The sequence below is a fragment of the Pseudarthrobacter albicanus genome (assembly GCF_018224015.1).
In the GTDB taxonomy this organism is placed as follows: Bacteria; Actinomycetota; Actinomycetes; order Actinomycetales; family Micrococcaceae; genus Arthrobacter; species Arthrobacter albicanus.
In genome coordinates, this window is record NZ_JAGPOT010000011.1 from 55,576 (window position 1) to 111,302 (window position 55,727).

The window sequence follows — 55,727 nt, forward strand, 5'->3', positions numbered from 1 at the left end:
TCCGGTTCGAGTAGCTGACGTACCAGCCGGTGATGGCGAACGTGGACACGAACTGCAGCAGGCCCAGGATCAGGCCGATGTTGATGTTGCCCCAGACCTTGGTGGACATGAAGCCGACGGCGTAGTCGGCCAGCAGCACGTAGGCGAAGTACCAGAGCAGGAATGCTATGGCCATGGGAAAGACAAAGCTGCGGTGACGTTTGCGTAGTTCCTGGAACCGCTCCGTCGACTGGACTTCCTTGAAGTCCACGGCCGCCGCTGCGTCCGTTTCGTGGGCGTCGTGACCCATCGTTCCTCCTCATTGAGACGGGTGAGTCCACACCGGCTGCACAGTCCGCCAATGTGACTACAATCACTGTGCACAGTGACTGGCGCTACAATCCATAGCCTCCGTGCCCTGCGTCGCCCAACGGCCGGGATGCTGCGCCCAGCGGCACCGGCGGTACGCTGGCACCATGCTGGACTCTCCCCTGCTTACCGCCGCCGCGGTGGCCGTGATCGCCATGGCGATCGCCGTCGTCGCCGCCGTCGGGCTGAAGGTCCTCCGTTCCTTCCGGGAGCTGGGCACCGATGCGGAACGGGCCACCTACAGGACGCTGCACGCGGCGTCCCGGGCGGGGCAGCACCTGCGGACCGGCCTGAATCCGACCGGGGCGGCCAAGGCCAGCCGGCAGCTGCGCGGCCTGCTCGGCTGCGACGCGCTGGCGATCACCGACACGACGGGCGTGCTGGCGTGGGACGGCGCCGGCGAGGAGCTCAGGCCGCTGCTGATGGGCCTGGCGGCCGGGGTGCTCGACGGCGGCCCTACCGCCGTGATCCCGGCCGGGGCGGACCTGCAGCGCGCCGCGGTGATCGCCCCGATCAGGGCCGGCACCCGGGTGGTGGGCGTCGTGGCCGCGTTCGCCCCGGCGGCCGGCGCGGGCCTGGTCCGGGCCACGAGCGAGGTGGCCGACTGGGTGGCGGCGCAGGTGGAGCTGGCAGAGCTCGATGCCTCGCGCACCCTCCTGATGGAAGCCGAGGTCCGTGCGCTCCGGGCCCAGATCAGCCCGCACTTCATCTACAACTCGCTGAACGCGATCGCGTCCTTCATCAACACGGACCCGGTGCGGGCGCGGGAACTCGTCGTCGAGTTTGCCGACTTCACCCGCTATTCCTTCCGCCGGCACGGCGACTTCACGACGCTTGCCGAGGAGCTGCGCTGCATCGACCGCTACCTGCTGCTGGAGCGGGCCCGGTTCGGTGACCGCGTGCAGGTGAGCCTGCGGATCGCGCCCGAGGTGCTCAGCACCGTGATCCCCTTCCTGAGCCTGCAGCCCCTCGTGGAAAACGCGGTGCGGCACGGCCTGGAGGCCAAGGAGGGCCCCGGCCATATCTCCATCACGGCGAATGACTCCGGCGCCTTCGCCGAGCTGAAAATCGAGGATGACGGCGTGGGCATGGATCCGGAACAGCTGCGCTCCCTGCTCGCCGGCCACAGCGAAGGCGACCACGTGGGGCTGCGCAACGTCGATGCCCGACTGCGGCAGGTCTACGGCGAGGACAACGGGCTGGTCATCGAGACCGCCCCCGGCGAGGGCACCCTGGTCACCATGCGTGTCCCCAAGTCGCAGCCCCGTCACGACGCCTGATCGAACCAGCAAACCGGCGCAGGTCAAAACGCCTCGGCAGTAGGCTGGGACCATGATTAACGTCCTCGTCGCCGACGACGAGCTGCCCGCCGTCGAGGAACTGGCCTTCCTGCTCGGCCGTGATGACCGGATCGGCACCATCCACCGGGCCTCCTCCGGCGCCGAGGCCCTGCGCGCCCTGGAAGCCGGGGACGTCGACGCCGTGTTCCTCGACATCCACATGCCGGCAGTATCCGGGCTCGACATCGCCAGGGTCATCGCCCGCAGCGCCCACCCGCCCGCCGTCGTCTTCGTCACCGCGGACGAGGACTGCGCGCTGGAGGCGTTCGAGCTCGCGGCCGTGGATTACCTGCTCAAACCCGTGCGCGCCGAACGGCTGGCGAAGTCGGTCGGGCGCATCAGCGAACTGCTGAAGGACGGCGCCCCGGCGCCGGAGATGATCACGGTGGACCTGGGCGGCACCACCCGGATGATCCGGCGCGAAGACGTCACCTACGTGCAGGCGCAGGGCGACTACGCCAGGCTCCACACCGCGGACGCGAGCTACCTCATCCGGGTGCCGCTCGCGGATCTCGAACAGCAATGGGCCGACGCCGGGTTCATCCGCACCCACCGCTCCTACCTGATCGCGCTGAACCACGTCAGCCATCTGAAACTGGCCGCGGCGAGCCCCAGCGTGACCGTGGCCGGGGCCGAACTGCCCATCAGCCGCCGGCACCTGCCGGCCGTGCGGGAGAAGCTCCAGTCGACCCGGGTCCGGCCGCAGTCATGACCCGGGTCCGCGTCACCGCCCCGCGCGCCGGTGCACGGGGCGGCGCGGCGCTTCCCGTTGCGCGGTCGGCCGCCGATTCGCGCGAAGCCGCGGAGGAATCCGACGCCGGGCAGGTGTTTGTCCGGTCGCTGATCCGGTCGCAACTGCGGCTGGGCCTCGTGGTGGCCGGGGGCTTCCTGCTGATCCTGCTCGGCTTCCGGCTTATGCTCGGGCTGGTCCCGGGACTGGCGGCATCGAAGATTGCCGGCCTTCCCTTCGACTGGGTCCTGCTCGGCGCCGGAATCTATCCCGTGATCGGACTCGGCGCCTGGCTGTACGTGCGGACGGCGGCACGGAACGAGGCCCGGTACCGGGAGCTGGCGGGGGACAAATGATGCGGCCGTGAACCCGGCCCTCGGCCTTGCGGCGTTCGCCGCCGTCTCGCTGGCCACCGTCGTCATCGGCTTCTACGGGTTGCGGATCTCCCGGACCACCGGGGACTTCTATGTGGCCTCACGGACCGTCCGGCCCTGGTGGAACGCCTCGGCGATCGGCGGGGAATACCTCTCCGCCGCCAGCTTCCTGGGCGTGGCCGGGCTGGTCCTGCTCTCCGGCACCGATGCCCTGTGGTTCCCGGTGGGTTTCACCGCCGGCTACCTGATGCTGCTCCTGTTCGTGGCCGCTCCGCTGCGGCGTTCCGGCGCCTACACGATTCCGGACTTCACCGAGGCGCGGCTCGAGTCGCGGGCGGTCCGCCGGGTCACGAGCGTCGTGGTGGTGCTCGTCGGGTGGCTCTACATTGTCCCGCAGCTTCACGGGGCTGGCCTGGCCATCCGGACCACCACGGGACTGCCGGCCTGGGTCGGGCAGGTGGCTGTGGTCGCCGTCGTCTGCGTCACCGTGGTGGCGGGCGGGATGCGTTCCATCACCTTCGTCCAGGCATTCCAGTACTGGCTGAAACTCACGGCGCTGGCCGTCCCGCTCCTGTTCATCTTCTTTGTGCTCGCCGGCACCGGCGCCCCTGCCGTGGCGGACGCCGCCGTGAATCCCACGGGCGCGGCCCCGGCCGGGCCCTACCAGAGCATCTCCCTGTTCGTGGCCCTGCTGTTCGGCACGCTCGGGCTGCCGCATGTCCTGGTGCGGTTCTATACGAATCCGGACGGCCAGTCGGCGCGCCGGACCACCCTGATTGTGCTGGGCCTGCTCTCGGTCTTCTACCTGTTTCCGACGGCGTACGGCCTGACCGGGCGCATGTTCGCGCCCGGGCTGGCCCGGAGCGGCCACGCGGATGCCCTCGTGCTGCTGCTGCCGGGCCGGATGATCGGCGGGACGGCCGGCGACCTGTTGTCCGCCCTCGTCGTGGCCGGGGCGTTCGCCGCGTTCCTCTCCACGACCTCGGGCCTCGTGGTCTCGCTCGCGGGCGTGATCAGCCAGGATGTGCTCGGCGGCAGCGTGCGGGGCTTCCGGCTGGCGGCGCTGGTCTCCGCGATCGTGCCGCTGGGGTTCGCCTTCATGACAGAGTCCATGGCGCTGGCCGGAACCGTGGGGCTCGTGTTCGCGTTCACCGCGTCCGCCATCTGCCCCGTGCTCCTGCTGGGCATCTGGTGGCGGGGGCTGACGGACGCGGGCGCGATTGCCGGCATGGTGACCGGCGGTGTGCTCTGCGGCGGGGCCATGGTGGCCGGGTCGCTGCTGGGTGCCGCCGGGACGCCGTCGTGGCTCGCGCAGCCCGCCGCGTGGACGGTCCCGGCCGCGTTCGCCGTCGTCATTCTGGTGTCCCGGGCCACGAAGAGCCGGGTGCCGCGGACGATCACGCGGCTGATGACCCGGCTCCACAGCCCGGAACGGCCGCTGGCGACCGAGCGCTGAAACCGGCGGCGGACGTCAGTCGATCGAGGCCATCAGTTCCACGACGCGCTCCAGGAAGGCGTCGACCTGGCTTTCCTCGTAGCCGTCCCGGCCGGTGGCAGGGCGGAAGACCGCTCGGCGGATGTTGTCCACGCTCAGCGGCTGGTCTGCTTCGAGGTAGCCGATCAGCTCGTGGCACAGGTCGTCGACGTCGGTGGTGTTGTAGCTGCGGGCCTTGGCCTTGGTGGGGCGCCGGAAGCGCCGGCCGTCCGGTCGGTGCAGGCGGCCGCGGAGCACACCGGCAAGCCTGCCGATTTCGCGCAGCCACGCTTCCTCGCCGCCTTCGGCGACCAGTTCGTCGCGTTCGCGCCGAGCCAGGGCGTCTTCGAGGCGGTCCAGGGCGGCGTCGACGCCGGCGGCGGCATAACCGCCCTTGACCGGGTCGAAGGAGACGGCCCGGACGTCGGCGCTCTTGACCTGGCGGTCCGCCGAGTTGGGCGTCTCAAACGACTCCCGTGCACGCAGCAGGAACTGATCGACCTGCTTGGCGTTGTAGCCATACTGGTTCCGCTGCACGCGGTCAAAGGACGCAGGAATCTGCCGTTGAATGTCCACTGTAACTATGTTTCCTTCGGTGCCGTTCGGCTGGTTTGCCCGGCACCATTCTAGGGGCCGGAAGTGTTCGTCCGGGCGGGCCTACGCGCCGGCGGCGGCGAAGAGGATGAAGGCCACCGGCGACGCGAACACGATCGAGTCCAGCCGGTCCATCACTCCCCCGTGGCCGGGCAGGATGCTGCTCATGTCCTTGATGCCCAGTTCGCGTTTCACCATGGACTCGGCAAGGTCCCCGGCGGTGGCCGCCGCCACCATGCCCACGGCGAGCACCGCTCCGAGCCACCAGGGCCTGCCCAGCAGGAGGATACTGCCCAGCACGCCGATGACCATGGCCCCGCCGATGGAGCCCGCGAAGCCTTCCCAGGTCTTCTTCGGGCTGATTTTGGGCGCCATCGGATGCTTGCCCAGGAAGGCGCCCACGAGGTAGCCGAAGGTGTCGTTGGAGACCACCAGCAGCAGAAGCAAGGCGACCTGCCAGGCGCCGGGCGGCACCACGCCGCCGGGCCAGAGGCCCACCGGCGCCAGGCCGGCCGTGGTGTGCAGCGGCAGCACGGCGAAGCTGATCAGGAAGGGCACCCACGCCATGGTGAAGACGCCGGCGAAGATGCCGCGCGCCGAACCGGCGGCGCCTTCCAGGGAGCGCCACAGCAGCACGGCCACGCTGCTGGCCAGCATGGCGAAGAGCAGGCTTTCCAGGCCGCCGAAATAGGCGGCCACGGGCATCGCGACCGTCCCGGTCAGGACCGGGACGATGGGTAGCCGGGTGCCTGCCGCTTCCAGGGCCCGGAAGATCTCCCAGACGCCGAAGACGGCGAAGGCGGTGACGATCAGGACGAAGCCCAACGGGAGCAACAGCAGGCCGGCCAGGACGGCCAAAAGCATGCCAAGGCCCACCACGATGGCCGCGGGAAGGTTCCGGCCTGCCTTGGGCGTCGGGTTGCCGCGTTTCCCCCGCCCCCGGACGCCCGGCCCGGGGGCCTGTTGTGCCTGCCCCATCAGACCTCGAGCAGCTCAGCTTCCTTGCGCTTGAGCAGCTCGTCGATCCCGTCGACGTGTGCCTTGGTCATGGCATCGAGTTCCTTTTCGCCCCGGCTGCCCTCGTCCTCGCCGGCGTCGCCGTCCTTGACCAGCTTGTCCAGGGTTTCCTTGGCCTTGCGGCGGATGTTGCGGATGGAGATCTTGGCGTCCTCGCCCTTGGACTTGACGATCTTGACGTATTCCTTGCGGCGTTCCTGGGTCAGCTCCGGGATGGTGATCCGGATGACGTTGCCGTCGTTGGAGGGGTTGGCGCCGACCTCGGAGTCGCTCAGGGCGCGTTCGATGTCGCGCAGGGCCGTCTTGTCGAACGGGGTGATGAGGATGGTGCGCGCGTCCGGAACGGCGAAGGAGGCCAGCTGCTGCAGCGGCGTCGGCGAACCGTAGTATTCCACCAGCACCCGGTTGTACAGGCCCGGCGTGGCCCGGCCCGTACGGATCGAGGCGAAGTCTTCCTTGGCTACCTCTACCGCCTTGTCCATCTTGTCCCCGGCTTCGAGCAAGGTTTCTTCGATCACGATCTCTCCTCAAAAATTGGTGCGTCCCGGCGGGCCGGGACGCTGCACGGTCTTCGTCCTCAAGACATCCTAGCCGCTGCTAAGGGGTGACGACGGTGCCCAGCTCCTCGCCGAGGATGGCCCGAGTGACGTTGCCTTCGCCTTCCATCCCGAACACGACCATGGTCAGGTTGTTGTCCTTGCACATGGTCATGGCGGTCTGGTCCATCACGCGGATGTCGCGGCGCAGGGCCTCGTCGTAGCTGAGGTGGTGGAGTTTCTCGGCCGAGGGGTCCTTCTTGGGGTCGGCGGTGTAGACGCCGTCGACGCCGCTCTTGGCCATCAGGACGACGTCGGCGTGGACCTCCAAGGCCCGCTGGGCCGCCACGGTGTCGGTGGAGAAGTACGGCAGGCCGGCCCCGGCGCCGAAGATGACGACGCGGCCCTTTTCCATGTGGCGGATGGCGCGGCGCGGGATGTAGGCCTCGGCGACCTGGCCCATGGTGATGGCGCTCTGCACGCGGGTTTCCACGCCTGCCTGTTCCAGGAAGTCCTGGAGCGCCAGGCAGTTCATGACGGTGCCGAGCATGCCCATGTAGTCGGCGCGTGAGCGGTCCATGCCGCTCTGGGACAGTTCGGCGCCGCGGAAGAAGTTTCCGCCGCCGACGACGATGGCGACCTCGACGTCGGGGACTGCGGCTGCGATCTGCTTGGCCACGCCGCGGACGGTGTCCGGGTCAACGCCGAGCTTGCCGCCGCCGAAGACCTCGCCGGACAGCTTCAAGAGAATGCGGCGCCGGGTCTTTCCTGGCTGGGCTGAAGTGACGGTTTCCATGGTGCCTTCCCGTTGGTGGACTCTGGGCTAGATTATCGTGCTGGGGGGCCGGGGCGTGATTCCGCCCGGGCGGACGCATGCCGCCCGGGCGGTGCTTGTCTTGCGGTGCTTGTCTTGCGGTGCTTGTCTTGCGGTGCTTGTCTTGCGGTGCTTGTCTGGGCAGTGCTGGTCCAACTGTGCTATCCAGCCGTGGCTGGAGCGGGAGCATGCAAAAGGGGTGGCCACCACGGTGACCACCCCCTTAGCGTCTGTCTAATGCCTGACTGGTGTCCGGCTGTTCCTGGTCAGGAACCGACGCGGAAACGCGCGAAGGCGGTTCCCTTGACGCCGGCCTCTTCGAGGACCTGTGCGACGGACTTCTTGGCGTCCTTGGCGAACGACTGGTCGAGGAGGACCTCGCCCTTGTAGAAGCCCGTGACACGGCCTTCCACGATCTTGGTCATTGCCGCCTCGGGCTTGCCTTCAGCCTTGGCGGTTTCGCCTGCGATGCGGCGCTCGGACTCGACGAGCTCGGCCGGAACATCCTCGCGGGAGAGGTAGTTCGGTGACATCGCGGCGATGTGGACGGCGACGTCGTGGGCTGCCGTAGCGGCCCCTTCGCCTTCGCCGTCAACGGCGAACAGCACGCCGACCTGTGCCGGGAGGTCCTTGGAGGTCTTGTGCAGGTAAGCGTCGACCGTGGCGCCCTCGATGCGGGAGATCCGGCGGACAACAACCTTCTCGCCCAGGACGGCGCCCTCTTCGACGACAACCTCGGACAGCGGCTTGCCGTCGACCTCGGTGGCCAGCAGGGTCTCGAGGTCGGCAGCGCCGGACTCGACAGCAACGGCCAGGACCTTGTCGGCGAGCTGGATGAACTTGTCAGCCTTCGCGACGAAGTCGGTCTCGCAGTTGACTTCGATCATCACGCCGACGCCGCCGTCGACCTTGGCCGCAACCAGGCCTTCCGCGGTGGAGCGGCCTTCGCGCTTGGTAGCGCCCTTCAGGCCTTTGATGCGGATGATTTCGATGGCCTTCTCGGCGTCGCCGTTGGCTTCGTCAAGAGCCTTCTTGACATCCATCATGCCGGCGCCGGTGCGCTCGCGCAGAGCCTTGATATCAGCGGCAGTGTAGTTCGCCATGTGAACCCCTCTGTCTAGAAATTTTATGTGGTGTACGGACCGACAGGACGGCTGCCCACCGAGTGAGCGGCCATCCTGTCAGTACCCCCTGCACCGCGGACGGCATGTGGGGGAGATCCGGATTTACTTGTGCTTAGTTACTTGGCTTCGCCACTGGCGTCGTCAGCAACTTCGGTTGCCTCGGCAGCTGCCGGGGCTTCCTCTGCAGCAGCAGCGGGTGCTTCCTCGGCGGGAGCTTCGGGAGCAGCAGTGGCGTCAGCCGCAGCGGGTGCCTCTTCAGCGGCGGCGGGAGCAACAGCCGCTTCGGTCTTGCCGCCTTCGAGGAGCTCGCGCTCCCACTCGGCCATCGGCTCTTCCGGAACTTCCGTGGTCCCGGTGGCGCGGTTGTGGCGGGCGATGAGGCCCTCGGCAACGGCGTCGGCAACAACGCGGGTCAGCAGGTTGACGGAGCGGATGGCGTCGTCGTTTCCCGGGATCGGGAAGTCGACTTCGTCCGGATCGCAGTTGGTGTCGAGGATGGCAACAACCGGGATGTTCAGCTTCTTGGCTTCGTCGACAGCAAGGTGTTCCTTCTTGGTGTCAACGATCCACAGGGCGGAGGGCGCCTTCGTGAGGTTGCGGATACCACCGAGGTTGGTGGCCAGCTTGGTGAGTTCGCGGCGAAGGAGCAGCAGTTCCTTCTTGGTGTAAGCGGAGCCGGCGACGTCGTCGAAGTCGATCTCTTCGAGTTCCTTCATGCGCTGGATCCGCTTGGAGACCGTCTGGAAGTTGGTCAGCATGCCGCCGAGCCAACGCTGGTTGACGTACGGCTGGCCAACACGGGTGGCCTGCTCGGCGATTGATTCCTGGGCCTGCTTCTTGGTGCCGACGAAGAGCACGGTGCCGCCGTGTGCAACGGTGGCCTTCACGAACTCGTAGGCGCGGTCGATGTAGGACAGCGACTGCTGCAGGTCAATGATGTAGATACCGTTGCGCTCCGTGAAGATGAATCGCTTCATCTTCGGGTTCCAACGGCGGGTCTGGTGTCCAAAGTGGACGCCGCTGTCAAGCAGCTGGCGCATAGTTACGACGGGCATGCCGGCGCTCCTTCCGGCAGGTCATTCATGAGAGAGCCCTCAGGCTGTCTTACCCTGCCAATAGTTGACGGTTGTTCAGCAACACCCAGGCGGGCGCTGCTCCTGGCATCCACTGCACTCCCCATCCGGACCCAGGAGGTCCGGACCGCAGGAAGCGCAGTCCTCCGCACAGTGAAGAGTTGAAGCTTCGAATGAGGAGGGCTGGATACGCGTAGTCAGCCGCTGCTCCCCCGCACCTCTGAATGAGACGTACCGGCTTGGACAATCTGAATTGAACCTGGATTGAACCTGGATTGAACCTGGATTGAACAAGCATGAGGGCACAGCAAACTGCTCCATCTAGTGTACTACAGGGGGCCCGCCCGCCGGACCGCTTTCGGCAGGCTCCGGGGTGCCCTTTTCCACATGGCGCGTGCCGCTGCTTCCGCCGGCAGGCGGCGGGCGGCAGGCTGGCCGGATGAAGATCCCGGCGCTCCTCGCGGTCCTGTTCCTGGCCCTATCCCCCGTCGCGGCAGGCGCGGCCGGACCGGCGGGGGCAGCTGTGCCGGCACGGGCGGCAGTTCCCGCCGCGGCGGCATGGAGCTGGCCGCTGGATCCGCGCCCCGCCGTGCTGCGCACTTTCGATCCACCGCCCAAACCGTGGCTGAGCGGCCACCGGGGCGTGGACCTTCGGGCAGCGCACGACGGCGCCCCCGTCACCTCGCCGGCGGCCGGCACCGTGAGCTTCGTGGGCGTCGTCGTTGACCGGCCGGTCATCACCATCGATCACGGCAACGGGCTGAGGAGCAGTTTCGAACCCGTCCAGAGCGGACTCCTTCCCGGCGCGGCCGTCGCGAAGGGCGACATCCTGGGGTCGTCGCGCCCCGGACACTGCGGCCCGATTCCCTGCATCCACTGGGGTGTGCGCCGCGGCGGGGAGTACCTCAACCCGCTGGCGTTCGTGATGGACCTGCGGCCTTCCGTGCTGCTCCCCCTCGAGCCCGGACCGGGCTGACAGCGCACCCCCGCAGGCTGGCGCCTGGGCCTGCGGGCCCCGCCCCCGGAGCGCGGACAGCGGCCCGTCAGACGATGGCGGAGATGCCCGTGATGGCCCGTCCGGTGACGAGGGTGTTGATCTCGTGCGTGCCCTCATAGGAGTAGATGGCTTCCGCGTCGGCGAAGACCTTGGCCATCTCGTAGTCCGTCACGATCCCGTTGCCGCCGAGGATGCCGCGGCCCAGGGCCACGCTCTCCCGCATCCGGGCGGTGGTGAAGGCCTTGGCCAGGGCGGACTGCTCGTCCCTGGCCTGGCCGGCGTCCTCCAGCTGGGACAGGCGCACCATCATGCCCATGGAGCTGACGGCGTTGCCGAGGATCTGCACCAGCTGGTGCTGGACCAGCTGGAAGGAGGCGATGGGGCGTCCGAACTGGCTGCGCTCCACGGCGTAGCGGCGGGCGACGTCGAACGCGGCGAGCTGCTGGCCCACGGCCTGCCAGGCGACCGCGAGCCGGGTGACCTTGAGGACCTTGTTGGTGTCCCGGAAGCTGTTGGCATGGGCGAGCTTGAAGAAGTCCGGCACCACGACGTTTTCCAGCCTGATGTCCGCGTTCTGCACGGTGCGCAGCGAGATCTTGTTCCCGATCTTCGTGGCGCTGTACCCCTCGGTCCTGGTGTCCACGAGAAAGCCCTTGACCTGGTTGTCGGCCAGGTCCCGGGCGTAGATGACCACCCAGTCGGAGAAGGTGGCGTTGCCGATCCAGCGCTTGGCGCCGTTGAGGATCCAGTCGCCGCCCTCACGGCGCGCGGTGGTCCGGGTTCCGCCCGCGACATCGGAGCCGCCGAGGGGTTCGGTCAGGCCGAAGGCGCCGATCTTCTTCAGCGAGTAGATGTCCGGCAGCCAGGCATCCTGCTGCTCCTGGGAGGCGAGGGCCTCGATCGAGCCCGTGAAGAGTCCGTCGTGGACACCCATGAAGGTGGCGATCGAGGTGTCCGCGCGGGTTGCTTCGGCGTGCAGGATTCCGGCGAAGAGGTTGGAGTAGCCCTGCCTCCTGACCGGGCTGACCAGATCGATCTCGGCCAGCTTCGGGATGAGCTCCATCGGGAATTCCCCGCGGTTCCAGCAGTCGACGGCGATCGGCTTGACCTCGCGGGCCAGGAACTCCCGGACTTCCGCCAGACGGTCCTGCTCCTTGCCGCTGAGCAGCTGCTCGAAGGCGAAGAAGTCGCCATCGGCGTACGGGAGGTTGTTGATGTCGGTTTCAGCTTTGGACATGGGATTCCTTCACTCGTGATCAGCGGCGACCAAAAGGACGCCGGCTTCGCGCCGGCGTGATGTTACTGATCAGTAACTTACCGCAGGGTGCTGCGCCCCGCAAGTAATGCCTGGCCGGTGAAGAGACGGGAAGGCACGCAGCAGCAGCTGATCGGGGCGGGAGGGGACGGGCAGACAGAAGGAGCCGGGCCGACGTCGGACATCGGCCACGGCTCCCGTGGCTGCGGGTCCCGGATCGGGACGTGCCGCAGAAAAAGGTAGGGCTACTCGGACTTGAACCGAGGACCTTAGGATTATGAGTCCCGCGCTCTAACCAGCTGAGCTATAGCCCCCCGCGCCCGGAAACCGTTGCGGCCCGTGCGGGGCCGGACTGCTTCCGGGCAAAAACACTCTAACAATAGTAGTCGTCCATGACGTGCAAGCGGCCGTGCCCCGCGGCTTTACCACGCAGCCTTTACCGCGCGGCTTGCTACGCAGCCTTGCTGGGCAGGGGTCAGACGACGAGGTCGTCGTAGCTGGCGCCGCGGTAGATATCCTCGAAGGTCTGCAGGGTGCGTTCGAGGCTGTGGCTCTCCACGATGCCCCGGCTTCCCTTGCCCATGGCCTCGAGTTCGCCGGCCGGAAGGGTGAGCACCCGGACCATTTTGGCGGCCAGGTCGTCGCTGTCGTTGGGGGTGAACAGATAGCCGTTCTCGCCGTCGCGCACCAGATGCGGCAGTGCCATGGCGTCCGCCAGCAGCACCGGCGTGGAGGCGGACATCGCCTCCAGGGTGACCAGTGACTGGAGTTCGGCCGTGCCGGGCATGCAGAACAGGTCGGCCGCGAGGTAGGCCCTGCGGAGCTCGGCGTCGCTGGCCAGGCCCAGGAACTTGATCCGGTCCTGCAGGCCGAGCCGGGCAACCCGCGCCTCGAGGGCAGGCCGGACTTCGCCGCCGCCGATGATCTCGAGGTGGATGTCCAGGTCCGCGGGGGTCTTGGAGACGGCGTCGATCAGCACGTCGACGTGTTTTTCCTCGGCGAGCCGGCCGACGAACAGCACGGTGGGGCTGGCGTGCCGCTCAACCGTCTCGCCGGGCCTGGGCTCGTAGGCCGCGGCGTCGATGCCGTTGGAGAGGGGAAGGACCTTTCGCAGGAAGGCGTGCTGGTGCATGGCCTTGGCGGCCAGCGGCGTGGGGGTGGTCACGACGTCGGCCTGGCCCATGACCTTGCCCATGTCCTTCCAGGAAATGCGGCCCACGATGTCCTTGAACCACTGCGGGAAGGGCAGGAAGGGGTTCAGGTTCTCCGGCATGAAGTGGTTGGTGGCGACCACCCTGATGCCGCGTTTCACGGCCTCGTACAGGACGTGCTCGCCGATCATGTAGTGGCTCTGGATGTGCACCACGTCCGGCCGCACCCGGTCGAAGAGCAAGCTGATTTCCTTCTTGATCTCCCACGGAAAAGTGACCCGGAAGTATTCGTGCGTCGGCACTGAGTGGGAGCGGATCCGGTGCACCGTGGCTTCGTCGCGGAACTCGCTGAAGCTCGGGCCCTTGCTCGGACGGCAGGCCAGGACGTGCACGTCGTGTCCGCGGGCGGTCATTCCCCCGGCGAGCCGGTAGCCGAACATGGCGGCGCCGTTGAGGTGGGGCGGGTACGTGTCCGCGGCAATCAGGATCGTCAGCGGTTTCTGGTTGTCAGGCATGGTCACGTGGGAAGCTCCTGGTAGTCACGATGCGGGCAGCTGGGTCTCTGGTCGCCTGCCGGCCGTCGGCGCAAGGCGCCGGGCCTGCTGCTGTACTGCTGAAGTCTGAACAGATGCCCTAGGTCACCCGGCCCGCGGCCTTCCGGGCGTCCTTCTTTCGCTTGATGACCTCGGGGTGGTGTCTGGAAAGGGCTATCACTCCCACGATAGCAAGGGTTGCGGCCGTCCCCATCGCAACCGCCGTCACGGCGTGGACGTCGGGACGCAGTTCGCCGAGGATCGTGATGCCGATCGCGATGCCCACGATCGGGTCAATCACGGTCAGCCCGGCAATCACCAGGTCCGGAGGGCCGCCGGAGTAGGCGCTCTGGACGAACCACGATCCGAGTCCGCCCGCGGCCGCGATGGCGACCACCGAATACCACTGAACGTTCAGCAGGCCCAGCCCGTTCGGATCCAGCAGGTGCTTGCCGATAATGCGGGTCAGGACGGCCACGAAGCCGAACAGCACACCCGCGCCGAGGATGTAGATGAAGGCACTCACGCGGTGCTTGAAGAGCACGGCGAGCGTGCCGAAGAGGCCGACGGCAAGGGCCAGCAGGAGCACAACGGTCAGCTCGTCCGAGTAGCTGACGTGACGGTTTTCCTGCGTCGCGGTGATGGCCAGCACCACGAACAGCGCGGATCCGGTGACGCAGGCGGAGATGGCCACGACCGTGGCCCGGTTGATGCTCAGCCCCTGGTCCTTGGCGTTGACGATTGTGGTGATGACGAGCGCGATCGCCCCGATCGGCTGGACCACGGTGAGCGGCGCCGTGACCAGCGCGACGGCGTTCATCGCCATCCCGGCCGCCAGCAGCAGCAGCCCCAGGACCCAGCGGGGGTTGCGGACCAGCCGCAGCAGGCCGTGGCTGCTGAGCGCCAGCCCGCCGGTGTCGGCCTTGACGGCGCTGCCCTGGCGCTGGGCTCCGATGGCCAGGAAAAAGGCGCCAAGGACCGCCAGCAGTACCGCAAGCCAGACCATCAGCCGAGGCCGCCGTCGTCGTCGTCGTCTTCAAGCTTTTCAAGCTGATTGAGCTGATTGAGCGTTTTGCCTTTGCGGATGATGGCCCGGAAATAGTTGTAGCCCGCGATCCAGTGCCCCACGAGGCCCAGGCCCAGGAAGGTCCAGGCGACCACGACGTAGGCCTCCGTCCCCGGAACGGGCAGCTTGGACAGCACCAGCAGCGGCGTTCCGACCAGCAGCAGCGCCGTCCGGATCTTGCCGACGCGGCTCACCGGCAGGTCGGGGTGGCCGCGGAAGTAGTACAGCGACAATGCGAGCAGGATGGCGTCCGGTACCAGCAGCGCGGCCAGGTACCACCACGCGACGACGCCCGCGATCACGAGCGTCACGGCGACGGCGATCAGCGAGAGCCGGTCCGCGATCGGATCCATGACCCGGCCGAGGTTGGACATCTGGTTGAAGCGGCGGGCGATGTAGCCGTCCACCCAGTCGGTGCCCGCCATGATGACCAGGACCAGGGCGCCGTAGCCGTATTCCTTCGGCCCCAGGACGAGCCAGATGAAGAGCGGGACACCGAGGAAGCGGACCACGGTCAGGATGTTGGGGAGCGTGAAGACCGTGTCGCGGTGCACCAGTGGCTGGCCCGGTCTGGCACCAGCGCCGATGAACTTCATCCGTTCCCCCCTTTCCATGGCCGGCAACGATTGAGCGCGGGAGTTCACAACGATTGTGCGCGGGAGCTCGGCGGGTGCCTAGCCCTTGACCAGCCTGCGCAGCAGGTACACCAGCGCCGCCGTCGAGGCGGTGAGCGCGGCGAGCGGCTTCCAGCGCCGGCTGAGCTTTTCGGCGATTCCTGCGGGGTTGGCGGTGCTTGCCGTCCCGGCGGAGCTCCGGGCTTTGCTGGCGGCGGTGCTGCGGAAGCCGGCGACCTTGCCGCTGAGCTGCTCCTTGCCGTCCTCCAGGCGGACCTGGGCTGCGGCCAGCAGGGCCTGGGCCTGGGGCTTGACGTCGAGCTCCGCATCGAGCTCATCCCGCACCCCGGTGAGGTGGGTGCGGCGCTGATCCAGGCGGCGCCGGAGTTCGGCTTCGCTCGGCGGCGGCCCGAACTCCGGCCGGGCAGCGGCTTTGGCTGCCTTTTCGGCCTTCGCCTTGGCGGCGGCCTCGGCTTTGGCGGCCTTGTCGGCCTTGTACTGCGCGGAATCGGGGTCCAGGACCGCGGCGTCGAAGGCGGAACCTTCCTTGACGATGCCAAGGTCGTACTTGAGGCCGCGGAGCGTCTCCTCGGGGACCAGCGGCATGACCTTCTTGAACTTCCGGTATCCCACGAGGGCGACGATCAGGGCAATGACGAGGAACACGCCGCAGACCAGGAGGGCCGCGAGCCACGCCGGCATGATCGTGGCCAGACCCATGATGGCGGCAACGATGAGACCGGTCACGAGGAAGGCGATGAACACCAGGGCGACGGCGAAGAAGGCGGCGGCAACACCGAGCTGGATGCCCTTGCGCTTGATTTCGATCTTGGCGAGGGCAATCTCGTCATTGAGCTGCCGTGGCACCAGCTTGAAGATCAGTTTCAGGGTCCTGGGCAGCGCGGAAATGCGCGGCCTGCCGTTTGTCCCGCCGCTGTGACGCCCGCTCATCGGTCCCGCCTAACTGGTTCCATCTGTCATTCCGTGTCCACGGATTGGCCGGGTCTGTGCTGTTTCGCACGCACCTCGGTGTCAAAAGTACCATTCAGGGTCCGGGCCGGGCTTTGGCGGCGGGGTGTGGCGCCGGCCGGCCCCGGCCCAGCCCCGGCCCGGTGGAGGGGCGGCCTGGCCCTAGGATTGACCTCTGTGACCACACCCGCGAATCCCGGCGATTCCCTGAGCCGCCGCCGCAAGCTCCTGTACATTCTGATGCTCGGCGCCCTGACCGCTCTCGGGCCCTTCACCGTGGACCTCTACCTGCCGGCGTTTCCGGCCCTGGAAGCAAGCCTCGGCGTCTCTCCGGCGGCCGTGCAGCTCACGCTCACCGGAACCACGCTCGGCTTCGCACTCGGACAGCTCGTGGTGGGCCCGCTGAGCGACAAGTTCGGCCGGCGGACGCCGCTGATCCTGGCGACGGCGGTGCACATCGCCGCGTCCCTGGGTGCCGCCCTGTCCACGGATATCGCCACGCTGGGCCTGTTCCGGGTCCTGATGGGCATCGGCGCCGCGGGCGGCGGCGTCGTGGCCATGGCCATGGTCCGGGACCTGTTCAGCGGCTACGCCATGGTGCGGATGTTTTCCAGGATGGCCCTGGTGAATGGCCTGGCCCCGATCGTGGCGCCGGTGATCGGCTCCCAGTTGCTCCTGTGGATGGCCTGGCCCGGCATCTTCGTCTTCCTGGCCGGCTACGGATCGTGCGTCATCATCGCGGCAGTCTTTGTCGTGCGGGAGACCCTGCCGCGGGAACTGCGCGGGAAGACCGGGATGACGGCGCGCCAGCGGTATCAGGTGCTGTTTGCCGACAGGATCTTCGTTGGCCTGTTGCTGCTGGGCGGAATGAACTTCGCCGGACTCTTCACCTATCTGTCGGCCTCGCCCTTCCTGTTCCAGGGCGTCTACGGCTTCACCCCGCAGCAGTACGGCCTGCTCTTCGGCGTCAACTCGCTCGGCATCGTCGCCGGCGTCCAGACCAGTTCCAGGCTCATCCGGCGCGTCCCGCCCCAGTGGATCCTGGCCTGCTCCACGGCCTGGATGTTCGTGATGGCCGTACTGATTGTCATCTTCGACCGGCTGGGCTTCGGGCTGTGGGGGGTGTTGGTGCCGCTCTGGTTCTACATCATGGGCGCCGGCTTCACGTTCCCGACCGTCCAGGTGCTGGCCCTGGCCAAGCACGGCGCCCAGGCCGGAACCGCGGCCTCCCTGCTCGGCGCCGCGACGTTCCTGATGGCGGGGCTCATCTCGCCCGTGGTCGGCTGGCTCGGCATCGGATCCGCCACGCCCATGGGCGCCGTCCAGGCCGCCTGCATCCTGGTCGCCGCCGCAGCCCTGTGGCTCATCGTCCGGCCCCGCACCGTCCCCTCGATCCAGTAGCTGCGCCTCGCGCCAACCCCGGCGTGGGACATGGCCGGATCCAGGGGCATGTCCGGTGGCTGGGCCGGCGTCTGGCTACTCCCACGGGAGGGCATGTCCCGTCCTCAGGCGCAGGAACGGGCATGACGGGAATATGTCCACGCGCCAACCCCGGCGATGGGCATGTCCGGCCCGGCGTGGGACATGTCCAGATCCGGGGGATGTCCTGTGGTCCGGCTGCCCTGTTCCCGATCCACGGCTGGCGATAAAGTTGCTGTATGTCCGCCTGGCGGGACCCTCCACCCCTACCGGCCGCGTGGCAGCGTTACGACTCCGCGATCCTGCCTCTGTGGTGGGAGCGGTTGTGCAGCCAGACCAGCCCGCAGTCGGCGGCCTTATATGCGGGAGGCCTGTTCACGGAGGACCGGCGCCGTCCGATCGCCCAGTGGCACAACCGGGCGCACGACTCGGCTCTGCTGGTCGCGCCCGAGACCTCTCCGGAATGGCCGGTCCAGCGGTTCGGCATTTTCTATGCCCCGCCCGGCGGCGGCTTCACCCGGGTGCATTCGGCTCCGCACGAGTGGCATCCGCGTGAGCCCCGGCAGTCCCCCACCGAGAATGAGGCGTTCCTGGCCGCCGTGGCCGAGGCCGAGCGCTTCCTCCACGTCGAGATGGACTTCGTCTGAGGCCTCCGAGCCTGAGGCCCCCTGGACTGAGGAATCCGCACGCGGAAGCTTCCGCGCACGAAACACGCGAGAGCGCATAAAAAAGGTCCCGCAGCCGGTGAACAACCGGCTGCGGGACCTGTCCGCTCCTCCTGCTGGACTTGAACCAGCAACCCTTCGATTAACAGTCGAATGCTCTGCCAATTGAGCTAAGGAGGAATGAAGCAGGTATGACCTTAGCAAACGTTTCGCCACATAGGAAATCGGCGGCCCCCCCGTTCAGGGGGAGTTCAGGCGGAACACAACAGATACCCCCAGAGGGTATGAAAAAAGTCCCCGTCCCGGTGACCCGGAACGGGGACTGCGCGCTCCTCCTGCTGGACTTGAACCAGCAACCCTTCGATTAACAGTCGAATGCTCTGCCAATTGAGCTAAGGAGGAATGAAGCGGCTATAAGCCTAGCAAACACCCGCCCGGGAAGCGAAATTGACCCCCGGAAGCGGATCCTCAGGCGTCCGAACGCAGCGCCCGGCGCTCCATCTCCAGCTGCATCAGCTCCCGGTTCAGCCGCTGGAACTCCTCCGGATCGGCCGAGGCATCCAGCCGCTGCAGCTGGCCCATCTTGTCCGCCTTGACCCTGGTGATCTGCAGCTCGAACAGCCGCGCCAGGATGTCCCGGCAGTACCGCAGCACGCCGTCGGCGGTGTTGGCCGGCAGCGGCACGACGGCGAGTTCGGACACGAGCGGCCGCAGCGGCTCGGGGACCTCCTGCAGGACCTGCTCGACCCAGCCCACCGGATTCCCGGCGAGGCCGAGGCCGGTGGCCCGGATGGCCTCGTGGATGGCGAGGTAGGCCGGCGTCGAGAAGCGCGCCCCGGAGAAACGCTGCCACGTCTCGCCTTCCAGCAGCGATGGTTCCTGGAGGGCAACCTCGAGCGCCTGGCGCTCCATCGCCGCTACCGGGTCCCGGGGATCGGGCCGGTTGAAGGACGGCAGGGCGGGCGACGGCGGCAAGGGTGCCACTCCCGGTGCGGATCCCCCGGCGGCTCCCGGCCGGACGGCGCGCTTCGCGGCCGCGCCGACGGCCCGGCTGACCTCCTCGACGGGCATTCCCAGCCACCCGGCCAGCTCGCGGGCGTAGCCCGGACGGATGCCCGCATCGCGGATCTGCGCCACGACGGGAGCGGATTCCCGCAGGGCTGCAATCCGGCCCTCGACGGTGTCCAGGTTGTGGCGCTTCAGGGCGGCGCGGATCGCAAATTCAAACAGCGGGCGGCGGGTGCTGATCAGGTCCCGGACCGCGGAATCGCCCTTGGCCTGGCGGAGGTCGCAGGGGTCGGCACCGTTGGGTTCGACGGCGACGTAGGTCTGTGCCACGAAGCGCTGGTCCTCCTCGAAGGCGCGCAGCGCCGCCTTCTGGCCGGCGGCGTCGCCGTCGAACGTGAAGATGACCTCTCCGCCGCTGCCGTCGTCGGACAGCAGCCGGCGGGCGATCTTGATGTGCTCGGTGCCGAAGGCGGTGCCGCAGGTCGCGACCGCCGTCGTGATACCGGCCAGGTGGCAGGCCATGACGTCGGTGTAGCCCTCCACCACCACGAGCTGGCGTTCCCTGGCGATGTTCCGCTTGGCGAGATCGATCCCGTACAGGACCTGGGACTTTTTGTAGAGCGCGGTCTCCGGGGTGTTGAGGTACTTGGGGCCCTGGTCGTCCTCGTAGAGCTTGCGGGCGCCGAAGCCGATCGTGTCCCCGGCGATGTCCCGGATGGGCCAGACCAGCCGGCCCCGGAAGCGGTCATAGATCCCACGGCCGCCTTCGGAAAACAGCCCCGTCAGCTTCAGCTCGGGGTCCGTGTAGCCGCGGCCGCGGAGGTGCTTGAGGAGGGAGTCCCAGCCCTGCGGGGCGTAGCCGACGCCGAACTGTTCGGACGCGGAGCGGTCGAAGCCGCGGCCGTGCAGGAAGTTGCGGCCCTCCGCGGCCGCCGGGGCCAGCAACTGGGCACGGAAGAATTCGTCGGCCACCTTGTGGGCGTCCAGCAGCCGCTGGCGACGGCCGATCTCGTCCCGGTTGGGGCCCGAGCCGCCGTCCTCGTAGCGGAGTTCGAAGCCGATCCTGGACGCCAGTTTCTCCACCGCCTCCTGGAACGAGGTGTGGTCCAGTTTCTGCACGAAGGAGATGACGTCGCCGTCCTCGCCGCAGCCGAAGCAGTGGTACCGGCCCGCCTGCGGGCGGACCGTGAAGGACGGCGAGCGCTCGTCGTGGAAGGGACACAGGCCCTTGAAGGATCCCAGCCCCGCGCCCTTGAGGGTCACGTAGCCGTCGACGACTTCCTTGATGTCCGTGCGCTGGCGTACTTCGTCGATATCTTCGCGTTTGATCAGGCCGGCCACAGTGCCATCCTAGTGCCGGGGTACGACGCCGAGGGTCCGGACATGGCGTCGGTCACCAGAGCGACGGCAGGCTGCCGACGAGCCGTTCGTACAGGGCCAGCGCGGAGCCGTCGGTGAGCGAGGCGACCTGGTCGATCACGACGCGCAGCCGCGCGCCGTCGTCCCCGGCGTCCCGCCAGTCCGCGGCGAACATCGGCTCCAGGTGGCGGTCCCCGGTGGCGTTCAGGGCGGTGACCAGTGCATGCAGGACCTCGCGCTGGCGTTCGTAGATGGGCTGCCGGTGTTCGGTGGTCATCACGAAGGTGGTGGCCAGGCCCTTCATCACGGCGATTTCCATCACGGTCTCTTCCGGGACGATCAGCTCCGCGTGGTAGCGCGTGAGGTTCTCCGGTCCGTAGACGGCGCGGGTGGCCTCCAGGGCGCTCTGGCAGAACCGTCCGATGAGCTGGCTGGTCATGTCCTTGAGCGCGGCCATGGACTTGCGGCTGCCGTCCGCCTCGCGCACCCACACCCTGGTGGCCTCCAGCCGGGCCAGGGCGGCGTCGATCGCGGCGGGATCATGGTGCGGCAGGTACCACTGCTTGGCGTAGCCCACGACGCGGGCGCGGTGGTCCGGGTTGTCCATCCAGCGCAGCTGGAAGTGGCCGGCGACGATGGCGTCCTCGACGTCGTGCACGGAATAGGAGATGTCGTCCGCGAGGTCCATGACCTGCGCTTCGAGGCAGGACCGGCGTTCCGGGGCGCCCTCCCGGATCCAGCCGAAGATCGGCAGATCGTCCTCGTAGGCGCCGAACTTGCTGGTCCGCCGCCCGTTGATGACGGGGGCGTCCTGGGCCGTCCACGGGTACTTCGCGGCGGCGTCGAGGCTGGCGCGGGTCAGGTTCAGCCCGGCCGGGCGCCCGTCCGGGGCCAGGACCTTGGGTTCGAGCCGGGTGAGCAGGCGCAGGGTCTGGGCGTTGCCTTCGAAGCCGCCGATCGCGTGCGCGACCTCGTTCAGGGCCGACTCGCCGTTGTGCCCGAAGGGCGGATGGCCGAGGTCATGGCTCAGGCAGGCGGTGTCCACGACGTCGGGGTCGCAGCCCAGGGCGTGGCCCAGCTCCCGGCCCACCTGCGCCACTTCGAGGCTGTGGGTGAGCCGGGTGCGGACGAAGTCGTCGGTGTCCGGCGCCACCACCTGGGTCTTGGCCCCGAGCCGGCGCAGGGCCGAGGAGTGCAGAACCCGGGCCCGGTCCCGTTCGAAGTCAGAGCGGTAGGTGGACTTGGGCGGCTCCTCCACCCAGCGGGCGGAATCGCGTGCCACGTAGCCGTCCAGCACCGGCGCGGTGGTCCTGGTCTCAGCCACCGGAAACGTCCAGTTCGGCGTGGCAGATCTCGCGTGACTGCTCGGCGTCCATCGTGCGGTCCAGCAGCCAGTCCTTGGGCAGCGCGGGCTTCTTGGGCGAGCCGGCCCGGCCCCGGGGGCCCTCGGCGTCGGTCCCGGGATACGGCGAATCCAGGTCCAGCTGGTCCAGCGTCCCGCGCAGCACCTCAAGGCTCGTCACGAGCGCCAGCCTGGTCCGCAGTTCGCTGCCCACGACGTAGCCCTTGAAGTACCAGGCGATGTGCTTGCGGATCTCGCGCAGGGCCTTGCCCTCGTCGCCGAAGGTTTCGACCATGAGTTCGGCGTGCCGGTAGACGCTCTCGGCCACCTTGCGGAGGTCCGGCTTGTGCCGGACGTCGCTGCCTTCGAAGGCCGCCATGAGGTCCCCGAACAGCCACGGCCGGCCCTGGCAGCCGCGCCCCACCACGACGCCGTCCACCCCGGTTTCGCGGACCATCCGGACCGCGTCCTCCGCGGACCAGATGTCGCCGTTGCCGAGCACCGGGATGTCCGGCAGGGCTTCGCGCAGCCGGGCGATGGCGGACCAGTCGGCCTGGCCGGAATAGAACTGGGCGGCGGTGCGGCCGTGGAGCGCGACGGCGGCCACGCCGGAGTCGCGGGCGATCCGGCCGGCGTCGAGGTACGTCAGGTGGTCCTCGTCGATGCCCTTGCGCATCTTGATGGTCAGCGGGATATTGCCCCGGGAGGCTTCCTTGACCGCGGTCCGGACGATCGAGGTGAAGAGGTCGGTCTTCCACGGCAGGGCCGAGCCGCCGCCGCGCCGGGTCACCTTGGGAACGGGGCAGCCGAAGTTGAGGTCGATGTGGTCCGCACGGTCCTCCTCGACGAGCATCCGCACGGCCGCACCGACGGTCACCGGGTCCACGCCGTAGAGCTGGACGGAGCGGACCTTTTCGTCGTCGTCGTGCGCGATGATCCGCAGCGATTCCGGCGTGCGTTCCACCAGCGCGCGCGAGGTCACCATCTCCGCGACGTACAGGCCGCCGCCGTATTCGCGGCAGAGCCTGCGGAAGGCGGAGTTGGTGATGCCCGCCATGGGAGCCAGGATCACGGGGGTGTCCACCGTGAGGGGGCCCAGCTTCAGGGGCGGGAGTTCCAGCTTGGGGGCGGGAGGCGTTGCTACAACAGTCACCCGACCATTGTCTCAAAGCCGGGCAAATCGGCCGGATCCGGGCCGGCTATGTGGATAAGCGGGCTCAGTCCCGGGCTGCGGCCCGGCGGCCGCGGCGCGTTTCGGGCACCGTTTCGAACTCGCCGACAGGGCCAACCTCGCGGTCGGTGACGCCGACGGCGTCGTCCGGCGCCTGAGGCGCGACCCGCCCGGCAGCGCCGATGCGGTCGGCTGTGTTAATGCGGGCTCCGACGGTGCCGGCTTTGATCCCGGTGGCCTTGACCACGAGCACGGCGATCAGGGTGGTCACGGGGATCGCCAGGACCAGTCCGATGGAGCCGACGAGCGTGCGGATCACTTCCTCGGACAGTTCGGCGCTGGTGAGGGCGTCGCCCAGGGGCCGCTCGTAAAGCATCACGATGATCAGGACGGGCAGGGCCGCGCCGGCGTAGGCGAAGGCGATGGTGTAGACGGTGGAGGCGATGTGGTCCCGGCCGATCCGCATGGCGGAGGTGAAGAGCTTGCGGGCGGACGTCTCCGGGGCGAGTTCCCACAGTTCCCAGACGGCGGAGGACTGCGTGATGGTGACGTCGTTGAGGACACCCAGCCCGGAAATGATGAGCCCGCACAGGATGATGCCGGAGATGGAGATGTGGTCCGAGATGTTGGTGAGCGTGGCGGCGTCGTGGCTGCCCACCCCGGCGAGATTGGCGGCGTCGGTGGCCCAGGCCGCCAGCAGCGAGGTGATGCCGAGGCCGAACATGGTGCCCAGCAGCGCCGTCGACGTCCTGGCGGAGAAGCCGTGGGCGAAGTACAGCACCCCGATCATGATCACCGTGGACCCCACGAGCGCCAGGAGCAGCGGCGGTTTCCCTTCGACCAGGCCGGGGAGCATGAAGGAGACCAGCACGGCGTAGGCCCCCAACAGGCCGATCAGGGCCCGCAGCCCCCGCCAGCGCGCCACCGCGATCACGACGACGGCGTAGAGCACCGCCAGGAAGATGATGGGCAGCGTGCGGACGAAATCGACGAAGACGTAGGCGGGTGAACCCTGGGCGGAGGCGCCCTGGACCGCGGAGAGATTCAGGTAGCGGATGTTGTCGCCGGGCTTGACCCCGTGGGACTTGGCGACGTCGGGGTTGATGACCACCTTGACCGGGTTGCCGCCCTTGTCCGGCTGTGTGTAGGCGAAGGTGCACTGCGAGCCCTGCGGCGCGGACTGGCCCTCCGGGGCGCCTTGTCCTGAGCCTGGCTGGGAGCCTGGCTGCGGGCCGTCAGTGCAGCTGCCCGCCACGACCCGCTGGATCTTGCCGGTGTCGAACGTGACCCCGGGAGCCGCCGCGTACGGGCTGGCCAGCGTGATGCCCTCCTTGCTGCCCGAGGGCCACATCATGACCATGGCCGCAAGCGTCAGGAGCGCCAGCGGGACCAGGACGGCGGCCAGGATCCAGTTGGCCTTTTTCCGTGCGGCGCGCGCCTGGGGCGTCGGCTCAGCATGTTCCGTGGGGGCATGTGAATGTCCGGCGCCCATCAGCAGTTCAACCTCATGCCATGCCACTTTACGGCGTGCGCGGAGTCCTGGCGGACGGATGAAGCCCCGCAGCCCGGGGCCATCGGTGCGGCCGTCGGCTCCGAATGGCCAATGGAAGGTCCTTCGGAGCCCGGGGATTATTCCTGCCGCCGGTTCCTGGACCCCGTCCGGGCCTTGAACTGTCGGCGCGGCAACCTAGGCTTGGTAATTGACGGATGGGAGGACACCGGCGTGGCCATACGCAAACTCGACGACCGCGAACATGTTGTGCCCGGGGCGGGGCCGGCGGCGAAGGCCGTGCTGAGCATCGCCGAGGCGGCCGGGGACACCCGCGGCGTCGCCCTGGTCCTGCACGGCGGGCGGGCGGACAGCTACGATGCGGTCCGCGCCCGGAGCCTGAGTCCGGCCCGGATGTTGCCGTTCGTACAGGCCCTCCGGGATCAGGGCGGCCCTCACGGCCTGGCCGTATGGAACCTCCGCAACCGGTACCGGGGGTGGAACGGGGAGGACATGTCCCCTGTCCGGGACGCCCGGTGGGCACTCGCGCACATCGGCCGTGAGCATCCGGGCGTGCCCGTCTATCTCCTCGGCCACTCGATGGGCGGGCTGACGGCCCTGTGCGTCGCGGACCACCCGCAGGTGGAGGCCGTGGTGGCCCTCGCCCCCTGGCTGAACGGGGCCACCCCGGTGGACCCGGTCGCCGGCCGGCGGATCCTGATCGTGCACGGCACCGAGGACCACTGGACCAGCCCGGCCAATTCGCTGGCCTACGCCCGGCGGGCAGAAGGCGTCGCCGGATCCGTGGACTATGTCGCGCTCAAGGGTGCCGGTCACTTCATGCTCCGCCGCCTGGGGCTGTGGAACGCGCTCGCGAACGGATTCATCCTCGATGCCTTCGCGGCCGGCACCGGAACCGGAACCGGGATGGAGCGCAACACCCAGGCCCTCCGCCGGCTCCTTCCCGCGGCCGGAGCCGGCCTTCCGGTGGTGCTGTGATGGTGGTGCTGTGATGGTGGTGCTGTGATGCCGCAATTTCCGCTCGGCGCCTTCCTCGCCAGCCTTCCCTGGGTGGCCGCGGCGCTCGCGGTCCTGCTGGCGCTGACTTTCGCTGTCGCCGTACGGCGGAGCCGCCATTCGGTGATGGACACGGTGTGGGGGCCCGGTTTCGTGGTGGTGGCCGCGCTCTCGTGGCTGCTCTCGGCAGGCCACGGCGACGGCGGACGCCGCCTGCTGCTCCTGGCCCTGGTGGCGGTGTGGGGCCTCCGGCTGGCCGCGCACATCGGGGTCCGGGCACACGGCGGGCACGAGGATCCGCGGTATGTGGACATGCTCTCCGCCGCGCCCGGCTCCCGGAACGTCTACGCGCTGCGCCGGGTATACCTGCCGCAGGGCGTGGTCCTGTTCTTCGTCTCGCTCACCGTGCAGGTCGGCATGTTCAGCACCGGGACGCCCGGCTGGCTGGCGCTGGCCGGGGTCCTGCTGTGGATCCTCGGCTTCGTCTTCGAGACGGCCGGCGACTGGCAGCTGACACGGTTCAAGGCCGACCCGTCCAGGCGCGGGACCGTGCTCGACACCGGGCTCTGGCGCTACACCCGCCACCCCAACTACTTCGGCGACGCCGCCGTCTGGGCGGGTCTGTTCCTCGTGGCCGCCGATTCCTGGCCCGGCGTCCTGACCGTCCTCTCCCCTGCGCTGATGATCTGGACCCTCGCCGGCAAGACCGGGAAACCCCTGGCGGAGCAGGCCATGTCCGCCCGCCCCGGGTACAAGGAGTACATCGCGGCCACCTCGGGCTTCATCCCGTGGCCGCCCCGCCGCACCTGAAGGCCGGCACCCGCGGGGCACCCCACTTTTCCAGGTTCATCCAGCAGGAGGCACACCATGGCCTGGCGGCCCAAGCCCAGCGACTGCTTCTACCGCTTCATCGTCCGCACCGGCCTGGCGCTGCGCTGGCTCCTGGGCATCCAGATCATCATCACCGGCCGGGAGCATCTCCCGGCGCCGGAACCGCGCCGTGTTTCCCCCGGCGGATCCTCCCGGCGCGTCACCCCGGGAACGGGGGCGGTCGTGGCGATCACCCACTTCGGTTACTTCGACTTCGCCTTCGGCGAGCTGCTGCTGTGGCGGAACAACCGGGCCCAGTTGCGGTTCCTGATCACCCAGGGCGCCGCGGACCACTGGTTCGCCGGGCCGGCCATCAGCGCCGCGGGACAGGTGGTGGTGGGGTACGGGTCGGGATCGCACGCGTACGACGAGGCCGTCGCCAGGCTCCGTGCCGGCGAGTACATCGCCATCCTTCCGGAGGCGGGCGTCAGCCGCAGCTTCCGGGTCCGGGAATGCAAGACCGGCGCCGTGCGGATGGCCGCCGAGGCGGGCGTGCCGATCATTCCCGTCTCGGTCTGGGGCGCGCACCGGCTGATGACACGGCACCACGGCTTCTCCCCTCGCCGGGCCTGGCGTGCCCCGGTCCGGATCCATGTGGGCGAGCCCCTGCTCCCGGATCCGGCCGCGGATGTGCCGGCCGCCGCGGCAAGGCTGCGCGAGGTGCTCCAGGCCGGCATCGACGCCGGGATCGCGGACTTCCCCCTCAAGCCGGCCCCCGGCGACTGGTGGATGCCGGCGGACCTCGGCGGCGGGGCACCCACCGAGGAGCAGCGGCGCAAGCTGGACGAGGCGGAGGGCCCGCGGCGCCCGGGCGGCTGGCGCCGGTAAGCCGGAGCCGCCGTCGTCGTCCCGGCACTGGAGGCCCGTTAAGCCGAACTGACCCGCAGCAGTTGTCGTTTTCAGGCGTGGGAACGACAACTACTGCGAGTCAGTTGGGGAAGCTCAGTCGGAGACGACCAGGGTTTCGGCGCCCTGGACATGCGCCCTGCCGCTTTCCAGCAGCGGCTCGACGACGGCACGGAGCGCGGTCATGGAGTCGTCCACTTCCAGCAGGACCGGGTACTGGTACGCGATCAGCGCCAGCAGGTCCCGGACTGCGGCCTGGGCCTGCTCCGGGCTAAGCTGCGGGTCGTGGCCCAGGAACACGTCCGTCGGCTGGCCGGACGTGGCCTGCGCCGCGTCCTCCCCCTCGGCCGGGGCAAGCTCCGCGTAGCTGATGGCGAAGGCCTCGAGCCGGCCCTTCCTGCTCGCCGGGACGCCCTGGCCGAAGGCGCTGGCCTTGGGCGCCCGGAGCACGATCGCGCCGTGGGCCCCGCTCAGCTCGTCCAGGAACAGCCGCTGCACGGTGCCGATGCCCAGTTCCCCGGGGCTGTCCCACCCGTGCACTGCCGTGTAGTAGCGGCCCACGACGTCGCTGAGTTCCACCGAACCGGTGGCCAGATCCTCCACCTGGTCGGAGGCCGCGGACTCGGACCCGTCGCCGAAGACCGGCAGCTTGAGCACCCCCGGCTCCACGACGACGAGGCGGGAGCGCTGGATCGGGGCCAGGCCCGCCGCCTCGGCGAACGCCGCCCCCGGGGTGCCCGGCTCCACCTTGCAGCGGAGTTTGGAGATGCCCGACGGCGCCCGCTGCGCCTCGTGCCGGAGCATGGTCAGCAGCGTGGAGCCGACGCCGGCGCGGCGGTGCTGCCGGTCGACCTCGATGTAGGCCCAGAGCCGTTCCGGGTGCAGGGAGGCCTCGTGGACGACCCCGGCGGCGACCGGGATGGCCACGCCGTCGACGACGTCCTCGGCTACGATGCAGCGCCGCCACGGGGCGTTCCCCGAGGGCGCCAGCGTGCCGCGGAATTGTCCGGCCTGGACCGTTTCCGGTCCGCCCCAGATTTCCAGCAGCGCGAGGTCGTCGCCCTCGCGCCATTCACGGTATGCGATCGCCATGGTCAGGCGCCGATCAGGCGTGCGGCCAGGTAGCCCTCCACCTTGTCCAGGGAGACCCGGTCCTGGCTCATGGTGTCGCGTTCGCGGATCGTCACGGCCTGGTCGTCGAGGGTTTCGAAGTCCACGGTGATGCAGAACGGGGTGCCGATCTCGTCCTGGCGGCGGTAGCGGCGGCCGATGGCGCCGGCGTCGTCGAACTCGATGTTCCAGTTCCTGCGCAACTGGGCGGCGAGGTCCTTGGCCTTCGGGGACAGGTCCTCGTTGCGGCTCAGCGGCAGCACGGCGGCCTTGACCGGGGCCAGGCGCGGGTCGAGCCTGAGCACGGTGCGGACGTCGACGCCGCCCTTGGCGTTGGGTGCCTCGTCCTCGGTGTAGGCGTCGACCAGGAACGCCATGAAGGAGCGGGTGAGGCCGGCAGCGGGTTCGATCACGTACGGGGTGTAGCGCTCGTTGGTGGCCTGGTTGAAGTAGCTCAGGTCCGTGCCGGAGGCTTTGGAGTGCGTGGAGAGGTCGAAGTCGGTGCGGTTGGCGATTCCCTCCAGCTCGCCCCACTCCGAGCCCTGGAAACCGAAGCGGTATTCGATGTCCGTGGTGCCCTTGGAGTAGTGGCTGAGCTTGTCCAGCGGGTGCTCGAAGAAGCGCAGGTTTTCCTCCCGGATGCCCAGGCCGGTGTACCAGGACATGCGCTCCTTCATCCAGTACTGGTGCCAGTGCTCGTCCGTACCGGGCTCGACGAAGAATTCCATTTCCATCTGCTCGAACTCGCGCGTGCGGAAGATGAAGTTGCCCGGCGTGATCTCGTTGCGGAAGGACTTGCCGATCTGGCCGATGCCGAACGGCGGCTTCCGGCGGGAGGCGGTGAGGACATTGTTGAAGTTGACGAAGATGCCCTGGGCGGTCTCGGGGCGCAGGTAGTGCAGGCCCTCTTCGCTGGCCACCGGCCCGAGGTAGGTCTTGAGCAGGCCGGAGAACTCCTGGGGTTCGGTCCATTCGCCGCGGGTGCCGCAGTTGGCGCAGGCGATGTCCTTCAGGCCGTTCTCGGCGGGGCGGCCCTTCTTCTCCTCGTATTCCTCCTCGAGGTGGTCCGCACGGTAACGCTTGTGGCAGGAGAGGCACTCCACCAGGGGGTCGGAGAAGACGTCGACGTGGCCGGAGGCCTCCCAGACCTGGCGGGGCAGGATGACCGAGGAGTCCAGGCCGACGACGTCCTCGCGGCCGCGGACCACCGACTGCCACCACTGGCGCTTGATGTTTTCCTTGAGCTCCGCTCCCAGGGGCCCGTAATCCCAGGCAGAACGTGAGCCACCATAGATTTCACCGGCCTGGAAAACGAAACCCCGGCGCTTGGCGAGGGAAATGATCTGGTCGAGGACGGATTTTGCTGCCATGGGAACTCCAATTTCTACAGGGCCGCTGGGTGCGGTCCGCGGTCTGCGCCCCGGATCCCCGGCTGGTGCCGGACGGAGCAGTGCGAACGGTGCGGTGCGAACGGTGCGGTGCAGGAAGCTGCGCCTCCTAGCCTACCGGCCTGCTACCGCTTCAGGGCCCCCTTGGGCCAGGGCAGGGTGGCGAGGACTATGGCGGCGAGCGTCAGGATGGTGCCGAGGACCGTGGGCGGCGCCACCACGGTCCCGGGCACGGGCAGGACGACGTCGAGCGCCAGGGACCCCAGCAGCTGGCCGGCGATCATCCCCAGGCCCGTGACCAGCACCCCGAGGCTGCGGACCAGCAGGGCGCCGACGCCGATGAAAATCGCGCCCATCGGGCCGCCGAGGTAGTACCACCACTGGCCCGGGAGGCCGTTGCCCGCACCGGCGACGCCGAGCTTGATCAGCCAGGCGATCCACAGCAGGGCCGTGCCGGTGACGAAGTTCACCAGCGTGGCGGCGATGGGCGTGCCGTAGTGGACCGTGGCGGTGCCGTTCATGGCCTGCTGGAAGCTCATCAGGAAGCCGGCCAGCACGGGCAGGAGGATGGTGGCCAGCAGCGCTCCGGTACCGGATCCGCCGTCGTGCCCGCCGCCGGCCGCCGCCGGTCCGGCGAGGCGCGGGGACACGGCCCAGGCGACGGCGGCGATGGTCAGGAGGCACCCGATGACCCGGATGCCGGTGACGCGCTTCTTGCCGGCGGGCCCGATCCCGATCCGGTCCACCAGCAGGCCGCTGACGGTCTGGCCGGTCACCGTGGCGACGGTGAACAGGGCGACGCCCAGCAGCCCCACCGTGAAGGACTGCGCAAAGACGAAGAAAGCCCCGATGCAGCCGGCCAGCACATAGTAGGGCGGAAACCGGCGTTCCCGGACGGCCGGCAGGATCCGGGCCAGCCCCGCCCGGCCCTTCGGCAGGAGCAGGGAAATGACGATCATCAGGACCAGCCCGGTGGTGAAGCTGACCACTGCGGCTCCGATGCCGTCCGCCAACGCCGCCCCGAGCGCTCCGTTGATGCGCCCCTGGACGGGGATGAACAGCCCGGCTGCCACGGCCAGGAGCAGGCCCGCGAGCAGCGGGAGGCGTGCAGGATGGGTCATTCGTGACACCTTACGTCAGGCATTATTGCTCTATGAGCAACCCGGAAATTGAAGAGGTCCCCATCCGCGACGACATGATCCGCCTGGGCCAGCTGCTGAAGCTTGCCGGCCTCGTGGAGGACGGTGTGGAGGCGGCGGAGCTGATCAGGAACGGCCTCGTGAAGGTCAACGGCGAGATCGATGACCGCCGCGGCCGCCAGCTCCACGACGGCGACACCGTCACTGTCAGCGGCCGGACCGTGCGGATCAGCACGCCAGCCGGTTCCTAGCACTCCGGCGGGCGGAGCCGCGGTGGGGGCGCGGGCGGAGGCCTACTTGTTGAGGACCTCGTGGGTGAGGAACTCGGACACATGGCCCATTTCCTGCTGGTTGATGCCGTGCCACATTCCGGAATACAGCACCTTGGTGAGCTTCACATGCTTGCGGACCCAGCCCATCGTGTACTCGATCTTGTCCGGCGTGATCACCGGGTCCTGCTGGTCCCGGCCCCAGAACAGCGGCACCGTCCCCTCCAGTTCGTGGTCGCGGAAGCTCGGGTCGTCCCCGGCGTCGACGGCAAACCCTGACAGCCCGACGACGGCGGTGAAGTCCGCCGGGCGCTGCCGCAGCAGCGTCGTGGCCATGGCCATGCCCATGGAGAAGCCGAGCAGCGTCACCGAGGGGTGGTTGGCCTTGACGGAGTCGATCCAGGCCTGGGCGTACCCGGCGGCTGCCTTGACGGCGTCGAGCGAGTAGTCAACGGTGCCGGTCAGCGGGAACCAGGTGAAGCCCGCCCCGGAGACCAGGGGCGCACGGACGGAAGCCACCGCGAACTCCCCGGGCAGCATGTCCGCCAGGCTGAGCAGGTCCTGCTCGTTGGCGCCGTAGCCGTGCAGCAGGACCAGGAGCGGTTTGCCGGCCCTGGCTTCCTCGGACTTGGACCACAGGACAACGGGGGCGGGGAAGGCATCGGCAAGAGTCATGGAACCATTCTTACAGTTACCCATCGGTAACAAGTTGCGGTGGCGTAGCTTTGCCTGAAGAGTGCAGGATATGAAGGTGAGCGAGACCGAAGCCATGGAGAATTCCCCCGGGAGCGTCGTAACCCACCCGTGGACCCGCTATGTGGCCCTCGGGGATTCCTTCACGGAAGGCATCGGGGACCCGGAGCCGGCCAGCCCGGGCGGGCACCGGGGCTGGGCGGACCGGATGGCTGAGGAACTCAGCCGCGGCCACAATGACTTCGCCTATGCCAACCTGGCGGTCCGGGGCCGGCTCCTGCAGCAGGTCGTTGACCAGCAGCTGGCCCATTGCCTGTCCCTCAAACCGGATCTGATCACCCTCTCGGCCGGCGGGAATGACCTGATCCGTCCCGGTGGCGACCCGGATGCGCTGGCGGAGAAGCTGGACTCGGTGGTGCAGATCCTGGGCCTGGGCGGTGCCACGGTGGTCCTCTTCAACGGCCCCGACACCGGTTCCACGGTGCTGGGCCGGATCCGCAGCAAGGTGGCCATCTACAACGAGAACCTCCGCACCATCGCCGCCCGCCATGACGCCGTCATTGCGGACATGTGGTCCCTGCGGCAACTGAACGACCCGCAGATGTGGGATGCGGACCGCCTGCACTTTTCTCCGCTGGGCCACCACACGATCGCGGCCATGGTGCTGGATTCGCTCAACGTCCAGCACACCCTGGAGCCGCTCTCGCCCAAGCCCCTGCCGCAGCGCAGCTGGCGCGAAGCCCGGTCCGAGGACCTCGTCTGGGCGAAGGACTACTTCGTCCCCTGGGTGGTCCGCCGGCTGCGGCACCGCTCCACCGGGGACGGCGTCACGGCCAAGCGCCCCCTGCCGGGTCCGGTGTTCGGCCCAGGCGTCCCCCTGGGCTCGGGCGAGGGACCCCCGGGCGCCGAGGTGCCCGTGCGGTCCTGAGCGGGTCCGGGCATAAGCTGGAGGGAAACACTTGAGAGGCGCGGCACCGTGAACAGTCTGTTCTTTTGGATCATCGTCCTGTCCTTCGTGGTACCCACGGCGCTGCGCCTCTACCGGAAATCGGTCCGCCGCCGCAACCAGGACCGGGGCATGCCCGGCGGGTTTCCGAACGAGCTGGGCGGCGGGTATCCGGGGCAGTTTCCCGGCGGGTATCCGGGGCAGTTTCCCGGCCAGGACAAGCAGCCGCGGGACGGCTACACCCAGCAGGACTACTTCAGCGGCGGCTTCCGGCAGGCCGGCGGCCCCGGCCGGCCCGTGACCCCGGACCAGCAGGGCTACGGCGCCCCGGTCCCCTATGAGGACAGCCCCGGGTACCTGAACAGTCCTCCCGTGTCAGGGCAGCGCCCGGCCGGACAGCCGTCAGCGGGACAGCCGTCAGCGCCCGCGGTTCCTCCGCCGCCGTCGGGCCCGCAGGGGTACCGGGCGCGCAAGCTCGCCGAACTGGACCAGCGGTACAGCAACGGCGAGCTCGCCATGGAGGATTACATGGCCCAGCGCGCGGAGATCATGAAGGGCTGACCCGCCAGCGCAGTTCCGGCGTCCGGGCCGGAGGCGGCGTCCAGGAGGACGCCCCATGTCAGCCGAAGAAGTTCTGCCGGAACTGTTCGCTGAGCTGGCCGATTTCGGTCAGGAAGCCGTCGTGGCCGATCGGCGCCTCGATCACGTGCAGCGGGACCTCGCCAGGCAGCGCATCGGCGAGTTCGCGGGACTGGGCGGGGAAGTACAGCCGGTCCGAGTCCACCGCGGCAACCAGGAAGTCGGCCGTGGCCGGCGCCAGGGATGCCGCGAGGGTGCCGCGTCCGCGGCAGACGTCGTGGCTCATGAGGGCCTCGGTGATGGCGATGTAGCTGTTGGCGTCGAAGCGCCGGACGAGTTTGTTGCCCTGGTGGTCGAGGTAGCTTTCCACCTGGTAGCGTCCGCGCCCGGCCAGCGACCCGGCTTCCAGCGGCGCCTCGGCGGCCTGGGCATTACGGCCGAACCGGCCGTCCAGCTCGGCCGCGGAACGGTAGGTGATGTGCGCGATGCGGCGCGCCAGGGCCAGGCCTGACTCCGGTTCCGGGCCGCCGTAGTAATCGCCGCCGTTGAAGTGGGGGTCCTGGCGGATGGCCAGGGTCTGGGCCTGGGCGAAGGCAATCTGTTCGGCCGTGCTGCTCGCACCGACTGAAATCACGGCGCAGCGCCGGACCCGGCCCGGGTAGCTGACAGCCCACTCCAGGGCCCGTGCGCCGCCGAGGGAACCGCCCACCACGGCGTACCAGCTGCGGATGCCCAGGGCGTCGGCAAGCCTGGCCTCGGCCGCGGTGGTGTCCCGCAGGGTGACCAGCGGGAACCGCGAGCCCCAGGGCCGGCCGTCCGGCGCCGGCGTCGAGGGCCCGGTGGAGCCGTAGCAGCCGCCCAGCATGTTGACGGAAACCACGAAGTACTTGTCCGTGTCCACGGGGGCGCCTGGTCCCGCGAGCTGCTCCCACCAGCCCGGTTCCTCGCTGGCTCCCCTGGTCACGTGGGTGTCCCCGGTCAGCGCGTGTTCGATCAGCACCGCGTTGGAGCCGTCCGCGTTGAGCGTCCCCCATGTCTCGTAGCCGAGGACGACATCCGGCAGCCGGGCTCCGGATTCAAGCTCGAGGTCACCGATCGGCAGGAACCGGACGGTCCCGTCGGGCACGGTCCCCGATTCCACGGCCTCCGATTCCACCGTCCGGGGATCCAATGTCCGGGGATCCGCCGCCGCGGCTTCACTTGTCGGGGGGCTGGGCATTTCAGGCGGCACGGGGGAAGTTCTCCCGGCTGTTCTTTCGGCTGCATGCTGGGATGGCCCGGTTCCGGAGGCCCCGCTGCGGGTGATGGCAATTGTCATGTGAGGACCTAACTTCGCGCTTGCCCGCCGGCAGCTGACCGGCAGGCCAGGTCTTCACCCGGGGCACCCCGCCGCAAAAGGAGGGTTGCCGGCCAGCAAGCCGGGGCTGTCGCTGGCACTCATGACCTTCAACGAGTTTACGAAAGAAGGCGCCTGAATGACGAAGATTGTGACGCCCATGTGACTCCCGGCGTCCGATGGGGGCGCCGGCGCCCCGCCGGCGCCCCCGGGAAGGCAGGGACGCCGGTAACCAACGGACCTCAGCCGCTCTTGGCCGCCCGGAATCCGGCGTCGAGGTCCTCAAGGATGTCGTCGATGTGTTCCAGTCCCACCGAGAGCCGCACGAGCCCCGGCGTCACGCCCGCCACTGCCTGCTGTTCCGGCGACAGCTGGCTGTGGGTGGTCGACGCCGGATGGATGACCAGGGAGCGCACGTCGCCGATGTTGGCCACGTGCGAGTGCAGCTCGAGCGCGTCGACGAAGCGCTTGCCCGTCTCCGCTCCGCCGGCGAGGTTGAACGACACGACGGCGCCGGTGCCCTTGGGCCCGTACTTGCGGCCGCGCTCGTACCAGGGGCTGGACGGCAGCCCCGCATAGGCGACGGATTCGACGTCGTCCCTTGCCTCCAGCCACTCGGCCACCCTGGTGGCGTTGGCGACGTGGCGCTCCACGCGCAGGCTCAGGGTCTCGATGCCCTGGGCGATGAGGAAGGCGTTGAACGGGGAGACGGCAGAGCCGAGGTCGCGCAGGAGCTGGACGCGGGCCTTGAGGATGTAGGAGAGGTTCGCGCCCAGGGCGCCGTCCGCCCCGAGGTCCCGGGCGTAGACCAGGCCGTTGTAGGTGGGGTCCGGGGTGTTGAAACCGGGGAACTGTTCCGGGTCCTTGCCGAAGTCGAAGTTGCCGGAGTCCACGATCACGCCGGCGATCGCGGCGCCGTGGCCGCCGAGGTACTTGGTGGCGGAGTGGACCACGATGTCCGCGCCCCACTCGATCGGGCGGATCAGGTACGGGGTGGACAGCGTGTTGTCCACGATCAGCGGCACGCCGGCCTCGTGCGCCACCTTCGAGACGCCTTCGATATCCAGCACGTCCTGGCGCGGGTTGGACACCACCTCGCCGAAGAACAGCTTGGTGTTGGGCTTCACGGCGTCGCGCCACTGCTCCAGGTTGTCCGGGTCCGCCACGAAGGTGACCGAGATGCCGAACTTCTTCAGCGTGTGGGCCAGCAGGTTGTAGGTTCCGCCGTAGAGGCTGGGGCTGGCCACGATGTGGTCGCCGGCTTCGGCAACGTTGAGGATCGCGAAGGTCTCCGCGGCCTGGCCGGAACTGAGCAGCAGGGCGGCGAGGCCGCCTTCGAGGCTGGCCACGCGCTGCTCCACCGCGTCCTGGGTCGGGTTCCCGATCCGGGTGTAGATGGGGGCGAGCTCGGCCAGCGCGAAGCGGTTGGCGGCGCTCTCGGCGCTGGGGAAGACGAACGACGTCGTCTGGTAGATGGGCAGTGACCGCGCGCCGGTGGCGCTGTCCGGCTCCTGGCCGGCGTGGATCTGGCGGGTTTCGAAGGACCAGGCGTTGGACATCGGAACAGCTCCTCAGGGGACCGGGCACAGGCCGCCCTGGGCTCATCGCCGGGACGGCAGAGGCGCCGCGCTTGCCCTCCGGCGGGCGCCGGACGGCCAGGTCTTCACCCGGGGCACCCCACCGCGATACGAGGGTTGCCGGCCAGCAAGCCGGGGCTGTGCGCTGGCACTCATGACCTGGCTTCAGTCTAGGAACGCCGCAGCCGCCCTGGATAGCTTTATGACGAAGATGAAGGCGCTGCGGTTCCCCCAGGAAATCCCAGCAGGACATCCCACCACGGTTAGGGCCCCCTAAGCTGAGAGCCCCATCACAAAGTGCCAAGATGATGGCATGCGCATGGATCATGTCTCTTACGCCTGTGAACACGATGGCTTGGCAGCCACCACCGAACGAATTGCGTCCGCCCTCGGCGTCGAAGCCGTGAAGGGCGGAGTACATCCCCGATTCGGGACCCGCAACATGATTATCCCGCTCGCGGGACACAAGTATCTGGAGGTCGTGGAGGCCCTGAACCATCCGGCTTCCGACAAGGCCCCCTTTGGCCAGGCAGTCCGCGCCCGCTCGGAAGCGGGCGGCGGCTGGATGGGCTGGTGTGTCGAGGTCGACGACCTGGCACCCTTCGAGGAACGCCTTGGCCGCGCCGCGGTCAACGGCAACCGGAAGTTCCCGGACGGCCGTGAGCTGGTCTGGAAGCAGATCGGCATCCTGGGCCTCATCGCGGATCCGCAGGTCCCCTACATGCTCAAGTGGGAAGGCGATCCGGAACTTCACCCGTCCAACGCCTACCCGAGCAACGTCAAGATGTCCGCCCTCACGATCGCCGGCTCAGCAGAGCGCGTCACCGAGTGGCTGGGTGTGCCGGTGGAGAAGCCGCTGGAAGACGTTGCCGTGAACTGGCTGGCCCCCCGCGGCACGCCGGGCATCCTGTCCGTCACCTTCGAAACGGCAACCGGAGCCGTCACCATCTGACGCTCCCGCCGCCCAACCCTTCGGCCGCCATCAGCGGGTGCCACTGACGCCACCCACTGATGGCGGCCGAATTCTTTTAATGCCTCCTTCGCGGCCCGCCCCTCAGCCCCCTCCTCAGCCCAAGCCGATCGCCTTCCCGAAGAGGCTGAATCCGACGAAGGCCACGGTGTCCAGGATGGCGTGCGCGATGACCAGCGGCATCACCCGCCGGGTCCGCGTGTAGACCAGGGCAAAGACCACTCCCATCACCGCGTTGCCGATGAAGGGCCCGAAGCCCTGGTACAGGTGGTAGCTGCCGCGCAGCATGGAACTGACGAAGATCGCCGCGGGCATGCTCCAGCCGAATTTGCGGAGCCGGTCCAGCAGGTAGCCCACGACGATCACCTCCTCCACGATCCCGTGCCGGACCGCGGACAGCACCAGCACCGGGACAGTCCACCAATAGGAGTCCAGCGCGCTGGGGATGATCGCCGTCGTGATGCCGAGGGCGCGGCCGGCGGCGTACAGGCCCAGGGACGGAATCCCGATCAGGGCGGCCAGCCCCAGCCCCTGCAGCGCGTCCTTGCCGGGCCTGGCGAAATCCAGGCCCAGCTTCCGGAACGCCGTGGCGCCGTGACGGCTGCTTCCGGGCAGGCCGGCCCGGTGTTCGCTGAGGAAATAGATCACCAGGACCACCGGGACCAGGGCGAAGACGATGTCCAGCAGCTGGTACGTGAGGTCGAAGTACTCACGGCTGCTCTGCGAGCGGTTCAGCGTGGACGTCCCCTGCGCCAGCGGCGCCTTGGTCAGCTTGTCCAGCAACTGGACCACCGAGTACACCGCCGACTGCCCCAGCGACAGCCCCAGCACAATCCATACTTCTAGCCGCAGCCGACGGCGGGAGGGAACCAACATGTTCCCATCTTGCCCGCACTTGCCGGTAGTTGCCTGATCCCCGGCTCTTCCGGGGCTGGCGCCCCGGCCGGCCCTATGCTTGGAGCTTATGAGTGCGCCCGGGAAAATCATCATGATCCGGCATGGCCAGTCCGCCGCCAACGCCGACACCTCGATCTACAACCGGGTGCCGGATTACCGGATCCCCCTGACTCCGCTCGGCGTCGAACAGGCCACGGCGGCCGGCGAGCAGGTCCGCCTGCAACTGGACGGGCGCCAGGTGTGCGTCTATGTCTCCCCGTACCTCCGGGCCTACCAGACCCTCGAGGCCCTCAACCTGGGGCCCCTGATCGAGCGCGTCATCGAAGAGCCCCGACTGCGGGAACAGGACTGGGCCAACTTCCAGATCGCCGACGACATCGAGGACCAGAAGGAGCTCCGCAACGCCTACGGCCACTTCTTCTACCGCTTCCGCGAAGGCGAGTCCGGCTCCGATGTCTACGACAGGATTTCCTCGTTCATGGAGACCCTGCACCGGCACTGGTCCAAACCCGGCTATGCCCCGAACGCGCTGTTCGTGACGCACGGACTGACCATGCGGCTGTTCTGCATGCGCTGGTTCCACTGGTCCGTGGAGTATTTCGAGTCCCTGAACAACCCCGACAATGCCGAGGTCCGGACCCTGCTGCGCACCGCCCGCGGCAAGTACGAGCTCGACAAGCCGTTCAGCCAGTGGGAGGACCGCCGCGTGGACGAGACCGTCCTGGACGCCCCGCCGATGTTTTTCTAAGGGTTCGCGGCAAGGACCGGGCGCGCGCCCCCGGCGGGTACGCTGGGTCCGACGGCTACATTGGAGGCCTTGGCCCAAGGAGGAACGCATGGAGATTGAGGACGTTGACCTGCTCGTCGTCGGCGGAGGGAAGGCCGGAAAGACCGTCGCGATGGACCTGGCCAGGGCCGGCAGGACCGTAGCCATGATCGAACGCTCGATGATCGGGGGCACCTGCATCAACGTGGCGTGCATCCCCACCAAGACCCTCATCAACAGCGGCCGGGTCCTGGACACGATCCGCCGGGCCGGAGAATTCGGCATTTCCGGGGCCGAGGACCCGCGGATGGACCTCACACTGCTGCGCCACCGCAAGGAGGACGTCGTCGAGACCATGGTCAGGGGCCAGTTCTCCGCCTTCACCGGCTCCGGCATGGACTTCATCCAGGGTGAGGCGAAGTTCACCGGACCCCGGACGGTCGAGGTGACCGTGAACGACGGCGGCGTGCGCACCCTGCGCGGCACCGACGTCGTACTGAACCTGGGCACCGAACCGCTGCTGCCGCCCATCGACGGCCTGGCGGAGTCCGGCGTGCAGACCAGCAACACCCTGCTGGAGCTGGAATCCCTGCCGGGGAGCATCATCATTCTCGGCGGCGGATACGTCGGCTGCGAATTCGCGGACCTGCTCAACACCATCGGCGTAAAAGTCACCATCGTCCAGGGCGGCGGCCAGCTGCTCGCCCGCGAGGACAAGGACATCGCGGCCGCCATCGAGCAGAACTTCACGGACGCCGGCATCACCCTGCGGCTGGGGGCCAGGGCACAATCGATCGCCCGCGCCGCCGACGGAACCGTCACGCTCACGCTCTCCTCCGGTGACACCGTGACCGCCGATGACATTCTGGTGGCGGTGGGCCGTAAGCCCATGACCGAGGGCATAAACCTCGAAGCTGCCGGCGTGGAACGTGACGACCGGGGCTTCATCAGGGTCGACGAATACCTTCACACCACCGCCGACGGCGTGTGGGCCGCCGGGGACGCCGCCGGCACCGCCCAGTTCACCCATGCCTCCTACGACGACTACCGCGTGCTGCAGACCAACCTGGCGGCGAAGAACGGCACCGGGCAGCCGCGCAGCACCGTCGGCCGGCTGATTCCGTACAGTGTTTTCACCACCCCGGAACTCGGCCGCGTGGGCCTGGGCGAGCGGCAGGCCCGGGACGCCGGCCACAACGTCCGCATCGCGAAAATGCCGGTCACGGCCATCCCCCGGGCCCGGACCGTGGGCCATCTGGAAGGGGCCTGGAAGGCGGTCATCGACCGGGACACCAACAAGATCCTCGGCGCGGCCCTGCTGGGCACCGAAGCCAGCGAAACCATTGCCGTGGTGCAGATGGCGATGCTGGCCGGGCTGGAATACACCGCCGTGCGCGACGCCATCATCACCCACCCGACCATGGCCGAGGGCCTGACCCTGCTGTTCACGCCCGCCTACCTCGAAGACTGAGGGAGCGGCCGCCGCCGGGATGCCCCCGCACCAGGCCCGCGGCTTCCGGGACATTCACGGCCCTTCAGCCCTAATGAATGGCCTTGAGCCCCACGACGCCGCCGACGATCATTGCCAGAAACAGGACCTTCAGCGCCGAGACGGGCTCCGCACCGGTAACCATCGCATACACGACGGTGAGCACAGCGCCGATTCCCACCCATACGGCGTACGACGTCCCCAGGGGAAGCTCCCGCATGGCATACGCCAACCCCAGCATGCTTGCCGTCAGGGCCACGATGAACACCGCAGAGGGAACAGGCCGGCTGAATCCCTCGGATTTACCCAGGGCCGTAGCCCACACCGCTTCGAGAACGCCGGAAAACACCAAAACAACCCATGACATTACGTCTCCTACGGGCCGTCTTGTCGCACACCGGGTACGGCACCCATCGTCCGGGAAACCCTGTCCGGGTCCCCCTCCAAGTTCGCACGTCTGCCTGCGGCCTGGCAACTTCGCGTCGCGGCCCGGTGCCCTTCGCGTGAAGGGTGCCGGGCCGCCGTCGTTTAGTTCCGGTGTCTATCCGGCGGCCAGGGGTTGGCCGTTGGGGGCCTCCAGTGTCAGGCCGTCCAGGCTGGGCCCCGCCACGCCGGCGATCCGCACGGCCGTGGCGCCGGCGCCGTTGGCGATGATCTTCCCGCCCACGGCCAGTGATCCGACGGGCCCTTCCAGGTCCACGGTGGCCAGGCTGTCGCCGTCGGTGGAGATGTCCGCCCCGATGTCCACGGAGCCGATCCGCCCGGTGGGCTTCACGCTCAGGGCGATGGCCGCCAGAGGCATCAGGACGCCCTTGACCAGGCTTTCGCCGGTGCCGCCGGAGGTGGACAGGCTGCCCTTGATGGTCAGCCTGGGCAGCTCGCGGCTGACCTGCACCCCCACGGACCCGTCGCCGCGGGTGGTGATCGAGTCGAACACGGCCTCGCTCAGGGAGCCGTCGTAGACGTTGAAGCCGCGGGCGCCCAGGCCGGTGGTTTCGATGGGCGCCTCAACCGTGAGCACGCCGATGTCGCCGAAGTTGACGAAGCCGATGCCGCTGGGGCCGTGCGAGGTGACCTTGGCCTTGGCCGTCCAGTTCTCCACCGCACCCCAGTTATCCAGCACCATGTCGTTCTGGCCGTACGTGGTGGTGGTGCCGAGATTCAGCACGTCCGCGGCATGGGCGCCGCTGATGATGAAGACACCGCCGCTGATCAGGTCCGGGGTGCCCGGGGCGATGCCGCCGTCGGAGTAGACGTCCCCGGTGGAGAGCAGCTCCAGCGTGACGGCGCCGCCGTCGGCCGTGCCCGCCCTGTCCCCGTGCCCGCCGACGAACACGCCGCCGCCGCGCACCGGGGCCCCCGCGCTGCCCGCGGAGATGTTCTCCAGCCGTGCGGTGAGCACGACGGCGGCGTCCGGCTGCCGGTTCCAGAGGGTGAAGGCGCCCTGCAGCGCCTCGACGCCGAACCCGGTGGGCCGGTCCGCCCGGCCGCGCGTGTCCGCCTCGGCCACGTGCACGCCGTCGGCCTCGATCCGGCCGGCACGGACGCTGCCCTCCGCGCTGAGGTAGACCTGCCCGTGGCTGGTGACGTTCGCCAGCCGCAGCGTGCCCAGGTCCTCCACGGTGTGGTCGTTGTAGATGGCGAGCTCGTGCGCCGAGGTGCGCACCGTGATGTTCCCGACCGTGTTGTCGCTGGTCAGCCGCAGGCCCTTGGCCCCGAAGACCAGCTCCCCGCCGCGCAGGGCCACCCGGGCGGCAGGGTCACCGAGGGCATCCCCTTCAACGTTCCGGAGATTTCAATCTCCTTGGCGCCCGAGGCCAGGGCCTCATTGAGCTGCGCAACGTCCGATACCTGGGTCCAGGACACAACACCACCACCGTTCTGCGGATCGGAACCTCAAGGCGGCAGCCTTCATTGGCGCCGCCCCTCGCATGATACTCCGGCGGCTTGGAGGCAAGGGTGTACCCGGAACGACGAATTCTGTGGTTCGATCTTGGAAGGCCGCAAGGGGTGGGCCTGCAGTAGCATGACCGGCAGAGTGTGACACCAGCGCTACGGACGGGACGGCCCGTTCGTTTCGATCGATGTGGGGACGGCCCCGTGAAATGGGGTTCAACCCGTGTTTTCCTCTACTGCGCGATCCATTGTCACGCCCATCGCCATTGTGCGCCTCGTGGTCGGCTGGGGCGCCGTCCTCGGATTGGTGTTTGCCCACCCCCTCCTTGCGCCACCCGTCCCCGCCTGGCTGCTGGTCACCGGCCTGGTGTTCATCGTCGGCGTCGTTCTGGTCTGCGCCTTCGGGGTGGTCCATGAGGCCGAACATCTCGCCCACCGGCTTGGTGATCCCTACGGCTCCCTGGTCCTCACCCTCTCGATCGTGCTGATCGAGGTGGTGCTCATTTCCGCCGTCATGCTGGGGCCCGGGGAGCACACCACCATCGCCCGGGACTCGGTGATGGCCGTATCGATGATTATTCTCAATGCGGTGATCGGGCTCTGTCTTCTCGTCGGGGCGATCAAGCACGGCAATCTGGGCCACAACCGCACCGGCACCTCCGCCTATCTGGCCCTGCTCGTCGTTCTCGCCTCGCTGGCCTTTGCCCTGCCGGCCCTGATCGGGCGTGACGGCTCCTACAGGCCGGGGCAGGCGATCCCCATCATCGTGCTGACCCTCGCCCTGTATGCCTTCTTCCTCTACCGGCAGATGGGCAGGCAAGCCGACGACTTCCGGGAAGTCGATCCACGCTTCGCCGCCGGTCCGGGCGCACGTGGCAGCGTCGCCTCCGAGCAGGGCCGCCGCAGCATCACCCAGGTCATCGCCGAGCATCGTTCCGAGGTATTGCTGCGGATTGCGTTGCTGATCGTGACGGTCTTGCCCATCGTGCTGCTCTCGCACGACATGGCCACGCTCCTGGACGACGGGCTCGGGCGCGTCGGTGCGCCGGTGGCGCTTTCCGGCATTCTGATCGCCATGATTGTTTTCCTGCCCGAGTCGATCACGTCAGTCCGCGCAGCGCTGCAGGGCGAGATCCAGCGTGTCAGCAATCTATGCCATGGCGCCCTGGTCTCCACGGTTGGCCTGACCATTCCCGCCGTCCTCATCACCGGCAGCCTTACCGGTCAGGCCGTCGTGCTAGCGGAGTCCCCGGCCGACCTGCTACTCCTCGGCGTCACGTTGATGCTTTCGGTGACAACGCTTGCTTCCAAGAAGGTGACAGCGATGCACGGCGCCGCCCATCTCGTGGTCTTCGCGGTCTACGGCATCGCCGTATTCTCCTGAGCCGCGGCCCGTCAAGGCGTCAATCCCATCCCAGGGCGGGGCGGAGGTCGCGGGAAATCGACTCGAGCAGACGGACGTTGAAGTCCACGCCGAGCTGGTTCGGGACGGTGACGAGCAAGGTGTCCGCCGCGGCCACGGCCGCGTCCCGGGCGAGCTCCTCAACCAGGCGGCCGGGTTCACCGAGGTAGCTGCGCCCGAAACGGGCCAGCCCGCCGTCGAGGTATCCCACCTGGTCCCGGGCATCGGCCTGCGCACGCAGCCCGAAGTACCGCCGCGATTCGTCGTCGATCAGCGGAATGATGCTCCGCGATACGGACACCCGCGGCGTGCGCGGGTGGCCGGCGGCTGCCCAGGCCTCCCGGAAGCCGGCGATCTGCTCCGCCTGCAACTGGTCGAAGGGAACCCCGGTGTCCTCCGTCAGCAGGGTCGAGGACATGAGGTTCATGCCCTGCTGCCCGGCCCAGCGGGCACTGGCACGGTTTCCCGCACCCCAACAGATCCGCTCGGGGAGCGTCGGTGACAGCGGCTGAAGCGGGACCAGCCCGCTATGCCCGCTGACCTGCGGATTGGCCCTGGCAATGCCCGCTCCGGAGATGGCGTCCCGGAAGCGCTGCGTGTGCCGGCGCGCCATGTCGGCGTCGGACTCGCTCCCGGCAGGGAGATGCCCGAAGGCCTCGTAGCCGGCCAGCACTGTTTCGGGCGAACCGCGGCTGACCCCCAGCTGCAGCCGGCCTCCGCTGATGAGGTCGACGGCGGCGGCCTCCTCAGCCATGTAGAGGGGGTTCTCGTATCGCATGTCAATGACCCCGGTGCCAATCTCGATCCGGGAAGTGCGGGCGGCAATCGCGCCGAGCAGGGGGAACGGCGAGGCCTGCTGCTCGGCGAAGTGATGGACGCGGAAGTACGCTCCGTCGATGCCGACTTCCTCCGCGGCCACGGCCAGCTCGATCGCCTGCAGGAGGGAGTCCCGGGCGGAACGAACGTGCGAACCGGGGACGTCACGCCAGTGGCCGAAGGACAGAAATCCGATCCGTTTCATATTAAGACTCCCACCCTTTCACAAGGACTTGCGCTTCCGGAAATGGGGCGGCGGGACCGGTCCCGCCGCGGCGGGATGGAAGGGGTCAGCGGGCGCGGACGCCGGCCCGCCAGACGGCGTGGGTCAGCGGGATGCCGGGCCGGTAGGCCAGATGGGTGGCGGAGGGCGCGTTGAGCAGGTGCAGGTCCGCGCGGTGCCCGACGGCGATCGAGCCCACGGCACGTTCGCCGTCGACGTCGTTCCCGGACTCCCGGCGCAGCGCCAGCGCGCCGCCGTACGTCGCGGCGCGGACGGCCTCGTGGACGCTGAGGCGCATCTGGAGCACGGCGGTGGTGACGCAGAACGCCATCGAGCTCGTGTAGGAGGTGCCGGGGTTGCAGTTGGACGCCAGTGCCAGCTGCACGCCGGCGTCGAGCAGCGCCCGGCCGGGAGCCAGCGGCTGGCGGGTGGAGAGGTCGCAGGCCGGCAGGCACGTGGCGACGGTTCCCCGCCCGCCGGGACCCGCGGAGCCGCCCGTGCCCGAAGCCGGGTCCCAGCCGGCCCAGCTGCCCGCCAGGGCGTCGATGTCCGCGGCGGCGAGGTAGTTCACGTGGTCCACGCTCGCGGCGCCGAATTCGACCGCGAGCTGCACGCCGGGACCCTCGCCGAGCTGGTTGCCGTGCACGCGCAGCCCGAGCCCGGCATCCGTGCAGGCCTGGAGCACGCGGCGGGACTGGTCTTCGTTGAAGGCGCCCCGCTCGCAGAAGACATCCGCCCAATGGACGTAGGGTCGGACGGCGGCGAGCATGGGCCCGCACACCAGCGACGTGTATTCCTCGGCGTCCATCCCGGCGGGCACCAGGTGCGCGCCCAGATAGGTCACCTCATCCACCACGGTGGAGGCGATGCGGGCGCTGCGGGCCTCGTTCTCCACGTCCAGGCCGTACCCGGTCTTGGTCTCCAGGTAGGTGGTGCCCTGCGAGACGGCCTCGGCCACGCGGCCCATGGCGAGCCGGGTGAGGTCGAAATCCCCGGTGCTGCGGGTGGCGCCGGTGGTCACGGCGATACCGCCGGCGCTGTAGCCCTCTCCCGCCATCCGGGCCTCGAACTCGGCCGTGCGGTCCCCGGCGAAGATCAGGTGGGTGTGCGAATCGACCCAGCCCGGCAGGAGGGCGCGGCCGCCCGCGTCCACGGCCTCATCGGCGGCGGGCGCCTCCGCCGCCGCCCCGAGCCAGGAAATCCGCTCGCCCTCGATCACCACCGCCGCGTCACGGAGGACGCGGCGGTCCGCGTCCTGGGTCATCAGTTCGGCGATGTTGGTGATCAGGGTACTCATGGGTCCATTCTTCAGCGCCGGATGGACCACCGGGTCGCGGCCAGCGCCTCCGCCGTCCGGGATGCCGGACCGCGCGCCTGGGCGGCTCCCGCCGGGGGCGCAGCGCCCTGCCCGGCGAGGATCATCCCGGCGGCGAGCTCGGCGAGGGCGGAGGACGTCTGGAACCCGTAACCGCCCTGGCCGGCCAGCCAGAAGAACCCGGTGGCTTCGGCGTCGAACCCCACGACGGGCAGGCCGTCGGCGGCTTGGGTCCGCAGGCCCGTCCACGCCTTGTGGACGCCGCGGATCCCGAGCGTGGTCAGGGTGTTGAGCCGTGCGATCAGCGCCTCGACGTCGCCCGGGTACGGCTGGGCGTCTTCGGGGCCGCTGGGCACGGACTCCGAGGGCGAGATCAGGACCCGTGCGCCGTCGCGCCGGAAATAGAAACTGTCGTCGGCGGCCGCCACCATGGGGGTGGCCGCGGGGAGGGGACGGTCGACGTCGGCGGTGGCCGCCGTCCGCCGGTACGGCTGGAGCCCGAGCTTCTCCACCCCGCTGAGGACGGCCAGCTGGTCAGCCCAGGCGCCGGCCGCATTGACCACGGTGCCGGCCTGGAAGCCTTCCTGGCCGGCACCGAGCTCCCAGCCGGAGCCGAGGCGCTGGGCCGAGTGGACCCCGGCGCCGGTGATGATGTCCACGCCGCCGGCCTCGGCGCGCTCGCGGTGGTCCTCCAGCAGCTGGGGCGCGTCGCAGGCATAGGAGCCGGTGTCCAGGCCCGCCGCGCTGAAGGCGTCCGGATTCAGCACCGGGCACAGCTCCATGGCCCGGGCGTGGGTGATCGGGTGCATGTGGCCGCTGGCCCGCTCGCGGACGGAGTCGTCGTCGCCGATCAGCATGAAGCTGCGCGGGGAGAGCACCGGTTCCGGCCGGGTGCCGTCCAGGGCGGCGATCAGTTCGAGCGTGCGCAGCGTCAGCTCCTGGACCAGGGGAGGCCCGTAGCTGGGAATCAGCTGCCGGGCCGAGCGCCCGGAGCTGTGGTACCCGAGCGTCTGCTCGGCTTCCACCAGCGCGACGCTGCATTGACCGGCCAGCGCCGAGGCGAGGGACAGGCCGGCGATACCGCCGCCGACAATCACGACATCGTAAGTAGCTGACATGATTCCATCCTTGCAGACGCAGGCGCTGGCGGCGCCGTTTTGGGGTGCGGTACCTAGGTCAGGGGTATCTACATGGAAACCCAATTCGCGGAATTTGCGCATGGTACGTGCGGCCGCGATGATCCGGCCGGGCAGTGTCGTGAGGCGGACTGAGCCAGCAGTTCCGGTGTCGGAGCGGGTCCGGGTCAGTGAACGAGGCCGGAGACGAGGTTGATGACGGTAGCGAGCACCATGGCGCCCAGGACGTAGGAGAGCAGGGCCTGGCGGAGTGCGGTGTACCGGATGGCGTCGGTGGTCAGGTCCGTGTCGGAGACCTGGAAGGTCATGCCGATGGTGAAGGCGAGGTATGCGAAGTCCGCGTACCGTGGCGGCTTCTTTTCGTTGAAGTCCACTCCGCCGTGTTCCCCGTAGTAGATGGTGGCGTACCGGAGCGTGAAAACGGTATGCACCAGGAGCCAGGACAGGGTGACGCTGCCGAGAGCCAGGGCGATGATGGCCGCTTTCAGTCCGCCTTGGGCCGAACCCGCCTCCAACAGGATCAATGCGACGCCGCCGAAGCTGCCCATGGTCGCCGCGAGCACCAGCACATCCGACACGACCCGGCCGGGATCCTCACCGCGGGCTTGGGCGTGGGCGGCCGTGCCGGCGGCGTCCAGGCGCCCGACGACGGACCACACCCAGATCAGATAGGTCAGGGACGCGGCGGCCCACCCCAGGGCCGGGGCATAGGCCCAGGACCCGAAAATCCCGACCAGCAGGGCGACGGCCAGTCCAACAACGACCATCACGGCCAGGCGCACGCCGGAACGGTGGACGGGGGTCTTGTAAGTAGAGATGCTCATCCCCCGATCATGGCATTGCAGCCCGCCGAAGCCTGCGCCCACGCAGTGTGTCGCAGCCAGGCTCCGCGAAGTGCCAGGCAGCCCCGATTGCCTGCAAGGTCCGCCTCACGTCCTCAGTTGCCGCCGGGCACCGCTCTGGTTCAAGATCGTCAGCGCCGCCGTCGCCGTAGTTTTCCTGGCCGTCCTTGCTTTCGGCGGTTACTGGGCGTGGCGGCTGCAGTCGAACATCACCACCTCTGTACGGGACGAACGGCTCACCAAGGCGTGACACGCAGCGCAGGCTAAATTCCGGGCGCTTGTTGGAGGGAAGACGACCCCCTATTCAAGGTTCCTGGGCACCGGTATCATTCGGTGGATTGGACGGGTCCGCGCTCGTAGGGAACGGATGTGGACGGCCGGCCAAGACACCACCGGACGATTCCACGACCGCCGTTTCTTCTGTGACAACAAACCGCCCTTCCAATGGCCGTTGATTCTGAAGGAGGACCGATGCCTCCACTGTTCCTGCACCACATCACACGGCGAAGCCGTGGCAGACACCGCACGCGCATGCTCATGACGCTCGCCTGTGTCATCGCCTTGGCCGTCCCGGTTGCGAGCTGTGATGCGGGCACTGCCGGGGCCGGAGGCGTCTCGTCGGGCCCGACTCCCGCAGTGCCGTCCGCCCCGGGGCCCGCCGCGTCGGCCTCGCCGGGTGCCACGGCGACGACGGCTCCTGGTCCTGCAACGACCGCCGATCCGACACCCGCGAACCCCGCGGCTCCCGGCCGAGACAGCGGCCCCCTGCCCGAGGAGCGAATGCCCGTAGGAGATCTGCCCGGGTGGCGGCAGGTCTTCGCCGGGGACTTCACACACGGCGATGTCCCCGTCGGGGCATTCCCCGGGCCGGCCTACAGCGCGAAATGGAGCCCGGGCTATGGCGACGGAACGCCCGATACGGCCGGACAGGTGAGCGGCGGCAAATCCGGTTACTACCCCTCGAAGGTCCTCAGCGTGAAGAACGGCGTTCTGGACTGGTATCTCCACTCCGAAAACGGCATCTCGATGGGTGCCGCCCCGGCCCCAATTATCGCGAATACAAGCGCGGGCCCGCATCGTCCCAACAGCCAGCTGTACGGGCGGTACTCCGTGCGCTTCAAAGCCGACTCGCTCAAGGGGTTCAAGACAGCGTGGCTGATGTGGCCCGATAGCGGTGTGTGGCCAATGGATGGAGAGCTTGATTACCCTGAAGGCGACCTCGCCGGAACATTCTTTGGTGCAGTGCATCGGAGCGGGTCGACCCAGAACGTCTTTGATGTCGTCCAGTCGAACGCGCTCTTTGCGTCGTGGCATACGGCCACCACGGAATGGACTGCGGGACGGGTCGTGTTCTTCCTCGATGGGACCTCGATCGGATCCGTCACTACCGGCACGCCGGTCAAGCCCATGCATTACATCCTGCAGACCGAATCATGCCTGCCAGACTGCCCCCTGCCGACGGCGGCCGGCCACGTACAGGTAGCCTGGGTCGCCGTCTGGTCAAAGGTCTAGGGCAGGTCCAGGTCAGGCGCCGCCCTCGTTGCCAATTCTGCAGAGGCCCGCGAATGTCAACAGGAACGGCGTCCCTCTCTGACGGGCTGGCTCAGGGTGTGAGTGGGCCTTGCAGGACGCGGAGTGCAAGGCCGGCGTCACCTTCGATGACTGCGGTGTCGACGAGGTTGGAGCGGCCCCATAGGCCCAGGTACATTCCGTGCAATGGGGCGGTAATCGATGCCGTCGCTGGCCCGTGGCCAAGTGTCCAGCTGGTGGCCCCGGGTACGTGGAAGGTCACGGCCCCTTGTGGGCGCGGCATCCGCTCCAGCCGCAGCTGGCGTGGGGCGAATATTGCCAGGACCTCGTCGATTCCGTCGAGCAGGAAGTCCTCTCCGGGAGCGGGGGCCTCCAGATCTGATGCTTGGCAGGCATCGACGAGGTGGATGGCGTGTTCGTGTGCCTGGCGCCGAAGCCAGAACCCGGCTTTGCGCGGGGGCGGCCCAAAGTTCCAGCACTGTGTCTCGGGATCAAGCGCAGCCATTGTCCCGAGGAAGGTGTTCACGCCGTCGAGGAACCATGCCGTGGCGCCCTTGGCCGGCGGGGCCGGTTCCTCGACGAACTTCCCCTCAAGAACCACTTTGGCTGCCCACCGTTCGATGGAACCGAGGTGCCCGAAAAGCCCATCGAGTGTCCAGCCCGGGCAAGCCGGAACAGAACGGCTCAGTATTTCGTCTTGCTGGCGCGCCAGCGTGCTGAGACGGTCGAGGCTGGTGGCCAGCTCGGCAAGGTAGCGATCGGGGGACATTAGTTGAGAATAGCGGGCCACCGTGGGAGTTGCAGCTCTAGTTCCCGGCGACGCAGGCGACGTGGCCGGGTGGATCCGGACGAGCAGTCCATGGTCCGCGCGGCTTCTGCGGTGCCTGGACTAGAACTCGACCAGCCGCCGCCGGAGCGACACGACGCCCAAAACGAGGCCGCCGGCGGCTGTCAGCAGCAGCACCGCCACGTCTCGGCCCAGGTTGTCTGTCGACTGGTAGAAGATCGCCGCCTCCAGCGCATCCACCCCGTAGAAGGTCGGCGTGAAGTGCGCAAGCGTCTGGATCCACCCGGGCAGGAACGCCGCGACGCTGATTCCCCCGCTCAGGAAGAACAGGTAGATCGCCACGTTGATCCCGGCCGCCGACACCGCTGAGAATCGGCGCAAGGCGCCTCCAAGGGCGGCCCCGAGACCGGCCGCCGCCAGGGCGATCAGCCCGATCACCGCCAACGCCGGCAGCCAGTACCACCCCGCCGGCCGCAGAACGCCGGTGACCGCCGACAGGACCAGCACCACCGCTGCCACCAGCATGGTGGTCACCCAGCACGCCAGGATTTTGCCGGCGATCAGGGTCCCGCGGCCGATCGGCGAGAGCAGCAGCGCCTTGATCGTCAGCTCCTCGAACTCCCGGGCGGTGGCCAGGCCGCCGTTGACGACGCCCATGAGCGTGATAAGCAGCACCAGGATGGGCACCAGCTCGAACTGCACAAGGTCGACGTCGTGGGGCCTCAGATCCGACTCGGCGACGCCCACCATGATCGGGTTGTCCGGCTGGCTCGCGTAAAAGCGGGTGATCGCCGTCGGCAGCGATCGTCGCAGGTCGTTGGTGAAGTCCAGGTTCAGATTGTTGATCCGGATCTGCACCGGGTCAGGCCGGTGCATCCGGTAGTCGTCGTCGAAGGAGGCGGGGATGGTGATGACGGCAGCGACCTGGAGCGTGTCCAGCAGGTGCGCGGCCTCAACCGGGGTTGCGGGCTGGACGCGGAACGCGTCCGAGTCATTGAGAATTGACACGAGGCGCTGAGCCTGCGGCCCGTTGTTCTCGACCACCACTGCCACCGGGTTGCGGCCGGTTGCCCCGGCCACGATGAAGATGATCAGTAAGAAGGCGATCGGCGGCAGCAGGCTGACCGCGATCGCCGAGGGTGTGCGCGCCCACGTCAATATGTCTTTGGCCGCGATTGCAAGCACCGCCCGGAGCGCCCCCATCAGTGCGAGACCCCCCGGCGGCCGTACACCAATGCCGTGAGCGCGACCGCCCCGAGGGCGAACCCGGCCAGCACCATCGTGTCGACGGTCAGGTCCTGGGTGGCCGTCTGGTATCCGTGGAAGGCATGCTGGAAGGCGGCGATCGCATAGGTGAGCGGGGACACAGCGGCGATCGCACCGGGAATTGCGCCCAGCCAGGTCGCCGGGCCGAACGGACCGCTCAGAAAGAACAGCGGCAGGACGCTGGCGATGGCGAGCGGGATCGCCTGCTGCCGTCGGCGAACCAGCGTCCCGGCGAGAACGCCGAGGGCAAGAAAGGCTGCGATCATCAGCAGACCGAACCCGAGCACCTCCAGGGGATGGAGCGGGTGCACCCCGATCAGCAGGATCACGACGCCCAGCACCAGAAGTGCGGACGCGACCGTGAGCGCGGCCGAGCCGAGCATCTTGCCCAGCCCGATCGCAAGCCGGCTCACCGGCGCCAGTGCCAGCTCCTTGATGGTTCCCAGCTCGTAGTCCCGCGCGGCGTTGACACTGCCCTGCAAGAGCGAGGCGAGCATCAGGCCGGCCACGACGATGCTGACGGCGAGGTAGGGGATGTAGCCGGTGTCGTGCTGCTGGACGTCGGCCTCGAGCGCCCTCACGACCACCTGTTCAGGGAACGCGTCGGCGTAGAAGGATGTTATCGAGAGCGGCACTGCCCGCCGGATGTCGTTGGTGAAGTCGACGTTGAGATTGTTGACCTCGACCGGGATGTCGACTCTTGTCCTGGCGTTTAGCGCGGCATCGAAGTCCTGCGGCACCGTCACCACGGCGACGATGCTGCCCGCCCGGATCTCGCGCTCAGCGTCGGCGGAGGAGGCCGTATGGATGACAAACGAATGCGAGTTGTCCATGCCCTGGACGAAGCGTTCGGCCAGCGGCCCCCGGTCATTCATCACCACAGCGATCGGCGCCTGCCCCCCGCTGATCGCGAAGAGAAGGAAGAGCAGCAAAAAGTTGATCGGGATAACGACGCCGATGATCACGAACAGCGGCTCGCGGAGGGCGAGGCGGATATCCGCCGCTGCCACCGCCCGGACCACACGCAGATCGTGTCGTAGGCTCATTCCCGGAGCTCCTTGCCTGTCAGGCCCAGGAAGACCTCGTCCAGGCTCGGCTCGCGGCTCTGGATCTCCTCGAGGCTCGTGGATTCGACCACCGCCGTCACGACCTTGCCGGTGACGGCGGCACCGCCTTCCACTGTGACCTTCAGCGAATCGCCGGACGCGATCGCGGAGACGACGCCGGGCAGCGCGCGGACTTTCCGAACGATGTCCTCCGCGGGCGCCGGCCGGGTGCGCATCTCGAGTACGGTGTCACCGAAGCTGCGGCGTAAGTTGGACGGCGAGTCGAGCGCCACCAGCCGTCCGCGATCGATGATGCCCAGCCGGTCGCAGAGGACGTTCGCCTCCTCGAGGTAGTTGGTGGTGATGAGCACCGTCGTACCGCGCTCCTTGAGCTCGAGGATCCGGTCCCAGAGCGCGCGCCGGCTCTGCACGTCGACCCCGAGGGCGGGCTCGTCGAAGTAGAGCAGCTCGGGGTCGTGGAGCAGCGCCCGGACCAGGGCCAGGCGTCGTTTCATGCCGCCGGAGAAGGTGGAGACGCGGCTCTTCCGCCGCTCCTCCAGCTGCGCCAGCTCGAGCAGCGAGGTGATCCGCTCGTCGAGACCCTGCCGGGGCACGTCGAAGAGATCGGCGTGAAACCGGAGGTTGGCTTCCGCCGTGAGCTCCTCGTAAAGGGCGTTCTCCTGCGGTACTGTCCCCAGCGAGCGTCGGATCCTGCGTGGATCCGCCAGCAGGTCGATGCCGAGAACCCTGACCCCGCCGGAGGACGGGCGGCTCAGCCCGCTGATCATGTTGATGATGGTCGTCTTGCCCGACCCGTTGGGCCCGAGCAAGCCGAAGATCTCCCCGCGCTCGACCCGCAGGCTGAGGTCGTCGACGGCGGTGAAGGAGCCGAATCGCTTGGTGACGCCTATGAGCTCGATGGCCGTTTCGGTCATGCCCTTTCCTCCCTGAACAGCGGGCGCAGGATCGCCGCCGGCATACGGTCGGGAACGCGGTCACGATTCGGCCGGCAGTCTCATTTGGCGGCGTCACGGCTCCATGATGGGACGGTGCCGAACAAAATACAAGCGGTCGCGATGACTCATCAAAGTCTCCTCAACCTCACTGGTCCGCGGCCACCGCCGCGCGGCTGCGGACGAAGGCCTGGACGCAGGTTTCCACGTCCGCCGCGCTGTGGGCGGCGGAGAGCTGGACACGGATCCGCGCGGCGCCCTTGGGCACCACAGGGTAGCTGAACGCGGTCACGAAGACGCCCTCGTGCAGCATCGCGTCCGCCACCCTGGCCGCCAGGACGGCGTCGCCGAACATGACCGGGACAATGGCGTGTTCGCCAGGGAGCAGCTCGAAGCCTTCCTCCGTCATGCGGTTGCGGAAGAGCTCGGCGTTGGCGAAGAGCCTGCCGCGCAGCTCGCCGGAGTTCTCGACCAGGTCCAGGGCCTTCAGCGTGGCCGCCACGATCGCCGGGGCCAGCGAGTTGGAGAACAGGTACGGGCGGGCCTTCTGCCGCAGCATGGAGACGACCTCGCGCCGGCCCGAGGCGTACCCGCCGGAGGCTCCGCCGAGGGCCTTGCCGAAGGTGCCGGTGTAGATGTCCACCCGGTCCGCGACGCCGGCGTGTTCCGGGGTCCCCGCGCCGGTGGGGCCCATGAAGCCCACGGCGTGGGAGTCGTCCACCATGACCAGGGCGTCGTACTTTTCGGCGAGGTCGCAGATCGCTTCGAGCGGCGCGAGGAAGCCGTCCATCGAGAAGACGCCGTCGGTGACGATGATCTTGCGGCGCGCCGGGTTCTCCTGCGTGGTGGCCTCGATCAGCTTCGATTCCAGGTCCGCCATGTCCTGGTTGGCGTAGCGGAAGCGCTGGGCCTTGCAGAGCCGGATGCCGTCGATGATGGAGGCGTGGTTCAGCGCATCGGAGATGACGGCGTCTTCCGGGCCGAAGAGGGACTCGAACACGCCCCCGTTGGCGTCGAAGCAGCTGGAGAACAGGATGGTGTCCTCGGTGCCGAGGAATTTCGAGACGCGGGCTTCCAGGGCCAGGTGCAGGTCCTGGGTGCCGCAGATGAACCGCACGCTGGCCATGCCGAAGCCGCGCTCGGCCATGGCGGCCTTCGCGGCGGCGATGATGTCCGGGTGGTCCGCGAGGCCCAGGTAGTTGTTGGCGCAGAAGTTCAGGACGTCCGTGCTTGCCCCGCCGATCTGCCCTGCCCTGATGTGGCTGGCCTGGGGCGAATCAATGGGCCGCTCGGTCTTGAACAGGCCGGCGCTGCGGATCTCCTCCAGCTCGCGCTGCAACTGGTCCTTGATGGCTGAATACATGGGTTGTGCTCCTCGGCTTGTTGGAAAGTGTGTTCCGAAACGGAACGGGGCCTAGAATCCGGTCCAGTCCAGGACCACCTTGCCGCCCACGCCGGCGCGGGCGATCTCGAAGCCCTTCTCCCAGTCCGTGGCGGGCAGCGTGTCCGTGACGACGGCCGAGATGTTGGCATGCAGCACCGGGTTGGAGGACAGCATGGCGCTCATGGCGTACCAGGTCTCGAACATTTCGCGGCCGTAGATGCCCTTCAGGGTCAGCATATGCGTGACCACCTTGCCCCAGTCGATGTCGATGGACTGGCTGGGCAGTCCCAGCATCGCGATCCGGCCGCCGTGGTTCATGTTCTCGATCATCTCAGGCAGCGCCGTAGGGTGCCCGGACATTTCCAGGCCGATGTCGAAGCCTTCGCGCATGCCCAGTTCGCGCTGGGCTTCCTTGACGCGCATCCGGGAGACATCGATCGCGAGGTCGACGCCGAGCTGACGGGCCAGGTCCAGCCGCGGGGCGGAGACGTCGGTGATGGCGATCTTGCGGGCGCCGGCGTGGCGGGCGACGGCGATGGCCATCAGCCCGATCGGCCCGGCACCGGTGATCAGCACGTCCTCGCCGACCAGGGGGAAGCTCAGCGCAGTGTGCACGGCGTTGCCGAAAGGGTCGAAGATGGCGCCGAGTTCGGGCGTCACGGAGGGGTCCTGGTGCACCCAGACGTTGGTCTCGGGGATCACGACATACTCGGCGAACGCGCCGTCGCGCTGGACACCGACGCTGACGGTGTTGATGCACATCTGCTTGCGGCCGGC

General features: G+C 68.5%; 54 protein-coding genes, 3 tRNA genes and 3 riboswitches (2 of these 60 only partly in view). Of the genes, 19 read left to right on the forward strand and 38 right to left on the reverse strand.

Going from position 1 to position 55,727, the window contains the following annotated elements; translation table 11 throughout:
• On the reverse strand, nt 1–289 hold the 5' portion of the coding sequence (locus tag J9611_RS04095; RefSeq protein ID WP_211877962.1) for a DUF485 domain-containing protein. It extends 92 nt beyond the left edge of the window; the window shows 289 of its 381 coding nt (coding positions 1–289); it begins with the start codon at nt 287–289; its stop codon lies off the left edge, out of view.
• Nucleotides 290–455: 166 nt separating this feature from the next.
• On the opposite strand from J9611_RS04095, the gene J9611_RS04100 reads away from it, so the two are divergent.
• From J9611_RS04100 to J9611_RS04115, 4 genes are read left to right on the forward strand one after another with little or no spacing between them, the layout of a single operon-like run.
• Complete coding sequence (locus J9611_RS04100) at nt 456–1,628, forward strand: sensor histidine kinase (RefSeq protein WP_211877963.1); 1,173 nt, start codon at nt 456–458, stop codon at nt 1,626–1,628.
• 52 nt (nt 1,629–1,680) lie between these two features.
• Nucleotides 1,681–2,400: a LytR/AlgR family response regulator transcription factor gene (locus J9611_RS04105; protein ID WP_211877964.1), complete on the forward strand. Its 720-nt coding sequence runs from the start codon at nt 1,681–1,683 to the stop codon at nt 2,398–2,400.
• Nucleotides 2,397–2,774, forward strand: coding sequence for a DUF485 domain-containing protein (locus J9611_RS04110; protein ID WP_211877966.1), 378 nt, complete (start codon nt 2,397–2,399; stop codon nt 2,772–2,774). Before J9611_RS04105 ends, J9611_RS04110 begins: the two co-directional genes overlap by 4 nt.
• 7 nt (nt 2,775–2,781) lie before the next feature.
• Entirely contained in the window at nt 2,782–4,248 is a 1,467-nt protein-coding gene (locus J9611_RS04115; RefSeq protein WP_211877967.1) for a sodium/solute symporter, read from the forward strand.
• A 15-nt stretch (nt 4,249–4,263) separates the two neighbouring features.
• On the opposite strand, the gene J9611_RS04120 is transcribed toward J9611_RS04115, so the two are convergent.
• The 6 genes from J9611_RS04120 to rpsB form a co-directional block, all read right to left on the reverse strand.
• On the reverse strand, nt 4,264–4,842 hold the full coding sequence (locus J9611_RS04120) for a DivIVA domain-containing protein (RefSeq protein WP_211877968.1): 579 nt from the start codon (nt 4,840–4,842) through the stop codon (nt 4,264–4,266).
• An 81-nt stretch (nt 4,843–4,923) separates the two neighbouring features.
• Entirely contained in the window at nt 4,924–5,838 is a 915-nt protein-coding gene (locus J9611_RS04125) for a phosphatidate cytidylyltransferase (RefSeq protein WP_211877969.1), read from the reverse strand.
• Nucleotides 5,838–6,395: a ribosome recycling factor gene (frr, locus tag J9611_RS04130; RefSeq protein ID WP_211877970.1), complete on the reverse strand. Its 558-nt coding sequence runs from the start codon at nt 6,393–6,395 to the stop codon at nt 5,838–5,840. The genes J9611_RS04125 and frr overlap by 1 nt, the downstream gene beginning before the upstream one ends.
• Before the next feature lie 79 nt (nt 6,396–6,474).
• Nucleotides 6,475–7,209, reverse strand: coding sequence for a UMP kinase (gene pyrH, locus J9611_RS04135; RefSeq protein ID WP_211877971.1), 735 nt, complete (start codon nt 7,207–7,209; stop codon nt 6,475–6,477).
• 284 nt (nt 7,210–7,493) lie between these two features.
• The gene (tsf, locus tag J9611_RS04140) at nt 7,494–8,330 is read right to left on the reverse strand and encodes a translation elongation factor Ts (protein ID WP_211877973.1); all 837 of its coding nucleotides are present in this window, start codon (nt 8,328–8,330) and stop codon (nt 7,494–7,496) included.
• Between the two features lie 137 nt (nt 8,331–8,467).
• Complete coding sequence (gene rpsB / locus J9611_RS04145) at nt 8,468–9,406, reverse strand: 30S ribosomal protein S2 (protein WP_211877974.1); 939 nt, start codon at nt 9,404–9,406, stop codon at nt 8,468–8,470.
• Between the two features lie 457 nt (nt 9,407–9,863).
• On the opposite strand from rpsB, the gene J9611_RS04150 reads away from it, so the two are divergent.
• Entirely contained in the window at nt 9,864–10,400 is a 537-nt protein-coding gene (locus J9611_RS04150; protein ID WP_211877975.1) for a M23 family metallopeptidase, read from the forward strand.
• Between the two features lie 67 nt (nt 10,401–10,467).
• Here the strand turns inward: J9611_RS04150 and J9611_RS04155 are convergent, their stop codons facing one another.
• From J9611_RS04155 to J9611_RS04180, 6 genes are all read right to left on the reverse strand, one after another.
• Complete coding sequence (locus J9611_RS04155; protein WP_211877976.1) at nt 10,468–11,658, reverse strand: acyl-CoA dehydrogenase family protein; 1,191 nt, start codon at nt 11,656–11,658, stop codon at nt 10,468–10,470.
• A 258-nt stretch (nt 11,659–11,916) separates the two neighbouring features.
• Nucleotides 11,917–11,990, reverse strand: a tRNA-Ile gene (locus tag J9611_RS04160).
• 161 nt (nt 11,991–12,151) lie between these two features.
• Nucleotides 12,152–13,348, reverse strand: coding sequence for a glycosyltransferase (locus tag J9611_RS04165; protein ID WP_211877977.1), 1,197 nt, complete (start codon nt 13,346–13,348; stop codon nt 12,152–12,154).
• Nucleotides 13,349–13,460: 112 nt separating this feature from the next.
• Entirely contained in the window at nt 13,461–14,366 is a 906-nt protein-coding gene (locus tag J9611_RS04170; protein ID WP_211877978.1) for a DMT family transporter, read from the reverse strand.
• Nucleotides 14,366–15,022, reverse strand: coding sequence for a CDP-alcohol phosphatidyltransferase family protein (locus J9611_RS04175; RefSeq protein ID WP_211877979.1), 657 nt, complete (start codon nt 15,020–15,022; stop codon nt 14,366–14,368). The genes J9611_RS04170 and J9611_RS04175 overlap by 1 nt, the downstream gene beginning before the upstream one ends.
• 78 nt (nt 15,023–15,100) lie before the next feature.
• Entirely contained in the window at nt 15,101–15,991 is an 891-nt protein-coding gene (locus J9611_RS04180; RefSeq protein WP_211877980.1) for a phage holin family protein, read from the reverse strand.
• Nucleotides 15,992–16,186: 195 nt separating this feature from the next.
• On the opposite strand from J9611_RS04180, the gene J9611_RS04185 reads away from it, so the two are divergent.
• Together J9611_RS04185 and J9611_RS04190 are read left to right on the forward strand one after the other, a co-directional pair.
• Nucleotides 16,187–17,410: a multidrug effflux MFS transporter gene (locus J9611_RS04185; protein WP_211877981.1), complete on the forward strand. Its 1,224-nt coding sequence runs from the start codon at nt 16,187–16,189 to the stop codon at nt 17,408–17,410.
• Between the two features lie 257 nt (nt 17,411–17,667).
• On the forward strand, nt 17,668–18,075 hold the full coding sequence (locus J9611_RS04190) for a hypothetical protein (RefSeq protein WP_211877982.1): 408 nt from the start codon (nt 17,668–17,670) through the stop codon (nt 18,073–18,075).
• Nucleotides 18,076–18,200: 125 nt separating this feature from the next.
• Here J9611_RS04190 and J9611_RS04195 read toward each other — a convergent pair.
• The 6 genes from J9611_RS04195 to J9611_RS04220 all read right to left on the reverse strand — a co-directional run bounded on the left by J9611_RS04195 (nt 18,201) and on the right by J9611_RS04220 (nt 24,465).
• Nucleotides 18,201–18,273: transfer RNA gene (locus J9611_RS04195), tRNA-Asn, on the reverse strand.
• A gap of 149 nt (nt 18,274–18,422) precedes the next feature.
• A tRNA-Asn gene (locus tag J9611_RS04200) sits at nt 18,423–18,495 on the reverse strand.
• A 66-nt stretch (nt 18,496–18,561) separates the two neighbouring features.
• Nucleotides 18,562–20,442, reverse strand: coding sequence for a DNA primase (gene dnaG, locus J9611_RS04205; protein WP_211877983.1), 1,881 nt, complete (start codon nt 20,440–20,442; stop codon nt 18,562–18,564).
• Between the two features lie 52 nt (nt 20,443–20,494).
• The gene (locus J9611_RS04210; protein WP_211877984.1) at nt 20,495–21,784 is read right to left on the reverse strand and encodes a deoxyguanosinetriphosphate triphosphohydrolase; all 1,290 of its coding nucleotides are present in this window, start codon (nt 21,782–21,784) and stop codon (nt 20,495–20,497) included.
• The gene (dusB, locus tag J9611_RS04215; RefSeq protein WP_211877986.1) at nt 21,777–22,955 is read right to left on the reverse strand and encodes a tRNA dihydrouridine synthase DusB; all 1,179 of its coding nucleotides are present in this window, start codon (nt 22,953–22,955) and stop codon (nt 21,777–21,779) included. The genes J9611_RS04210 and dusB overlap by 8 nt, the downstream gene beginning before the upstream one ends.
• 64 nt (nt 22,956–23,019) lie before the next feature.
• Nucleotides 23,020–24,465 carry a YibE/F family protein gene (locus J9611_RS04220; RefSeq protein WP_246527373.1) on the reverse strand — a complete coding sequence of 482 codons (1,446 nt, stop codon included), beginning with the start codon at nt 24,463–24,465 and terminating at the stop codon, nt 23,020–23,022.
• 231 nt (nt 24,466–24,696) lie between these two features.
• On the opposite strand from J9611_RS04220, the gene J9611_RS04225 reads away from it, so the two are divergent.
• The 3 genes from J9611_RS04225 to J9611_RS04235 are packed head-to-tail and all read left to right on the forward strand — an operon-like array spanning nt 24,697 to nt 27,177.
• Entirely contained in the window at nt 24,697–25,461 is a 765-nt protein-coding gene (locus tag J9611_RS04225) for an alpha/beta hydrolase (RefSeq protein ID WP_372447758.1), read from the forward strand.
• A 27-nt stretch (nt 25,462–25,488) separates the two neighbouring features.
• On the forward strand, nt 25,489–26,289 hold the full coding sequence (locus J9611_RS04230; RefSeq protein ID WP_211878075.1) for a DUF1295 domain-containing protein: 801 nt from the start codon (nt 25,489–25,491) through the stop codon (nt 26,287–26,289).
• Between the two features lie 57 nt (nt 26,290–26,346).
• Nucleotides 26,347–27,177 carry a lysophospholipid acyltransferase family protein gene (locus J9611_RS04235; protein ID WP_211877988.1) on the forward strand — a complete coding sequence of 277 codons (831 nt, stop codon included), beginning with the start codon at nt 26,347–26,349 and terminating at the stop codon, nt 27,175–27,177.
• Nucleotides 27,178–27,291: 114 nt separating this feature from the next.
• Here the strand turns inward: J9611_RS04235 and J9611_RS04240 are convergent, their stop codons facing one another.
• The 3 genes from J9611_RS04240 to J9611_RS04250 form a co-directional block, all read right to left on the reverse strand.
• On the reverse strand, nt 27,292–28,287 hold the full coding sequence (locus tag J9611_RS04240) for a GNAT family N-acetyltransferase (RefSeq protein ID WP_211877990.1): 996 nt from the start codon (nt 28,285–28,287) through the stop codon (nt 27,292–27,294).
• 2 nt (nt 28,288–28,289) lie between these two features.
• Entirely contained in the window at nt 28,290–29,675 is a 1,386-nt protein-coding gene (locus tag J9611_RS04245; RefSeq protein WP_211877991.1) for a glycine--tRNA ligase, read from the reverse strand.
• A gap of 143 nt (nt 29,676–29,818) precedes the next feature.
• Nucleotides 29,819–30,814: a DMT family transporter gene (locus J9611_RS04250; protein ID WP_211877994.1), complete on the reverse strand. Its 996-nt coding sequence runs from the start codon at nt 30,812–30,814 to the stop codon at nt 29,819–29,821.
• A 32-nt stretch (nt 30,815–30,846) separates the two neighbouring features.
• On the opposite strand from J9611_RS04250, the gene J9611_RS04255 reads away from it, so the two are divergent.
• On the forward strand, nt 30,847–31,083 hold the full coding sequence (locus J9611_RS04255) for an RNA-binding S4 domain-containing protein (protein WP_211877996.1): 237 nt from the start codon (nt 30,847–30,849) through the stop codon (nt 31,081–31,083).
• 42 nt (nt 31,084–31,125) lie between these two features.
• Here J9611_RS04255 and J9611_RS04260 read toward each other — a convergent pair whose 3' ends face one another.
• Nucleotides 31,126–31,776 carry an alpha/beta hydrolase gene (locus tag J9611_RS04260; protein ID WP_211877998.1) on the reverse strand — a complete coding sequence of 217 codons (651 nt, stop codon included), beginning with the start codon at nt 31,774–31,776 and terminating at the stop codon, nt 31,126–31,128.
• Between the two features lie 70 nt (nt 31,777–31,846).
• On the opposite strand from J9611_RS04260, the gene J9611_RS04265 reads away from it, so the two are divergent.
• Together J9611_RS04265 and J9611_RS04270 are read left to right on the forward strand one after the other, a co-directional pair.
• Nucleotides 31,847–32,722: an SGNH/GDSL hydrolase family protein gene (locus J9611_RS04265; RefSeq protein ID WP_372447759.1), complete on the forward strand. Its 876-nt coding sequence runs from the start codon at nt 31,847–31,849 to the stop codon at nt 32,720–32,722.
• A 48-nt stretch (nt 32,723–32,770) separates the two neighbouring features.
• The gene (locus tag J9611_RS04270; RefSeq protein WP_211878000.1) at nt 32,771–33,301 is read left to right on the forward strand and encodes a hypothetical protein; all 531 of its coding nucleotides are present in this window, start codon (nt 32,771–32,773) and stop codon (nt 33,299–33,301) included.
• 58 nt (nt 33,302–33,359) lie between these two features.
• Here J9611_RS04270 and metX read toward each other — a convergent pair whose 3' ends face one another.
• The gene (gene metX / locus J9611_RS04275; RefSeq protein WP_307857015.1) at nt 33,360–34,475 is read right to left on the reverse strand and encodes a homoserine O-acetyltransferase MetX; all 1,116 of its coding nucleotides are present in this window, start codon (nt 34,473–34,475) and stop codon (nt 33,360–33,362) included.
• 173 nt (nt 34,476–34,648) lie between these two features.
• Nucleotides 34,649–34,764: riboswitch (SAM riboswitch) on the reverse strand.
• 133 nt (nt 34,765–34,897) lie between these two features.
• On the reverse strand, nt 34,898–36,214 hold the full coding sequence (locus J9611_RS04280; RefSeq protein ID WP_211878002.1) for a bifunctional o-acetylhomoserine/o-acetylserine sulfhydrylase: 1,317 nt from the start codon (nt 36,212–36,214) through the stop codon (nt 34,898–34,900).
• Between the two features lie 62 nt (nt 36,215–36,276).
• A riboswitch (SAM riboswitch) is annotated at nt 36,277–36,392 on the reverse strand.
• A 153-nt stretch (nt 36,393–36,545) separates the two neighbouring features.
• Here J9611_RS04280 and J9611_RS04285 point away from each other — a divergent pair.
• On the forward strand, nt 36,546–37,184 hold the full coding sequence (locus tag J9611_RS04285) for a VOC family protein (protein WP_211878004.1): 639 nt from the start codon (nt 36,546–36,548) through the stop codon (nt 37,182–37,184).
• 114 nt (nt 37,185–37,298) lie between these two features.
• Here the strand turns inward: J9611_RS04285 and J9611_RS04290 are convergent, their stop codons facing one another.
• On the reverse strand, nt 37,299–38,078 hold the full coding sequence (locus tag J9611_RS04290) for a CPBP family intramembrane glutamic endopeptidase (RefSeq protein ID WP_211878006.1): 780 nt from the start codon (nt 38,076–38,078) through the stop codon (nt 37,299–37,301).
• Nucleotides 38,079–38,166: 88 nt separating this feature from the next.
• Here J9611_RS04290 and J9611_RS04295 point away from each other — a divergent pair, with 88 nt between their 5' ends.
• Both J9611_RS04295 and J9611_RS04300 read left to right on the forward strand, forming a co-directional pair.
• Entirely contained in the window at nt 38,167–38,847 is a 681-nt protein-coding gene (locus tag J9611_RS04295; RefSeq protein WP_246527353.1) for a histidine phosphatase family protein, read from the forward strand.
• An 88-nt stretch (nt 38,848–38,935) separates the two neighbouring features.
• Nucleotides 38,936–40,336, forward strand: coding sequence for a dihydrolipoyl dehydrogenase family protein (locus J9611_RS04300; protein ID WP_211878008.1), 1,401 nt, complete (start codon nt 38,936–38,938; stop codon nt 40,334–40,336).
• A 70-nt stretch (nt 40,337–40,406) separates the two neighbouring features.
• Here J9611_RS04300 and J9611_RS04305 read toward each other — a convergent pair whose 3' ends face one another.
• Both J9611_RS04305 and J9611_RS04310 read right to left on the reverse strand, forming a co-directional pair.
• On the reverse strand, nt 40,407–40,721 hold the full coding sequence (locus J9611_RS04305) for a DMT family transporter (protein ID WP_211878011.1): 315 nt from the start codon (nt 40,719–40,721) through the stop codon (nt 40,407–40,409).
• Between the two features lie 9 nt (nt 40,722–40,730).
• Nucleotides 40,731–40,797: riboswitch (guanidine-III (ykkC-III) riboswitch) on the reverse strand.
• Nucleotides 40,798–40,895: 98 nt separating this feature from the next.
• Nucleotides 40,896–42,101 carry a hypothetical protein gene (locus J9611_RS04310; protein WP_211878013.1) on the reverse strand — a complete coding sequence of 402 codons (1,206 nt, stop codon included), beginning with the start codon at nt 42,099–42,101 and terminating at the stop codon, nt 40,896–40,898.
• A gap of 372 nt (nt 42,102–42,473) precedes the next feature.
• Between J9611_RS04310 and J9611_RS04315 the strand changes: the two genes are divergently transcribed.
• Nucleotides 42,474–43,634, forward strand: a complete 1,161-nt coding sequence (locus tag J9611_RS04315; RefSeq protein WP_211878015.1) for a calcium:cation antiporter — start codon at nt 42,474–42,476, stop codon at nt 43,632–43,634.
• A gap of 19 nt (nt 43,635–43,653) precedes the next feature.
• Here the strand turns inward: J9611_RS04315 and J9611_RS04320 are convergent, their stop codons facing one another.
• The 4 genes from J9611_RS04320 to J9611_RS04335 all read right to left on the reverse strand — a co-directional run bounded on the left by J9611_RS04320 (nt 43,654) and on the right by J9611_RS04335 (nt 47,966).
• Nucleotides 43,654–44,673, reverse strand: coding sequence for an LLM class flavin-dependent oxidoreductase (locus J9611_RS04320; protein WP_211878017.1), 1,020 nt, complete (start codon nt 44,671–44,673; stop codon nt 43,654–43,656).
• Between the two features lie 85 nt (nt 44,674–44,758).
• Nucleotides 44,759–45,988, reverse strand: coding sequence for an amidohydrolase family protein (locus J9611_RS04325; RefSeq protein ID WP_211878019.1), 1,230 nt, complete (start codon nt 45,986–45,988; stop codon nt 44,759–44,761).
• 11 nt (nt 45,989–45,999) lie between these two features.
• Complete coding sequence (locus tag J9611_RS04330; protein WP_211878021.1) at nt 46,000–47,124, reverse strand: NAD(P)/FAD-dependent oxidoreductase; 1,125 nt, start codon at nt 47,122–47,124, stop codon at nt 46,000–46,002.
• 185 nt (nt 47,125–47,309) lie between these two features.
• Nucleotides 47,310–47,966: a DUF1345 domain-containing protein gene (locus J9611_RS04335; protein ID WP_211878023.1), complete on the reverse strand. Its 657-nt coding sequence runs from the start codon at nt 47,964–47,966 to the stop codon at nt 47,310–47,312.
• 70 nt (nt 47,967–48,036) lie between these two features.
• On the opposite strand from J9611_RS04335, the gene J9611_RS04340 reads away from it, so the two are divergent.
• Entirely contained in the window at nt 48,037–48,234 is a 198-nt protein-coding gene (locus J9611_RS04340) for a hypothetical protein (protein WP_211878025.1), read from the forward strand.
• Nucleotides 48,235–48,764: 530 nt separating this feature from the next.
• The gene (locus J9611_RS04345) at nt 48,765–49,496 is read left to right on the forward strand and encodes a glycoside hydrolase family 16 protein (RefSeq protein WP_246527354.1); all 732 of its coding nucleotides are present in this window, start codon (nt 48,765–48,767) and stop codon (nt 49,494–49,496) included.
• Between the two features lie 91 nt (nt 49,497–49,587).
• Here the strand turns inward: J9611_RS04345 and J9611_RS04350 are convergent, their stop codons facing one another.
• From J9611_RS04350 to tdh, 6 genes are all read right to left on the reverse strand, one after another.
• Nucleotides 49,588–50,283 carry a maleylpyruvate isomerase family mycothiol-dependent enzyme gene (locus J9611_RS04350; protein WP_211878027.1) on the reverse strand — a complete coding sequence of 232 codons (696 nt, stop codon included), beginning with the start codon at nt 50,281–50,283 and terminating at the stop codon, nt 49,588–49,590.
• A 120-nt stretch (nt 50,284–50,403) separates the two neighbouring features.
• Nucleotides 50,404–51,504, reverse strand: coding sequence for an ABC transporter permease (locus J9611_RS04355; protein ID WP_281414521.1), 1,101 nt, complete (start codon nt 51,502–51,504; stop codon nt 50,404–50,406).
• On the reverse strand, nt 51,504–52,613 hold the full coding sequence (locus J9611_RS04360; protein ID WP_211878031.1) for an ABC transporter permease: 1,110 nt from the start codon (nt 52,611–52,613) through the stop codon (nt 51,504–51,506). The genes J9611_RS04355 and J9611_RS04360 overlap by 1 nt, the downstream gene beginning before the upstream one ends.
• A complete protein-coding gene (locus J9611_RS04365; protein ID WP_211878033.1) occupies nt 52,610–53,548 on the reverse strand; it encodes an ABC transporter ATP-binding protein in 939 nt (312 codons plus the stop codon). Before J9611_RS04365 ends, J9611_RS04360 begins: the two co-directional genes overlap by 4 nt.
• Before the next feature lie 166 nt (nt 53,549–53,714).
• Nucleotides 53,715–54,929: a glycine C-acetyltransferase gene (locus tag J9611_RS04370; protein WP_211878035.1), complete on the reverse strand. Its 1,215-nt coding sequence runs from the start codon at nt 54,927–54,929 to the stop codon at nt 53,715–53,717.
• A gap of 51 nt (nt 54,930–54,980) precedes the next feature.
• Nucleotides 54,981–55,727: the 3' portion of an L-threonine 3-dehydrogenase gene (tdh, locus tag J9611_RS04375; RefSeq protein WP_211878037.1), read on the reverse strand. It continues 300 nt past the right edge of the window; only the last 747 of its 1,047 coding nucleotides appear in the window; its start codon lies beyond the right edge, outside the window; its stop codon occupies nt 54,981–54,983.

Coding starts and splice junctions, on each gene's coding strand:
- J9611_RS04100 (WP_211877963.1), top strand. CDS start 456: ATGCTGGACTCTCCCCTGCTTACCGCCGCCGCGGTGGCCGTGATCGCC.
- J9611_RS04105 (WP_211877964.1), top strand. CDS start 1,681: ATGATTAACGTCCTCGTCGCCGACGACGAGCTGCCCGCCGTCGAGGAA.
- J9611_RS04110 (WP_211877966.1), top strand. CDS start 2,397: ATGACCCGGGTCCGCGTCACCGCCCCGCGCGCCGGTGCACGGGGCGGC.
- J9611_RS04125 (WP_211877969.1), bottom strand. CDS start 5,838: ATGGGGCAGGCACAACAGGCCCCCGGGCCGGGCGTCCGGGGGCGGGGG.
- pyrH (WP_211877971.1), bottom strand. CDS start 7,209: ATGGAAACCGTCACTTCAGCCCAGCCAGGAAAGACCCGGCGCCGCATT.
- tsf (WP_211877973.1), bottom strand. CDS start 8,330: ATGGCGAACTACACTGCCGCTGATATCAAGGCTCTGCGCGAGCGCACC.
- rpsB (WP_211877974.1), bottom strand. CDS start 9,406: ATGCCCGTCGTAACTATGCGCCAGCTGCTTGACAGCGGCGTCCACTTT.
- J9611_RS04150 (WP_211877975.1), top strand. CDS start 9,864: ATGAAGATCCCGGCGCTCCTCGCGGTCCTGTTCCTGGCCCTATCCCCC.
- J9611_RS04155 (WP_211877976.1), bottom strand. CDS start 11,658: ATGTCCAAAGCTGAAACCGACATCAACAACCTCCCGTACGCCGATGGC.
- J9611_RS04170 (WP_211877978.1), bottom strand. CDS start 14,366: ATGGTCTGGCTTGCGGTACTGCTGGCGGTCCTTGGCGCCTTTTTCCTG.
- J9611_RS04175 (WP_211877979.1), bottom strand. CDS start 15,022: ATGAAGTTCATCGGCGCTGGTGCCAGACCGGGCCAGCCACTGGTGCAC.
- J9611_RS04180 (WP_211877980.1), bottom strand. CDS start 15,991: ATGAGCGGGCGTCACAGCGGCGGGACAAACGGCAGGCCGCGCATTTCC.
- J9611_RS04190 (WP_211877982.1), top strand. CDS start 17,668: ATGTCCGCCTGGCGGGACCCTCCACCCCTACCGGCCGCGTGGCAGCGT.
- J9611_RS04220 (WP_246527373.1), bottom strand. CDS start 24,465: ATGGGCGCCGGACATTCACATGCCCCCACGGAACATGCTGAGCCGACG.
- J9611_RS04230 (WP_211878075.1), top strand. CDS start 25,489: ATGCCGCAATTTCCGCTCGGCGCCTTCCTCGCCAGCCTTCCCTGGGTG.
- J9611_RS04235 (WP_211877988.1), top strand. CDS start 26,347: ATGGCCTGGCGGCCCAAGCCCAGCGACTGCTTCTACCGCTTCATCGTC.
- J9611_RS04240 (WP_211877990.1), bottom strand. CDS start 28,287: ATGGCGATCGCATACCGTGAATGGCGCGAGGGCGACGACCTCGCGCTG.
- J9611_RS04245 (WP_211877991.1), bottom strand. CDS start 29,675: ATGGCAGCAAAATCCGTCCTCGACCAGATCATTTCCCTCGCCAAGCGC.
- J9611_RS04250 (WP_211877994.1), bottom strand. CDS start 30,814: ATGACCCATCCTGCACGCCTCCCGCTGCTCGCGGGCCTGCTCCTGGCC.
- J9611_RS04255 (WP_211877996.1), top strand. CDS start 30,847: ATGAGCAACCCGGAAATTGAAGAGGTCCCCATCCGCGACGACATGATC.
- J9611_RS04260 (WP_211877998.1), bottom strand. CDS start 31,776: ATGACTCTTGCCGATGCCTTCCCCGCCCCCGTTGTCCTGTGGTCCAAG.
- J9611_RS04265 (WP_372447759.1), top strand. CDS start 31,847: ATGAAGGTGAGCGAGACCGAAGCCATGGAGAATTCCCCCGGGAGCGTC.
- J9611_RS04280 (WP_211878002.1), bottom strand. CDS start 36,214: ATGTCCAACGCCTGGTCCTTCGAAACCCGCCAGATCCACGCCGGCCAG.
- J9611_RS04285 (WP_211878004.1), top strand. CDS start 36,546: ATGCGCATGGATCATGTCTCTTACGCCTGTGAACACGATGGCTTGGCA.
- J9611_RS04290 (WP_211878006.1), bottom strand. CDS start 38,078: ATGTTGGTTCCCTCCCGCCGTCGGCTGCGGCTAGAAGTATGGATTGTG.
- J9611_RS04295 (WP_246527353.1), top strand. CDS start 38,167: ATGAGTGCGCCCGGGAAAATCATCATGATCCGGCATGGCCAGTCCGCC.
- J9611_RS04300 (WP_211878008.1), top strand. CDS start 38,936: ATGGAGATTGAGGACGTTGACCTGCTCGTCGTCGGCGGAGGGAAGGCC.
- J9611_RS04305 (WP_211878011.1), bottom strand. CDS start 40,721: ATGTCATGGGTTGTTTTGGTGTTTTCCGGCGTTCTCGAAGCGGTGTGG.
- J9611_RS04320 (WP_211878017.1), bottom strand. CDS start 44,673: ATGAAACGGATCGGATTTCTGTCCTTCGGCCACTGGCGTGACGTCCCC.
- J9611_RS04325 (WP_211878019.1), bottom strand. CDS start 45,988: ATGAGTACCCTGATCACCAACATCGCCGAACTGATGACCCAGGACGCG.
- J9611_RS04330 (WP_211878021.1), bottom strand. CDS start 47,124: ATGTCAGCTACTTACGATGTCGTGATTGTCGGCGGCGGTATCGCCGGC.
- J9611_RS04335 (WP_211878023.1), bottom strand. CDS start 47,966: ATGAGCATCTCTACTTACAAGACCCCCGTCCACCGTTCCGGCGTGCGC.
- J9611_RS04345 (WP_246527354.1), top strand. CDS start 48,765: ATGCCCGTAGGAGATCTGCCCGGGTGGCGGCAGGTCTTCGCCGGGGAC.
- J9611_RS04350 (WP_211878027.1), bottom strand. CDS start 50,283: ATGTCCCCCGATCGCTACCTTGCCGAGCTGGCCACCAGCCTCGACCGT.
- J9611_RS04355 (WP_281414521.1), bottom strand. CDS start 51,504: ATGGGGGCGCTCCGGGCGGTGCTTGCAATCGCGGCCAAAGACATATTG.
- J9611_RS04360 (WP_211878031.1), bottom strand. CDS start 52,613: ATGAGCCTACGACACGATCTGCGTGTGGTCCGGGCGGTGGCAGCGGCG.
- J9611_RS04365 (WP_211878033.1), bottom strand. CDS start 53,548: ATGACCGAAACGGCCATCGAGCTCATAGGCGTCACCAAGCGATTCGGC.
- J9611_RS04370 (WP_211878035.1), bottom strand. CDS start 54,929: ATGTATTCAGCCATCAAGGACCAGTTGCAGCGCGAGCTGGAGGAGATC.